This window comes from Polyangium sp. 6x1 (genome assembly GCF_029946515.1).
GTDB lineage: Bacteria > Myxococcota_A > Polyangia > Polyangiales > Polyangiaceae > Polyangium.
The window spans coordinates 1-57671 of record NZ_JARZHH010000030.1 but is presented as its reverse complement, the minus strand read 5'-3'; the positions used below and the strand labels follow the sequence as shown (position 1 = coordinate 57671).

At 69.8% G+C, this 57671-nt stretch carries 47 protein-coding genes and 1 tRNA gene (1 of these 48 running past the window's edge); 16 read left to right on the top strand and 32 right to left on the bottom strand.

Translation table 11 applies throughout. From position 1 onward, the window contains the following. The 4 genes from QHF85_RS26260 to QHF85_RS26245 form a co-directional block, all read left to right on the top strand. Nucleotides 1-848, top strand: partial view of an acyl-CoA dehydrogenase family protein gene (locus QHF85_RS26260; RefSeq protein WP_348652766.1) — the 3' portion only. The gene continues 322 nt to the left of window position 1, outside the view; only the last 848 of its 1170 coding nucleotides appear in the window; its start codon lies off the left edge, out of view; its stop codon occupies nucleotides 846-848. Between the two features lie 113 nt (nucleotides 849-961). Continuing rightward, nucleotides 962-1034, top strand: a tRNA-Ala gene (locus QHF85_RS26255). Between the two features lie 78 nt (nucleotides 1035-1112). Further along, entirely contained in the window at nucleotides 1113-1493 is a 381-nt protein-coding gene (locus tag QHF85_RS26250) for a hypothetical protein (RefSeq protein WP_281330059.1), read from the top strand. A 113-nt stretch (nucleotides 1494-1606) separates the two neighbouring features. Continuing rightward, on the top strand, nucleotides 1607-4120 hold the full coding sequence (locus tag QHF85_RS26245; protein WP_281330058.1) for a hypothetical protein: 2514 nt from the start codon (nucleotides 1607-1609) through the stop codon (nucleotides 4118-4120). 364 nt (nucleotides 4121-4484) lie between these two features. On the opposite strand, the gene QHF85_RS26240 is transcribed toward QHF85_RS26245, so the two are convergent. Both QHF85_RS26240 and QHF85_RS26235 read right to left on the bottom strand, forming a co-directional pair. Continuing rightward, nucleotides 4485-4814 carry a hypothetical protein gene (locus QHF85_RS26240; protein WP_281330057.1) on the bottom strand — a complete coding sequence of 110 codons (330 nt, stop codon included), beginning with the start codon at nucleotides 4812-4814 and terminating at the stop codon, nucleotides 4485-4487. After that, nucleotides 4811-6610, bottom strand: coding sequence for an OmpA family protein (locus QHF85_RS26235; protein ID WP_281330056.1), 1800 nt, complete (start codon nucleotides 6608-6610; stop codon nucleotides 4811-4813). The genes QHF85_RS26240 and QHF85_RS26235 overlap by 4 nt, the downstream gene beginning before the upstream one ends. Nucleotides 6611-6706: 96 nt before the next feature. Between QHF85_RS26235 and QHF85_RS26230 the strand changes: the two genes are divergently transcribed. After that, nucleotides 6707-7885 carry a tetratricopeptide repeat protein gene (locus QHF85_RS26230; protein ID WP_281330055.1) on the top strand — a complete coding sequence of 393 codons (1179 nt, stop codon included), beginning with the start codon at nucleotides 6707-6709 and terminating at the stop codon, nucleotides 7883-7885. Further along, a complete protein-coding gene (locus QHF85_RS26225; protein ID WP_281330054.1) occupies nucleotides 7882-9990 on the top strand; it encodes a tetratricopeptide repeat protein in 2109 nt (702 codons plus the stop codon). The genes QHF85_RS26230 and QHF85_RS26225 overlap by 4 nt, the downstream gene beginning before the upstream one ends. A 7-nt stretch (nucleotides 9991-9997) precedes the next feature. Here the strand turns inward: QHF85_RS26225 and QHF85_RS26220 are convergent, their stop codons facing one another. From QHF85_RS26220 to QHF85_RS26200, 5 genes are all read right to left on the bottom strand, one after another. Further along, nucleotides 9998-11248, bottom strand: coding sequence for a tetratricopeptide repeat protein (locus tag QHF85_RS26220; RefSeq protein WP_281330053.1), 1251 nt, complete (start codon nucleotides 11246-11248; stop codon nucleotides 9998-10000). 9 nt (nucleotides 11249-11257) lie between these two features. After that, a complete protein-coding gene (gene glmM, locus QHF85_RS26215) occupies nucleotides 11258-12643 on the bottom strand; it encodes a phosphoglucosamine mutase (RefSeq protein WP_348652765.1) in 1386 nt (461 codons plus the stop codon). 248 nt (nucleotides 12644-12891) lie between these two features. Next, nucleotides 12892-13605: a glycosyltransferase family 2 protein gene (locus QHF85_RS26210; protein WP_281330051.1), complete on the bottom strand. Its 714-nt coding sequence runs from the start codon at nucleotides 13603-13605 to the stop codon at nucleotides 12892-12894. A gap of 151 nt (nucleotides 13606-13756) precedes the next feature. After that, nucleotides 13757-14257: an Hcp family type VI secretion system effector gene (locus QHF85_RS26205; protein WP_281330050.1), complete on the bottom strand. Its 501-nt coding sequence runs from the start codon at nucleotides 14255-14257 to the stop codon at nucleotides 13757-13759. Nucleotides 14258-14607: 350 nt separating this feature from the next. Then, nucleotides 14608-15447 carry a MoxR family ATPase gene (locus QHF85_RS26200; protein ID WP_281330049.1) on the bottom strand — a complete coding sequence of 280 codons (840 nt, stop codon included), beginning with the start codon at nucleotides 15445-15447 and terminating at the stop codon, nucleotides 14608-14610. A 243-nt stretch (nucleotides 15448-15690) separates the two neighbouring features. On the opposite strand from QHF85_RS26200, the gene QHF85_RS26195 reads away from it, so the two are divergent. After that, on the top strand, nucleotides 15691-17451 hold the full coding sequence (locus tag QHF85_RS26195) for a hypothetical protein (protein ID WP_281330048.1): 1761 nt from the start codon (nucleotides 15691-15693) through the stop codon (nucleotides 17449-17451). A 46-nt stretch (nucleotides 17452-17497) separates the two neighbouring features. On the opposite strand, the gene QHF85_RS26190 is transcribed toward QHF85_RS26195, so the two are convergent. The 6 genes from QHF85_RS26190 to QHF85_RS26165 form a co-directional block, all read right to left on the bottom strand. Continuing rightward, on the bottom strand, nucleotides 17498-17839 hold the full coding sequence (locus tag QHF85_RS26190) for a response regulator (RefSeq protein WP_281330047.1): 342 nt from the start codon (nucleotides 17837-17839) through the stop codon (nucleotides 17498-17500). Nucleotides 17840-17907: 68 nt separating this feature from the next. After that, entirely contained in the window at nucleotides 17908-19311 is a 1404-nt protein-coding gene (locus tag QHF85_RS26185; protein WP_281330046.1) for a sigma-54 dependent transcriptional regulator, read from the bottom strand. Between the two features lie 7 nt (nucleotides 19312-19318). Next, nucleotides 19319-20977: a protoglobin domain-containing protein gene (locus QHF85_RS26180; protein WP_281330045.1), complete on the bottom strand. Its 1659-nt coding sequence runs from the start codon at nucleotides 20975-20977 to the stop codon at nucleotides 19319-19321. Nucleotides 20978-20979: 2 nt separating this feature from the next. Continuing rightward, nucleotides 20980-21363, bottom strand: coding sequence for a hypothetical protein (locus tag QHF85_RS26175; protein ID WP_281330044.1), 384 nt, complete (start codon nucleotides 21361-21363; stop codon nucleotides 20980-20982). A 59-nt stretch (nucleotides 21364-21422) separates the two neighbouring features. After that, nucleotides 21423-22643 carry a cardiolipin synthase ClsB gene (clsB, locus tag QHF85_RS26170; protein ID WP_281330043.1) on the bottom strand — a complete coding sequence of 407 codons (1221 nt, stop codon included), beginning with the start codon at nucleotides 22641-22643 and terminating at the stop codon, nucleotides 21423-21425. A 35-nt stretch (nucleotides 22644-22678) separates the two neighbouring features. Further along, nucleotides 22679-23458, bottom strand: a complete 780-nt coding sequence (locus QHF85_RS26165) for a GGDEF domain-containing protein (RefSeq protein WP_281330042.1) — start codon at nucleotides 23456-23458, stop codon at nucleotides 22679-22681. 116 nt (nucleotides 23459-23574) lie between these two features. Here QHF85_RS26165 and QHF85_RS26160 point away from each other — a divergent pair, with 116 nt between their 5' ends. Then, nucleotides 23575-24015 (top strand): universal stress protein, encoded by a 441-nt coding sequence (locus QHF85_RS26160; protein WP_281330041.1) that lies wholly within the window; start codon nucleotides 23575-23577, stop codon nucleotides 24013-24015. Between the two features lie 49 nt (nucleotides 24016-24064). Here QHF85_RS26160 and QHF85_RS26155 read toward each other — a convergent pair whose 3' ends face one another. The 14 genes from QHF85_RS26155 to QHF85_RS26090 form a co-directional block, all read right to left on the bottom strand. Continuing rightward, nucleotides 24065-25234 (bottom strand): dienelactone hydrolase family protein, encoded by a 1170-nt coding sequence (locus QHF85_RS26155; RefSeq protein ID WP_281330040.1) that lies wholly within the window; start codon nucleotides 25232-25234, stop codon nucleotides 24065-24067. A 62-nt stretch (nucleotides 25235-25296) separates the two neighbouring features. Then, nucleotides 25297-25881: a hypothetical protein gene (locus tag QHF85_RS26150; RefSeq protein ID WP_272419903.1), complete on the bottom strand. Its 585-nt coding sequence runs from the start codon at nucleotides 25879-25881 to the stop codon at nucleotides 25297-25299. A gap of 65 nt (nucleotides 25882-25946) precedes the next feature. Then, complete coding sequence (locus QHF85_RS26145; RefSeq protein WP_281330039.1) at nucleotides 25947-26750, bottom strand: hypothetical protein; 804 nt, start codon at nucleotides 26748-26750, stop codon at nucleotides 25947-25949. Then, entirely contained in the window at nucleotides 26747-28666 is a 1920-nt protein-coding gene (locus QHF85_RS26140) for a BatD family protein (RefSeq protein ID WP_281330038.1), read from the bottom strand. The genes QHF85_RS26145 and QHF85_RS26140 overlap by 4 nt, the downstream gene beginning before the upstream one ends. Then, nucleotides 28663-29760 (bottom strand): tetratricopeptide repeat protein, encoded by a 1098-nt coding sequence (locus tag QHF85_RS26135; protein WP_281330037.1) that lies wholly within the window; start codon nucleotides 29758-29760, stop codon nucleotides 28663-28665. The genes QHF85_RS26140 and QHF85_RS26135 overlap by 4 nt, the downstream gene beginning before the upstream one ends. Then, entirely contained in the window at nucleotides 29747-30838 is a 1092-nt protein-coding gene (locus tag QHF85_RS26130; protein WP_281330036.1) for a VWA domain-containing protein, read from the bottom strand. The genes QHF85_RS26135 and QHF85_RS26130 overlap by 14 nt, the downstream gene beginning before the upstream one ends. Continuing rightward, on the bottom strand, nucleotides 30835-31971 hold the full coding sequence (locus QHF85_RS26125) for a VWA domain-containing protein (RefSeq protein ID WP_281330035.1): 1137 nt from the start codon (nucleotides 31969-31971) through the stop codon (nucleotides 30835-30837). Before QHF85_RS26125 ends, QHF85_RS26130 begins: the two co-directional genes overlap by 4 nt. After that, on the bottom strand, nucleotides 31968-33071 hold the full coding sequence (locus QHF85_RS26120) for a hypothetical protein (RefSeq protein WP_281330034.1): 1104 nt from the start codon (nucleotides 33069-33071) through the stop codon (nucleotides 31968-31970). Before QHF85_RS26120 ends, QHF85_RS26125 begins: the two co-directional genes overlap by 4 nt. Then, the gene (locus tag QHF85_RS26115; protein ID WP_281330033.1) at nucleotides 33068-34081 is read right to left on the bottom strand and encodes a DUF58 domain-containing protein; all 1014 of its coding nucleotides are present in this window, start codon (nucleotides 34079-34081) and stop codon (nucleotides 33068-33070) included. The genes QHF85_RS26120 and QHF85_RS26115 overlap by 4 nt, the downstream gene beginning before the upstream one ends. Further along, on the bottom strand, nucleotides 34078-35064 hold the full coding sequence (locus QHF85_RS26110) for an AAA family ATPase (protein ID WP_281330032.1): 987 nt from the start codon (nucleotides 35062-35064) through the stop codon (nucleotides 34078-34080). Before QHF85_RS26110 ends, QHF85_RS26115 begins: the two co-directional genes overlap by 4 nt. 166 nt (nucleotides 35065-35230) lie before the next feature. After that, nucleotides 35231-35548 (bottom strand): hypothetical protein, encoded by a 318-nt coding sequence (locus QHF85_RS26105; RefSeq protein ID WP_272419912.1) that lies wholly within the window; start codon nucleotides 35546-35548, stop codon nucleotides 35231-35233. 131 nt (nucleotides 35549-35679) lie between these two features. Beyond that, a complete protein-coding gene (gene gcvPB, locus QHF85_RS26100; RefSeq protein WP_281330031.1) occupies nucleotides 35680-37179 on the bottom strand; it encodes an aminomethyl-transferring glycine dehydrogenase subunit GcvPB in 1500 nt (499 codons plus the stop codon). A gap of 43 nt (nucleotides 37180-37222) precedes the next feature. Next, on the bottom strand, nucleotides 37223-37810 hold the full coding sequence (locus QHF85_RS26095; RefSeq protein WP_281330030.1) for a hypothetical protein: 588 nt from the start codon (nucleotides 37808-37810) through the stop codon (nucleotides 37223-37225). After that, nucleotides 37807-38838, bottom strand: a complete 1032-nt coding sequence (locus tag QHF85_RS26090; protein WP_281330029.1) for a tetraacyldisaccharide 4'-kinase — start codon at nucleotides 38836-38838, stop codon at nucleotides 37807-37809. The genes QHF85_RS26095 and QHF85_RS26090 overlap by 4 nt, the downstream gene beginning before the upstream one ends. 106 nt (nucleotides 38839-38944) lie before the next feature. Between QHF85_RS26090 and QHF85_RS26085 the strand changes: the two genes are divergently transcribed. Continuing rightward, nucleotides 38945-39478, top strand: a complete 534-nt coding sequence (locus QHF85_RS26085; protein WP_281330028.1) for a hypothetical protein — start codon at nucleotides 38945-38947, stop codon at nucleotides 39476-39478. Here QHF85_RS26085 and QHF85_RS26080 read toward each other — a convergent pair. Continuing rightward, nucleotides 39430-40056, bottom strand: a complete 627-nt coding sequence (locus QHF85_RS26080) for a hypothetical protein (protein ID WP_281330027.1) — start codon at nucleotides 40054-40056, stop codon at nucleotides 39430-39432. The genes QHF85_RS26085 and QHF85_RS26080 overlap by 49 nt on opposite strands. Nucleotides 40057-40230: 174 nt before the next feature. On the opposite strand from QHF85_RS26080, the gene QHF85_RS26075 reads away from it, so the two are divergent. Both QHF85_RS26075 and QHF85_RS26070 read left to right on the top strand, forming a co-directional pair. Next, complete coding sequence (locus QHF85_RS26075) at nucleotides 40231-41142, top strand: DUF2726 domain-containing protein (RefSeq protein ID WP_281330026.1); 912 nt, start codon at nucleotides 40231-40233, stop codon at nucleotides 41140-41142. A gap of 142 nt (nucleotides 41143-41284) precedes the next feature. Then, nucleotides 41285-42061, top strand: coding sequence for an SCE4755 family polysaccharide monooxygenase-like protein (locus QHF85_RS26070; protein ID WP_281330025.1), 777 nt, complete (start codon nucleotides 41285-41287; stop codon nucleotides 42059-42061). Between the two features lie 105 nt (nucleotides 42062-42166). Here the strand turns inward: QHF85_RS26070 and QHF85_RS26065 are convergent, their stop codons facing one another. Further along, the gene (locus tag QHF85_RS26065; RefSeq protein ID WP_281330024.1) at nucleotides 42167-42481 is read right to left on the bottom strand and encodes a hypothetical protein; all 315 of its coding nucleotides are present in this window, start codon (nucleotides 42479-42481) and stop codon (nucleotides 42167-42169) included. A gap of 638 nt (nucleotides 42482-43119) precedes the next feature. On the opposite strand from QHF85_RS26065, the gene QHF85_RS26060 reads away from it, so the two are divergent. After that, complete coding sequence (locus QHF85_RS26060; protein WP_281330023.1) at nucleotides 43120-46599, top strand: DUF11 domain-containing protein; 3480 nt, start codon at nucleotides 43120-43122, stop codon at nucleotides 46597-46599. Between the two features lie 54 nt (nucleotides 46600-46653). Here QHF85_RS26060 and hemL read toward each other — a convergent pair whose 3' ends face one another. After that, the gene (gene hemL, locus QHF85_RS26055; RefSeq protein ID WP_281330022.1) at nucleotides 46654-47928 is read right to left on the bottom strand and encodes a glutamate-1-semialdehyde 2,1-aminomutase; all 1275 of its coding nucleotides are present in this window, start codon (nucleotides 47926-47928) and stop codon (nucleotides 46654-46656) included. Between the two features lie 109 nt (nucleotides 47929-48037). On the opposite strand from hemL, the gene QHF85_RS26050 reads away from it, so the two are divergent. Next, nucleotides 48038-49759, top strand: coding sequence for an NAD(P)/FAD-dependent oxidoreductase (locus tag QHF85_RS26050; protein ID WP_281330021.1), 1722 nt, complete (start codon nucleotides 48038-48040; stop codon nucleotides 49757-49759). A 9-nt stretch (nucleotides 49760-49768) separates the two neighbouring features. Here the strand turns inward: QHF85_RS26050 and QHF85_RS26045 are convergent, their stop codons facing one another. Further along, nucleotides 49769-50887, bottom strand: coding sequence for an alpha/beta hydrolase (locus tag QHF85_RS26045; RefSeq protein WP_281330020.1), 1119 nt, complete (start codon nucleotides 50885-50887; stop codon nucleotides 49769-49771). A gap of 217 nt (nucleotides 50888-51104) precedes the next feature. Here QHF85_RS26045 and QHF85_RS26040 point away from each other — a divergent pair, with 217 nt between their 5' ends. The 3 genes from QHF85_RS26040 to QHF85_RS26030 are packed head-to-tail and all read left to right on the top strand — an operon-like array spanning nucleotide 51105 to nucleotide 55109. Continuing rightward, complete coding sequence (locus QHF85_RS26040) at nucleotides 51105-52715, top strand: protein kinase (RefSeq protein WP_281330019.1); 1611 nt, start codon at nucleotides 51105-51107, stop codon at nucleotides 52713-52715. Then, nucleotides 52705-53733: a hypothetical protein gene (locus tag QHF85_RS26035; protein WP_281330018.1), complete on the top strand. Its 1029-nt coding sequence runs from the start codon at nucleotides 52705-52707 to the stop codon at nucleotides 53731-53733. The genes QHF85_RS26040 and QHF85_RS26035 overlap by 11 nt, the downstream gene beginning before the upstream one ends. A gap of 2 nt (nucleotides 53734-53735) precedes the next feature. Beyond that, nucleotides 53736-55109 (top strand): hypothetical protein, encoded by a 1374-nt coding sequence (locus QHF85_RS26030; RefSeq protein WP_281330017.1) that lies wholly within the window; start codon nucleotides 53736-53738, stop codon nucleotides 55107-55109. A gap of 65 nt (nucleotides 55110-55174) precedes the next feature. Here QHF85_RS26030 and QHF85_RS26025 read toward each other — a convergent pair. Next, a partial coding sequence (locus QHF85_RS26025; protein WP_281330016.1) for an amidohydrolase family protein occupies nucleotides 55175-57671 on the bottom strand: 2497 nt, incomplete at its 5' end.

Sequence of the window (57671 nt, the reverse complement as noted above, 5' to 3'; positions counted from 1 at the left end):
TCGAGGAGTTCCTGAAGCCCGTGCTCGCGGGGGACAAGGTGATCTCGCTCGGCGTGAGCGAGCCCGCGGCGGGCAGCGACGTGGCCGGCATCCTCACGACGGCGCGCAAGGACGGCGACGACTACCTGCTCAGCGGGCAAAAGACGTTCATCACGAACGGCACGCGGGCCGACTTCGTGACGCTGCTGGCGAAGACGACGCCCGACCGCGGGGCGCACGGCTGCTCGTTTTTCCTGGTCCCGACGAACCTGCCGGGCTTCAGCGTCTCGAAGAAGCTGAAGAAGATCGGCAACAAGTCCTCGGACACGGCGGAGCTCTTCCTCGACGAGGTGCGGGTGCCGAAGCGGTACCTGCTCGGCGAGGAGAACATGGGCTTCATGTACCTGATGCAGAACTTCCAGAGCGAGCGGCTGATCGGTTCGGTCAGCGCGCTCGCCGGCGGGTTCTACATGCTCGAGCACTCGGTCGCGTACGGCCGCGAGCGCGTGGCGTTCGGCAAGCCGATCCTCAAGCGCGAGGTCTGGCAGCACAAGTTCGTGGACCTCTACACGCGGGCGGAGGCGGCGAAGTCCTTCGTTTACAAGTGCGTCGACCATTACAACGACGAGCGCTACGTCAAGAAGGGGCCGGTCAGCTTCGACACGGTGAAATACATCTCGATGGCGAAGGTGCTCGTGGGCGACGTGGTGAGCGACATCATGGACGCCTGTCTGCAGTTCCACGGCGGCTGGGGCTACATCGAGGACTTCCCGATCGCCCGCGCCTGGCGCGACCAGCGGCTCTTCCGGATCGGCGGCGGGACGACCGAGACCATGAAGTACTACATCGCGAAGTTGATGGGCTTCTGACCGTCCGGACCGACCCTCCCACCAGAAAAGTGCTCCGCTGTAGGTTGGATCGCTAAAAAAACAGGAGACAAACGGGCTGGGAGGCTGTAGATACTGCGCCTCCCAAGCACGACGGGGCTGTAGCTCAGTTGGGAGAGCGTCTGACTGGCAGTCAGAAGGTCAGGGGTTCGATTCCCCTCAGCTCCACCGGTACGAAGGACGATGAGGGCGCCGCAGAAGATGCGGCGCCCTTCGTCGTTTGTGGGCACGGATCCGGAGAGGAACGTGAATCCTTCGGTCCGCGCGTGGCGGCTCGCCCTGGCAGGGTACGTGGCGCTGCTCGGGGTCATCTCGGGCCTCGCGTACGCGCGCGGGCTGCCGCTCGCGGTGCTGTCGACGCCGTACCTCGACAAGGTGCTGCACTTCGGGCTGCTCGGCGGCGCCTCGTTCCTCGCGCGGCGGGCCACGGACGACGCGCGCGTGCCCCGGATCGGGCTGCCGGCAGGGCCGGTCGTGGTGGGGCTCGTCGCCACGGTCGAGGAGTGCGCGCAGAAATTTTCGCCGACGCGGACCTTCAGCCTCGGTGACCTCGCGGCGAATCTGCTCGGCGTGATCGTCCTCGGCTGGCTCGGAGGACCCCGTGGACGGAGCCATCGCGGCGATTGACTGTTTTCTGGCGAGGCGTTTACGATCGAGAGGAGATCCACGCGCGCTCGATCGCACGAGCGCGCGTTCGCGGATCGGCTTCTGGATCCTTTCGACTCGGCGGAGCGCTTGGCATGAGGACTCATACGATCCGGCGGTGGCTCACGGCTGCACTCCTTGCTGGCAGCGTGTCGGCGGCGGCGATGAGCGCGAGCGCGGCCGTGCCCGTGACGATCACCAACCAGGGGCGGCTCTTCGACGCGGACGACGGGCCGATCAACGGCTCGCTCACGGTGACGTTCGCGATCTACGACGCGGCAAACGCGCAGACGCCGCTCTGGAGCGAAGAGCACAAGGTCGACTTCGACGAGGGGTTCTACTCGGTCTCCCTCGGCTCGATCGTGCCGTTCGACAAACTGTTCGATGGGTCCGTGCGATACCTGGGGATCACGATCGAGAGCGATCCGGAGCTGCTGCCGCGCGCGCCGATTCAGAGCGTGCCGTATGCGCTGCTCGCGAACGACGTGAACGGGGACATCCACCCGACGAGCGTCACGATCAACGGGACCGAGGTCATCAACAACAACGGCGAGTGGGTCGGTCCGCCGACGGGGCTCGTGGGCCCGACAGGTCCGCAAGGTCCGGATGGCCCGGTCGGTCCGGCGGGTGCGACGGGCGCCCTGGGTCCGGTCGGGCCGATGGGTCCGACGGGCGCGGATGGCGCGGTGGGTCCGGCGGGTGCGATGGGTCCGATGGGGCCGACCGGCGCGATCGGTCCGGCGGGTCCGATCGGGCCGATGGGGCCTGTGGGCGCGACGGGCGCGACCGGGGCTGTGGGTCCGATGGGTCCGATGGGCCCGACGGGTGCGATGGGTCCGCAGGGGGCCGTAGGGCCGACGGGGCCGGTAGGACCCATGGGCGCGCAGGGTGCGACGGGTCCGCAAGGTGACGTCGGACCCATGGGGCCGACGGGTGCGATGGGTCCGCAGGGGGTTGTAGGCCCGACCGGGCCTGTTGGACCCATGGGCGCGCAGGGGGCGACGGGTCCGCAAGGTGACGTCGGACCGATGGGCCCGACGGGTGCGATGGGTCCGCAGGGGGCTGTAGGCCCGACCGGGCCTGTTGGACCCATGGGCGCGCAGGGTGCGACGGGTCCTCAAGGTGACGTCGGACCGATGGGCCCGACGGGTGCGATGGGTCCGCAGGGGGCTGTAGGCCCCACAGGGCCTGTTGGACCCATGGGCGCGCAGGGTGCGACGGGTCCCGCGGGAGCGGTGGGACCCACCGGCGCGACAGGTGCCATGGGTCCGCAAGGTCCGATCGGCGCGACGGGCGCCGTGGGTCCGCAAGGCCCGATCGGCGCGACGGGCGCCGTGGGTCCGCAGGGTCCGCAAGGCATCCAGGGTGTGCAGGGTCCGGTCGGCCCGACGGGCGCCGTGGGTCCGCAGGGGCCGATCGGCGCAACGGGTGCGGTGGGTCCGCAAGGTCCGCAAGGCATCCAGGGTGTGCAGGGCCCGGTTGGCCCGACGGGCGCGCAGGGTCCGCAAGGCATCCAGGGTGTGCAGGGCCCGGTTGGCCCGACGGGCGCGCAGGGTCCGCAAGGCCCGGCCGGCTCGGCAAACATCAACGGCACGACGAACTTCATCGTCAAGTTCACGAGCGCCACGACGGGCGGCAACTCGCGCCTCTTCGACGACGGCACCAACGTCGGCCTCGGCACCACCGCCCCGAACTCCCCGTTCCACGCCACCTCGGCGAGCACGGTCCGCACGCTCTTCGCCGAGAACACGAGCACCGGCGGCACAGCGATCGTCGGCATAAACACGGCGGCGGCCAACACCGGCGGTGGTGCCGGCGTGTACGGCATGACGAACCAGAGCGCCCTCGCAGGCGTGTACGGCGACAACAACAACACGAGCGGCACCGCCATCCACGGCGCAGGCCAGAACGTCGGCGGCTTCATCCTCGTCGCCGGCTCCGGCGGCTCATTCACCGGCCAGACGACAGGCACCTACTCGAGGAACCTCTCCTCAGGCGTCGCGCAAGCCGAGTACACCGACAACTTCGGCGACATCGTCCGCGTGAACTTCTGGGACGGCCTCACGAACTTCAAGATCCAGGGCATCGGCACCGTCTCGACCACCGTCCAAGACCCAACCGACGCCACAGGCCAGCGCCGCGTGACCCTCTACGCCCCCGAAGCGCCAGAGGTCCTCTTCGAAGACTACGGCGAGGCGAAGCTCGACCACGGCTTCGCCCACGTCGAGCTCGACCCAATCTTCACGTCCAACGTCCAAGTCGACGAGCGGCACCCCCTCCGCGTGTTCATCCAGCTCGAAGAAAACGATCAAACGCGCGGCGTGGTCGTAAAGAACAAGACCGCAACAGGCTTCGACGTGGTGGAGCTCGGCGGCGGGACCTCCAACATGCCCTTCCAGTGGCACGTCGTCTGCAACCGCGCAGACGAAATCACGCCAAGCGGCCGCCTCTCCCATTACGCAGATCTACGCTTCGGCATCGCGCCGGAACCGCTCGCATCAAGCCCCACGCGCATCGATAACCCGAGCACGATGGGCCCGAGCGCAGCCGCGGATCCGTCGCACACGTGGCTGCAAGCGCTGCTGCCGCTCATGCGCAACGGGCGATAAAGCGGTCTCATCGGGGGGCGCCGCGCCGGGGCGCTGCCCCGGTCCCCGCGGGGGCTGTTCGCCCCTCGACCCGAACCAGGCGCGGCCTGGACCGGGGGTGGAAGAACTGCGCTCCGCGCAGTTCTTCCAACGGGCCGGTGGCAAGACCGTGGAGGTCGTCTCACGCGTCGACGGGCGTTGCCGGTCGAACCGTCGTGGCGGGCAGGATCGCCTATGGTCTTGACCTGGCCTGTTCGATGAACTGCGCATCGCGCAGTTCATCGACCCCGAGTCCAGCGCTTGCGCTGGTCCGGGTCCAGGGGCGGACAGCCCCGGTGGGGTCTGGGGCAAAGCCCCAGTGCAGCGGCCCCAGCGCAGCGGCCCCTCAGGGCGCTTGCGTGACGCCGGGCATGCCGCCGTTCAGGCGTTTGCCTTCGGGCAGCTTCTGCACGCTCTGCGGGGTTGGCTGGCCCATCGTGTAGATGAGCTTGTACTTGCTGTTTCGCGCTTGCGTGCCGGCGGCGACGATCTCTGTCCCGGGGAGGCCGTTGGCTGCGATGGGTGGCGTGTGGCCGCCCTGGTTCTCGACCTCGAGCGTCCCGCCTGCGTCGCAGCCCAGTGCGCCCAGCACCGCGAAGATCGCGAGGGATCCGACCGAGAGACGCGCGAGGGAAGCCATGCGTCGATTGTAGAGCTGGCCTCGGGCGAGGTTCAAGGCTCTCGTTTCTTGATGATCACGAAGTTTGCGCGTCGATTCTGCTGGCGGCCTTCCTTTGACTCGTTCGAGTCGACGGGCACGGACGCGCCGTAGCCTTTGGCCACGAGCTTCTCGGGGGGGATGCCGCGCTTGATGAGCCAGGTGCGCACCGAGTCGGCGCGGCTCTGCGAGAGGATCTGGTTGTACTCGTCGGCGCCCATTGCGTCGGCGTGGCCCTGGACCTCGATCAGCTCGATCTCGGGGTGCTGGAGGATTGCGTCGCGGACCTCGTGCAGGAGGTCGTCGCTCATCGGATCCACTGTCTGGTATTGGCTCGATTGCCCGAAACGGAAGCGGATTTGACGCCGGATGACGATCTCTCTGTGCGTGACCTCGACCTTCGGGCAGCCGTTCAGCGCGGCTTCCTCGTCGGGTTTTCCGGGCACGTCCGGGCATGCGTCCGTCTTGTCGGGGACCGTGTCTGCGTCGCGATCGGGCGGGCAGCCGTTCTTCTTCGGGTCCTCGTTCGCTACGCCGGGATCCTTCGGACAGGCGTCGACGACGTCGCGAATGCTGTCGTTGTCGGTGTCGGGCGGGCAGCCGTTTTTCTTGGGGTCGTCGTTCTTTGGGCCTGACTCGGTCGGGCAGGCGTCCTTCGGATCGACGATGAAGTCGTTGTCGGTGTCGGGCGGGCAGCCGTTTTTCCTGGGATCGTCGTTCTTTGGGCCGGGCTCGCGCGGGCAGGCGTCTTGTTTGTCTGCGATGGTGTCGCCGTCGGTGTCGACCGGGCAGCCGTTTTTCTTGGGATCCTCGTTCGACGGGCCCGGCGTGTCGCGGCAGGCGTCGTGTTTGTCCGGGATGTCGTCGCCGTCCGTGTCCTTGTCGGCCGGGGCTGCTTGCGGCTCGTAGCCGATGCTGCCGACCGCGGAGAAGACGGGCGTTCCATAGCCCTGCGTGAGGCCTGGTCCTGCGCCGGCGCCGACGACCAGGAAGGGCAGCGGGCGGAGCTTGGCGCCGAGGAGGAGCTCGGCTGCGACCGGTGACGCGACGGTGATGCGCGTGTCGGGCGTGTCGGTGATGACTTCCCGCGCGAAGGGCGTCGACAGCGAGAGCTCGGGGCCGATCTGGAAGAAATCCTGGCCGAAGACCACGGCCGCGCCGGCGCGTGTATCGAACGTGTGCGGGCGGGCCGAGGCGCGCAGCGTCGTGCCGACCGAGACGCTGTACAGGAACCGATCGACGCGGCCACCCAGGACGACGTGGGGCTCGCCGCGGACGGCGCCTTCGGCTGCGTACCCGGCCGGGCCGGTGGGCGTGTAGAGATAACCGCCGAGGCCGACCTGGAAGGCGCCGCGATCCTCGCCGAAGAGCCGCACGCGCGCGCCGATGCGCAGGTCGCCGACCTCGGCCGATTGCGGCGAGGTGAACTGCGCGCCGATGACCGTGGGGCTGTCGCCGCCTTGCGCGAGCGCGAAGGGCATGTCGAGCGAGACGAGCAGCCGATCCCAGAGCGCGAACGAGGCGTTCACGTGGAGGAACGTCTGCTGCGAGACGATGGTGTGGCGGACGTCGCCTTCCCGGACCGAGAGCGGGCTCAGGCCGAAATCGATGACTGCTTTGGCGCGGGGCACGAGGTGTCCGCCCACGCCCGGGGAGGGGACGCCGAAGAGGGCGTCGCCTGCGACGGAGGGCTGGAAGCGCTCGAGCGCGCCGGTCGCGCTCGTCTCCTGTGCGAGGGACGGACACGCGAGCAGGAAAAACGCGGCCCCGGCCAGGATCGACCGAGTCCGCCCCAGGCGGCGATCGAGGCGCATAGACGCAGAAAACCCTGACCATGCGTGGGCTGTCAAGCTGCGTGGCAGACGCGATGCTTTCGCGAGGGCGACCCGGCGGAGTACAACGGCATGCCGATGGATCGCCGAACCGCCGCTCGCGCCGCGGCTTGCCAAGCCGTCTTGCGGCCCCTCCTGCTGGTCGTGGCGCTCGCCGTGGGGTGCGACGCGCTCCCCGACCTCGCGGTGACGCACCTCGACCGGGGCGATCGCGCGCTCGCGGAGGGTCGGTACGGGGAGGCCCTCGCCGCGTACGCCCACGCCCACGAGCTCGCACCGCACGATCCGCGCGTGCAACGCGCGCAGATGCGGGCGCGGATCTCCCTCATGGCCGAGAGCCCCGCGCGGGTCGCCTCGGACGCGCTGGAAGATGTGGCGTACGAGGCGGAGTTTTTGCGCGGGACGGAGAAGGGCCTCGAAGCGGTGTGCCTGACCGCGCTCGGGAACGTGCTCGCGCGGCGCGGGGACCGCGAAGGCGCGCGGCTGAAGCTCGCCGAGGCCGTGAAGGCCGATCCGAATGCGTACGTGGCGCACGCGGCGCTCGGGGCGCTCCTCGCCGCGAGGCCGGAGGGCGTCGCCGAGGCGAAGGTCGCGCTGGAGCGGGCGCTCGCGCTGCGGCCTGGGGCGGCCGGTCCGCTCGCGGGGCTCGGGAAGATCAAGCTCGCCGAAGGGGATGTGCCCGGCGCGATCGAGCGGTTCGTGGCGGCGCTCCAGGCGGGGGACGACTTCGGGACGAGGCTCGCGCTGGGGAATGCGCGCCTCCAGCAGGGCAAACACGCCGAGGCCGCGGCGGATCTCCAGCGCGCGGTGCAGATGGATCCGCGGAGCGCGGAGGCGCTCGGGCTGCTCGGGCAGGCGCTGCTCGGCGCGGGGAAACTCGACGAGGCGGAGCGGGCGCTGCGGGCGTCTTTGGAGCTCCGGCCGGACGCGGGGACGTCGATCGCGCTCGGGTTCACGCTGGCGCGGCGGAAGAAGTCGATCGAGGCGCTCGGCGTGCTCGAAGGGGTGCTCGCGGTCGATCCGTTCGCGCCGCCGGCGCTGCTCGGCGTGGGCATGGCGAACGAGGATCTCGGGCGCGCCGAGCAGGCGCTCGCCGGCTACCAGCGGCTCCTCGCGCTGCCGCTCGAAGGCCCGCAAAAGCAGCTCGTCGCGGATCTTCAGCGAGAGGCGAAGGGCCGGGCTGAGGCGCTCTCCGCCGCGCAAACGAAGGCCGAGGCCGAGGCCGCCGCGGAAAAACCTCCCAAGGCGAAGCGATGACCCTGCGCTCGTTCGGCGCGGCGCTCGTGACGTTCCTCCGGACGCACGCCGTGCTCCTCGGGGTCGTGGGGCTCGGGGCGGCGCTGCGGATCTCGTGGAACGACGTCGCGTCGTACGCGCCCGCGGACGAGGCGTATTACGTCTCGTCGACGCAGTTTCTCACACGCGAGGGAATGTCCGCGTACCCGCGGCTCGTGGCGGCGCACCTCGAACGCGCGGATCTCGCGGCGTCCCCCACGCCGCTCCGGTGGGGCTACTTCGCGATGACCACGCTCGCGTGCGCCGCCGACGCGCCGTGCGACGGCCGCGCGCTCGCGTGGCTCTCGACGATCGCGGGCGTCGTGTCGATCGTCTTCACGTACCTGCTTGGCGCGCGCCTCGTGGGGCCACGCGCAGGGCTCGTCGCCGCTGCGCTCACCGTGACCTCGCCGCTCCAGCTCGCGCTCTCTCGCCGCGCGTTGCAAGACGAGGTGTACTGCGCGGTCTTCCTCGCCGCGTCGTGGGCGCTCGTGCGGCTCTTTCAGGACGAACGCGATTCGCTGCGCGCGCGCGCTCGACCGATGGCGCTCTTCGCCCTCCTCGCGACGCTCGCGTTCGCCGTGAAGGAGGCGTTCGTCTTTCCGTACGCGGGCCTCGCGGCGGCTACCGTCCTCGCCGCCCGTTCGCGCGTCCGCCCCGCGGATGCGCTTCTCTTCCTGGTCCCGCCGGCCCTCTTCTTCGCGGGCTTCGTGCTGCTCGGCCGCGACGCTTCGGCCTTCTTCGACCTCGTCCGCCTCACGCGGGCCTCGTTCCTCGACGACTACGGCATCCAGTTCCAGAGCGGCCCGCCGCACCGACCCCTCTTCGACCTCTTCGTGCTCGCGCCGATCGTCTGCGTCCTCGGGACCTTCGCGCTCGCGCGTCTGTCCGAGCGTCCCCGCGAGAACCGCGGCGCGCTCTGGCTCGCGTCCTTCTTGCTGGTCTCCCTCGCCGCGTTCGCGGTCCTGCCCAAGAACCTGCGTTTCCTCGTGGTCGCGGATCCGATCCTCCGCCTGCTCGCCGCGTGGGCGCTCGTGACGTTCCCCTGGGCCGGGCGCGCGCGCGGGGCCGGGTTCGCCGCGGCCTGGCTGCTCCCCTCGGCCGTGCTCGAGCTCGCCCTGTTCCACGAGACGTTCATCACCTTTCGCACCTATGATCCCACCACGAACGACGTCCTCCGCGCGCTCGGCGCCCTGCCCGGTCCCGCCGCGCGCGCGGGCTCGAGCGTCTCGCCGCTCGTCTTTTTCGCGGCGCTCGGGGCCCTGCTCGTGGGGGTCGTCGTCCGGAGGAAGGTCGCCGTGACGGAACCGGAAACCAACGCAGAACGCAGGGACGAGAAGGCCGCCGCGCGCGCGCCGAAAGAGGCCGGCGGGTCGAGCTTCGTGACCTTCTGGATCGGCGCCGTCGTGGTCGCCGCGCTCTCGGTCGTCATCGCCTGGAAGGCTTCGAGCCCGGTTCCCCTCGGAAAACCGGGCGGCGTGGGCCTCGCGATCGGGCCCGCGAACCCGCGCGTCGTCCCCACGCGAAGCGTCGCCGTGCAGGCAGATCCGATGACGCTCGGGCTCGAAGCGCTCTACACGCGGAACGATCCCGTCCTCGCGGCGGCGCGGTTTCGCGAGGTCCTCGCGCAGAACCCCGATCATTACGGCGCGACGTACCAGCTCGCGACGGCGCTCGAACTGACCGGCGATCCCCGCGGGGCACGGCCGCTCTGGGCGAAGATGGCGACGATGGCCGACGGGATCGGCGACACGAAGACGGCCGAACACGCCCGCGCGCGTTTGACCGCGATCGACGCGCGCGTCGGTACGCCGACGATGAACGATCCGGAAACCTCGATGCGGCTCGGGCTCGAAGCGCTCTACCAGCAGAAGGATCCCGAGGCCGCGGCGGCGCATTTCCGCGCCGTGCTCACGCACCACCCGGATCACTACGGCGCGACGTTCCAGCTCGCGACGGCGCTCGATCAGGCCGGCAGGCCGGCCGAGGCGCGGCCGCTCTGGACGAAGATGCTCGGCATGGCCGAGGGCATCGGCGACACGAAGACCGCTGAAGCCGTGCGCGCGCGCCTCGCGCAGAAGCCTTGAGCGCCAACTATTTGAGGCCCAACGACCGGGCGAGCTCGGGGCCGCGCGAGTCCTCGGGATGCGCCTCGCGGAGCTTCTGCGCGTGGTGCTTGGCCTCGTCGACGACGCCGCGGCGGAACGTGAGGAGCGCGAGGTTGTAGCGCGCGTCCGCGAACGAAGGGTCCGCCCGCAGGGCCCCGAGGTATGCCGAGCGCGCGGCGTTGTAGTCGCCGCGGCGATCGGCCACGAGGCCGAGGTCGTACTGCGCCTCGGCGTCGCCCGGATCGGCGGCGACGAGCGGGGCGAGCACCCGGGCGGCCTCGTCGAGATCGCCCTTCACGAGCGCGGAGGAGCCGACGAAGAGCGCGGCGCTCCGGCCGGCGCCGAGCTCGACTGCGCGCTTCGCTTCCCGCATCGCCTCGGCGTCCTTGCCCTGGCCCGCGAGCGCGAGCGCGAGCGCGTACCGGAGCCGCGCCTCGGCGCCGCCGAGGGCGAGGGCGCGCCGGGCCTCCTCCTCGGCCCGCATCCCTTGTCCGCTCAAACCGAGCGCCTCGGCGTGGAGCGCGCGCAGATCGGCGTCGCCGGGGCATTTTTCGTGCGCAGCGCGCGCGAGGCCTTCCGCTTGCACGAAGTCGCGCGCGCGGATCGCGATCTCGGCGCGCTCGCCCTGGCAGCGGCAGCTCCCGGGGTGCAGCCGCAAGCACTCGTCCGCGACGGCGCGCGCCGCGAGAAAATCCCGCGCGCCGAGCGGCCTCCGCGTGAGCTCGCCGATCGCGCGCGGATGCTCACCGTCGCGGCGCAGCGCTTCCCACCACATCTGCGTGGGCGACGCGAGCCAGGACGACGCGGACGCGAAGGCGAGCGCGCCGAGCGTGAGCACGAAGAGCGCCGCGAAGTGCCGCGCATGGCGCGCGCGCGGGAGCTTGTTTCCCGCGAGCGTCGAGGCCGCGAGGGCCATCGAGGCCCAGGCCGGGACCGCGACGAACACGACGCCCTGGCCGAGCGGCGCGCGGCCCTCGCGGAAGTAGAGCGCGGCGCCGAGCGCGGCCGCGACGGAGACCCACGCGAACGCCGCGCTCCACGCGAACCCGCGCGGAGTCGCGCCCCACGCGCGAAGCCGCAGAGCGCCGTAGAGCACGGCGCCGAGGAGAAGGACGGCCAGAATGGCCCCGACGACCGGGTTTCCGGGAGGCGAGGGCTCGGGCGAGAGCAGCGGTGGCGCGAGCGCGAGCAAGAAAAGGCGCGCGGCGCGCGTCACCACGTCGAGCAGGAGGAGCACGCGCGGAATTTACCCCGCCGCGACGCTCGACACGTCACTCTTCGCGGCCTCGACGATCTCTTGGGCGTACTTCGCGATCTGCGCCTCGTCCTCGCCCTCGACCATCACGCGGAGCTTCGGCTCCGTGCCGCTCCAGCGGACGAGCACGCGGCCCTTGCCGCCGAGGATCTTCTCCACGCGGTCGACGACGAGCCGCATCGTCTGCATCGACTCGAGCGGCATGCGCCGCACGAACGTGGCGTTCTCCAGCACCTGCGGCACGCGCTGCATCGCCTTCGAGGCGAGCTCCGAGAGCGGCTTGCCCGACTCCAGCATGATCGCGAGGACCTGCAGCGCCGCCACGATGCCGTCGCCCGTGGTCGCGTGGTCGAGGAAGATGAGGTGCCCGGATTGTTCGCCGCCGAAGCTGTAGCCGCCGGCGCGCATGGCCTCGACGACGTACCGGTCGCCGACCGCGGTGCGCTCGACGCGGCCGCCCTCGGCCGCGAGCGCGCGTTCGAGGCCGAGGTTCGACATGACCGTGCTGACCACGGTGCCGCCCGGCAGCTTGCCCTGGCGGAGCAGGCGCAGCGCGACGAGCGCCATGATCGCGTCGCCGTCGACGATCTGGCCCTTCTCGTCGACCATGATCACGCGGTCGGCGTCGCCGTCGAGCGCGATGCCGAGCGAGGCGCCCTTGCGCACGACCTCGGAGGCCACGTGGTCGGGGTGCAAGGCGCCGCAGTCGCGGTTGATGTTGCGTCCGTTCGGCTTCACGCCGAGCGCGACGACGTCCGCGCCGAGCTCGCCGAAGACGAGCGGAGCGACCTTGTACGCGGCGCCGTGCGCGGCGTCGCAGACGAGCTTGACGCCGTCGAGCGAGAGCTGCGCGGGGAAGGTGTTCTTGCAGAAGACGACGTACCGCCCGCGCGCGTCTTCGAGCCGCATGGCGTCGCCGATGGCGGCGCCCGTCACGCGGAGCGCGTCGAGCTCGCCGCCCTCCATGAGCCGCTCGATCTCGGCCTCCTCGGCGTCGGGCAGCTTGAAGCCGTCGGGGCCGAAGATCTTGATGCCGTTGTCGCCGTACGGGTTGTGGCTGGCGCTGATCACGACGCCCGCGTCGGCGCGCATGCTGCGGGTGAGCTGCGCGACGGCCGGCGTGGGGATCGGGCCGCTCAGCATGACGTGACCGCCCATCGCGCAGATGCCCGAGGCGAGCGCGGTCTCGAACATGTAGCCGCTGAGGCGCGTGTCCTTGCCGATGACGACGCGCACCTTGCGGCCCTTGCCGCGCCGCGCGACGAACGCGATGGCGCGTCCGAGTCGCAAAGCCATCTCGGGCGTCATGGGCGGTTCGTTTGCGGTCCCACGAACTCCATCCGTCCCGAAGAGCTTGCGTCCGCTGCTCTTGGTCAAAGGCTCCTGCTCCTTTTTCCTGGTCGAATCCGTCCTCGCCACGCCGCCACGCTAGCCGCGGACGGGGCCGAACGTTAGCCCCTAGATGAGGCGTACGTCGGTGAAGTACCCCGGCTCTCGTGAGGCGGGCAGTTCGATGACCACGCGGAGAAACGGGTTGTTCGGGAGAGGAGGATTCTCCGGCGAGCGGACGGAGACGGCGCGTCCCGGACGCCGTCCCCGCGCTGAACCCCGCAATCGTGCAGCCGTCATCGCGTCGCGATGCGCCGATACGCGACCCGCCCGACCACGTAGCCAATCGTGAACACGTGCCACGGCCGGAGCCCGCTCGCTTCGCCGCGGTAGACGGGTTTCACCGCGACTTCGTGAATGCGATGCCCGTGCCGGGCGAGCGTGCCGAGCAAATCGTTCGGGTATCCATATCGCCCCCACATTCCCTCGCGGAGCAGGCAATCGATCGCCGCCGCGCCGATCGCGGTATACCCGCACTGGCTATCGGAGAGCGACGAAAGCCCGGCCGCGTGCCGCGTCATCCACGCGAGCGCCGAGGTGCCGAGCAGCCGGTGGAGCGGCATGTCCTTCCAGACGGCGGGATGGCGCAATCGGTCGCCTTTGACGTAATCGGCTTCGTTCCGCGCCACGGGCCCGACGACGTCAGGCAGGTCGAGCGGATCCATCTGCCCGTCGCCCGCCATCACGGCCGCGACGTCGGCTCCGAGCGCTCGCGCCTCGCGATACCCGGTCAGGATGGCCGCGCCGACGCCGCGGTTCTCCGCGTGCCGCACGAGCACGAGGCGCCCGTCTCCCGCGGCGCGCGCGGCGGCCGAGGTGGCGTCGTCGCTCGCGTCGTCGACCACGACGATGTGGTCCACGAACGAAGGCACGGACCGCACCGTATCTGCGATTCGATCCTCTTCCCGGAAAGCCGGGATCACCACGGCGACGCGCGCACCGGAGAACACGGGCGACGCCTTAGCGAACCATCGTGATGATTTCAACCCGCGCGGAACCTCGAAGGAGGCGGTGGGCCTCCGAGGTTTTTCCGAGGCGCACAAAACGAAACCGGGCGACCCGAAGGCCGCCCGGCTGATTTCGCTGGGCGTTAGCCCAACATCACACGGGCGTCTCCCAGTCGTCCTCGGCCGTGATGCCGCCCTCGGTCCACGTCCAGATGATCTTCTGGTACGTGAACGCGATCTCCTCGTACTCGGCGTACTTCATGAGATCGGGGTTCCGGTTGTTCGGCATGCGGAAGTTGATCGACGCGATGTTCGCGTTGATCAGGCGCACCGTGTAGTGGTTCACCTCGGTGCCCACGCCCTGCTGCGCCTTCACCTGCGGCGTGTAGTGCTTGAGCTCCCACTCCGAGATGTTCTCGTTGTACACGAGCGCGCTGTAGAGCAGCGGCGACGCCTTATCGAGCTCCTTCGTCACGATGAAGGGCTTGTGCATGCGCTTGCCCGTCGGCAGGCCGCTCGCCGGGTCACGGGGGCTCATGATCTCGTGCGAGACCGCGATGACCATGATGCTGTTCTCGCGACCCTTCTGGGTCACGGAACCCTTGATCTCGCCCTGCTTCTGCCCCTTCAACCGGAGATACGCATTGAGAGCCATGGTGCTAACCTCTTCCGTTTGGTCGTGCCGTCCCCTGGACTCAGTCTACGCCTTATTGCGCGCTGGCAGATGACGGTCTCCCAGCCGAGCCCGGAGATCCGAAAACCCCCGCGTTCGGTCTTTCGGCTTTCCCTCGTTTCCACCCCGGCGTCAAGCATCTTCGTGCCGGACTTTGGAGGGGAGCCGACCAGGCATCATTGCATTCGTCGTGCCACCCCTCGGACGACAAAAAGACGCAGCCAGGCCGTACGGCTACCGTGTCATTGCGTGAATTCGGGGGGAGGGTGGGGCAAAAGGCCTGGATCTTCGAGGCCCCACCGTGGGGAAACGAAGATCCAGGATGCGGTGCGTCAGGAGCGATATTTGCGGCCGCCCGCGAGCTGATCGGCGTACGCGACGAGATCCTGCTCTTTCTTGAGCAGCGCGCCGAGGAAGGGCAGCGCCTGTTCGAGCTTCACCTCGTCGAGGCCCGCTTTGCGGAGCGCGGCGATCCAGTCGATGAGCTCACTCGTGGACGGGCGCTTGCGGAGCCGCGACATGTTGCGAATCTCGTAGAAGACCGAGAGGACCTGATCGACGAGCGTCCGCGCGAGCTCCGGGTGGTGGACGCTCACGATCTGCCGCATGAACTCGCGGTCGGGGAAATCGATGAAGTGAAAGACGCAGCGGCGCAGGAACGCGTCCGGAAGCTCTTTCTCGTTGTTGCTCGTGATCACGACGACGGGGCGCTCCTTCGCGACGTACTCGTCGCCCGTCTCGGTCACGCGGAAACGCATGCGATCGATCTCGTGCAAGAGGTCGTTCGGGAACTCGAGGTCGGCCTTGTCGATCTCGTCGATGAGCAGGACGACCCGTTTGTCCGAGGCGAGCGCGCGGCCGAGGGGGCCGAGCTTGATGTAGCGGCGGATGTCGCGCACGTCGCCGTCGCCAAAGCGCGAGTCGTAGAGGCGCTGGACGGTGTCGTACACGTAAAGCCCGTCCTGCGCCCGGGTGGTGCTCTTCACGTGCCACGGGATGAGCTCGGTCTCGAGCGTCTGGGCGATTGCCTCGGCGAGCAGGGTCTTGCCCGTGCCCGGCTCGCCCTTCACGAGCAAGGGGCGTTCGAGCGCGAGGGCGCAGTTCACCGCGGCCTCGAGGGCTTCGTTCGTCAGATAACCAATCGTGCCGCGAAAACGACGAAACTCCGTCATGGGCGGCAACCTAGCATCGTCTCGCCCGACGGAACGATGTTCTCCCCCAATACGCGCGGATTCCGCGAGGCGCCCACGGTCCGCGAATCGGCAATGCACACATTCGTGCCCGGTGCAAGGAAATTCGATGAATTGGCTTGACTTCCCCGGGTGGGTTTGCTCTCTGTCGCCGCCGGGACTGCTCGGGCCGCTGCGACGTTCGCTGCGGCACCCGGGGGGGCTCGTCGTGGCAGCATGGTGGACGTGAAGAATCAGGCAGATGCGCTCCCCGAAGACGCCCCCGAGGACGGGCGGCCCGGCGAACCCGAAACGGGCGCCGGGGAAGAAGAGGCCACGCCGGAGGCAGGTTCGTCCGCGCCTGACGCCGCGCGCGACGAGGACGCGCGCCCCGAGCCCGCGCCGATCGCGCGCGCGCTGCGTGCGCTGTTCGGCCTGACGATCGCCGCGTGCATCGGCGTGATCGCGCTGAAGGTGATCGCGCGCTTCGACATCCGGACGTTATGGGACGACGCGTACATCTTTCAGCGATATGCGCACAACCTGCTCCATGACGGGCGGATTGCCTGGAATCCGGGCGGCGCGCCGACCTACGGGCTGACATCACTCGCGTTCCTGGTCGTGAACGTGCCGCTGCTCCTCGCGACGCGCGGCAACATGAGCCTCGCGGCGATCCTGTCGAGCCTCCTGCCGGGCGTCGTGCTGCTCGCGCTGCTCGCGTGGCTCGCGAAAGAGGCGGCCGGGCGCAAAGTGGCGGGCGTGGCCGTCGGGCTCGTCTTCGTTTGCCTCGCGGGGTCGACGTTCGCCGACCACTTCGTGAGCGGCATGGATACGACGTTCGGCCTGTGCTTCGGCGCGACGTATTTGCTCGTCGCGCACCGGCTTTCGAACGCCCCGTCGAAGCGCCTCGTCTGGGCGCTCGGGGTGCTCGGAGGAATGTCGTTCCTGATCCGGCCCGAGCTCGCGATGATGGCCGTGCTCGTGCCGCTGTCGTTCGTGGTCTTCCCGAAGAGCCCGGCGGATCGTCGCGGCGGGGCGATCGCGCTCGGCACGACGCTGGGCCTGCTCGTCGTGCACGTCACGGCGTGCTGGCTGTATTTCAAGACGGCGCTGCCGCTGCCCTTCTGGGTGAAGGGGTCCGCGCACTACGGCGCGGGGTTCGCGAAGGCGTATTACGGCGACAACACGAAGCTCTTGATCCCGTGGCTCGGGTCGTTCTGGCCGCTCTTCGTGCCGACCGCGGTGGAGGTGCTCTCCTCGCCGCGCGCGTTCGTGAAAAAGGCCCCCGCGATCGACCGAGCGCTCGTCGTCACGGTGACCCTTCTGCTCATCTACACGTGGCTCGTCATGACGCAGATCATGGCCCAGTCGCAGCGGTTTTATTATCCGCTCGTGCCGATCCTCGTCTTCCTCGCATCGCGCAGCATCGGCCGGCTCTTCGCGCTCGCACCGCGACCCGCGGCGGCTTCTCCGGCGGTCCCGCTCGTCGCCGCGGGCGCGCTCTTGTTCGCGTTATGGGAACTCGCGCCCACGTTCACGGCGGCCGGCAAGGATCTGCTCGGCGCGGCGCTCGGCGGGACGGTCGGCCGGTTCAACATGCAGAAGCACGTGCTCGAACAGGGGCCGCAAGGCTACTGGTTCAAGCTCGATCGATTCGCCGCGCTCCCGGACGACGTCGTCATCGCGACGACCGAGGTCGGCTTGCTCGGCGCGCTGAATTCGGGGAAGACCGTCATCGATCTCGCGGGGCTGAACGAGCCGCGGTTCGCGCTCTCTCGATTCTCGGCCGACACGCTGTTCACGGCCTGGAAGCCGGACATCATCTACATGCCGCACCCGGATTACGAGGAGATGACCGAGGGCATCCAGCGGCACCCCGCGCTCGCGGACTACGACGTGTATTCGAAGGGGCAGATCCAGACGAGCGCGTTCGGGGTCGCCATTCGAAAGAGCAGCAAGTATCACGCCGAAATGGACGCGATCGTGAAGGAGAGGCGCAAGCGCTGAGCCGCTCGGGAGGCGCGCGGTTTGCGCCCCCCTGCAAGGCGTGCGTTCACGTGCCCGTCCGATCGAGCTCCTTCGCGAAGGTGGGATAATCGAGCGGCTTCGTGAACACACGCGGTGCGGGGTCGAATGCCCTCGCGTGGGCCGCGATGAGCTCGGGATACCCCGTCACCATGAAGATCGGCAGCGTGGGGTCGCAGGAGCGCGCGTATTTCGCGACGGCGATGCCGTCGGCATGCGGCATGTGCAGGTCCGTGACGAGGACGTGGGGCAAAGGCCCGCGCGAGAGCCTCCCGATGGCGACGGCGCCGTCGTGGGCGACCTCGACGTCGAAGCCGTCCTCTCGGAGCATCCGCACGAAGACACGCGCCGAGCGGATGTCGTCGTCCACCAGAAGAACCAGTCGGCGTGGCCGTTCGTTGGTGTCCACGAACGGGGGACCTACAAACCCCGTGCCACTCAGCCGGCGCCTTTTTTGTCCTTTTCCTTCGGGCCGACGCCGTACTCGTGCAGGCGGTACTGGATGGTGCGCACGCTGATGTCGAGCATCTCGGCGGCCTTCGCCGTCGAGCCATTCGTCGCGTCGAGCGTGGAGAGGATCGCGAAGCGCTCGATTTCCGCCATCGTCGCGCCGGGAATGCGCACGCCCCCCTTGGGCAGCGGCGCCACGTCGATCGGCAGGTCGTCCTCGTCGATCTGCGGGCCCTCGCAGAGCACCACGGCGCGCTCGATCGCATTCTCCAGCTCGCGCACGTTGCCCGGCCAGCGGTGCGCGAGGAGCTTTGCGCGCGCGCGGTCCGTCACGCCGTCGATGCGCTTCTTGTTCTCGACCGCGAAGCGCCGGAGGAAATGCATCGCGAGCAGGAGCACGTCGCCTCCGCGCAGGCGGAGCGGCGGCATCTCGACGTGCACGACGTGCAGGCGGTAGTAGAGATCCTCGCGGAAACGGCCGTCGTGCACGTCCTTGGCGAGGTCGCGGTTCGTCGCGGCGACGAGGCGGACGTCGACCTCGATGGGCTCGTTGCCGCCGACCCGCTCGAACGTGCGTTCCTGCAGGACGCGGAGGAGCTTGACCTGCGTCGCCGGCGGGATCTCGCCGACCTCGTCGAGGAACAAGGTGCCGCCGTTCGCCTGCTCGAACCGGCCCACGCGGCGTTTGTCCGCGCCCGTGAAGGCGCCGCGCTCGTGGCCGAAGAGCTCGCTCTCGAGCAGGCTCTCGGCGAGGGCCGCGCAATGCAGCGTGATGAAGGGGCCGTTCGCACGTGGGCTCTTCTTGTGGATGGCCCGCGCGAGCTCGCCCTTGCCCGTGCCGCTCTCGCCCGTGATGAGGACGGTGGCGCGGGCCGGGGCGACCTGCTTGGCGACGCGATAGACCTTTTGCAGCGCGGGGCTCGATCCGATGAGGCCCTCGAACCCCTCGCCCTCGCGCTCGCGGAGCTGGCGGCGCAGCTCCTCGGCCTCGGCCTTGAGGTTCGTCCGCTCGATCGCGCGCTCGATCGCGAGCGTCAGCGCGTCGAAATCGATGGGCTTCGTGATGAAATCGTCCGCGCCGCTGCGCATGGCCTGGACGGCGGTCGAGACCTCGCCGAACGCGGTCACCATGATCACGGGGACGCCGGGGTAGGTGGCGCGGAGCTTCTGCAAGAGCTCGAGGCCGTCCATGCGCGGCATCTTGAGGTCCGTCACGACCACGTCCGGCGGGCGCTCGGTGGCGATCTGCAGCGCGCTCGGGCCGTCGGCGGCCGCGTCGACCGCGTAACCCTCCTGCCGCAGGAGCTTTTCGAGGCCGGATCGGGCGCTCGCCTCGTCGTCGACGACGAGCACGCGTGCCCTGGGTTTGCCCGCGATTTTCGTGTCCGTCATGGGAGCCTCAAGGGAGGATCTTTCCCCCATTGCCGCCTTCGTCGTGCGCGCCGAGGCGGAGCGGGAGCGATACACGGAATACCGTCCTGCCGGGGTGGCTGTCGACGTCGATCGTGCCGCCGTGGTCGGTGACGATGCGGTGGACGATCGCGAGGCCGAGGCCCGTGCCCTCGGGCTTCGTCGAGAAAAACGGGTCGAAGATCGGGGCGTCGGGGCTCGCGAGGCCAGGCCCGTCGTCCTCGACCTCGATCACGACGTCCCGCGGCCTTCGCCGCGCCCGGAGCGTGACAGAGCCGCCGCGCGTGGGCTCGAGCGCCTCGACCGCGTTCTGCAGGAGGTTCAGGAGGACCTGCTGGATCTTGGGCGTGTCGAGGTCGAGCACGAGCTCGCTCGTGGGCAGCTCCAGGGCGAGCGTGACGCCGGTCTGGAGCGCGCGGGCCTCGACGAGCTTGCCCGCGCGCTCGCACACGGCGCGCATCGACGTGGGGCGGAGCTCGAGGGGCTTCGGCCGCGCGAAATCGAGGAACTCGCTGACGAGCTTGCCGAGTCGCTTGATCTCCTCGCCCACGATGTGGACGGCTTCGAGCTGCTCGCCGTCGGCGCCGCTCTTGCGCAGGCCTCGTTCGAGGAAGGTGACGTGGAGCTGGGCGCCGTTCAGCGGGTTTCGGATCTCGTGCGCGAGGCCCGCCGCGAGCGTGCCCACGGCCGCGAGCTTCTCGTTTTGCCGGAGCCGCGCGGCGAGCGCGTTCTCGTCGGTCGTGTCGCGGCCGACCGCGAAGAAGACGATGTCGTCGTCGTCGCCCGGCGCATACGCGAATTGCCAGCGGACGTCGCGGATCTTGCCGGCGCGGGTGCGGACCGCGCTCTCGACGTCGTCGATCGAGGTGCGGCCTTCGCGGCTCTCGAGGAGCGCCTGCAAGAGGCCCGCTTGTTCGTCGTGGAGGGCCTCGGGCAGGAGCGCCTCGTGGAAACGTGCGCCGAACACCTCCTCGCGCCCGAGCCCGGTGACACGCTCGGCCTCGCGGTTGAAGAGGCGGATCCGGGCCTCGCGATCGAGGCCGACGACGAGGACGCGCGCGAGCTCGACGGCGCTGACGTAGCGGTGCTCGGTGCGGCGCAAGGCGAGGTCGACCTCGGCCCGTTCGAGGCGCTCGCGGCGCTGCGTGCGCGCGACGAAGTGATCGCGGTAGCTTTCGAGCATGACCGCGAGCTCGATGTCGAGGATGCGGTCGAGCGCCTCGCGGCAGGCCGACGCATCGGCGCCCATGGTGTCGTCGACGACGCGCAGGAGCGCGACGCGGATCAGCGCCATCGCGGTGAACATGTAGCGCTGCGGGAGGCCGATCTGGACGTGGATCCGGCCGATTTCGAGGGTCTTCTTGAAGTACGCCTCGTCGTGCGGGCCCTCGCAGAGCCGATCCATCCAGCGGACCATGGAGCCCTGGAGCCGCTTGATCTGGGCCTCGCCTGTGAAGACGTCGTGCGCGTCGTCGTGCTCGCGGATGCGGTCGTAAAAGGCCGTGGCGATGCGCTCGAAATGCGGGGCCGCGCGGGGCCGGAGCGCGCGGAGCAGGCGCGCGTCGTCTTCCCCGAAGCGCACGTACCGCAGGAGCTCCTTGACCAGGCTTTCGTCGGTTTCTGTGCGAGGAGAGGCCAGACGATCCATCTTCACGAGGGTTCGGGCGCCGAACCGTCGTCCACGTTGCCCTCGATGAAGCCTTCGAGCAAGGGGAGGTCCGCGCCGAACCAGCCGACCCGGCAGCCCGGGCGGCGCAAGGCTTGCGCGTCGGATGCAAGGCGTGCGTCGTCGTCCCGTGGAGGCTCGTTCCCCTGGGTCTCTTGCGCGGCCGGTTCCTCGGTGCAGACGAGGTAGCGATGGCGCAGCGAGAGGCCGGTGCACGCCGGGCAGAGGGCGCATCGATCGACGTGGACCGCGCTGCCGCGGCGCGGGCAATCGACGAGCAATCCTTTGCCGCCGGGGCCGAGGACACGAATCGGGAGGCGATGCACCTCGGGCGGCGTGCTGCGAGGCGGGGGTGTGCGGCTCGACATGATGACGCGTCCGTCATGCAACGGGCGGGCCGTCGTACGCCGCGTGGTCCGTTTCGGCGTTACAGCCAATCCCGAAAAAGGTAAGCAGCCCAGGAGGCCGCCCGCTCCCACGGCGGACGTTTTCCCCAGCTCGTCCGGGTCACCTCGTCGCAATGGGGGAGGTCCGCGAGGAACATGGCCTCCATCGCCGAGGCGAAGCGTGGATCCTCGATGATCGCGTTCGCCTCCAGGTTCTGCCGCAGCGATTGCATGTCGAGGTTCGAGGACCCGACGGTGGACCAATGCCCGTCGATGACCGCGGTTTTCGCGTGGAGCACGCGACCTCGCCATTCGTAGAGGCGCGCGCCGGATTCGAGGAGGCGGCCGTAAATCGAGCGCGAGGCGTGGAGGACCGCCGGGACGTCCGTGGTGCCGGCGACCATGATGCGCACGTCGACGCCGCGCTTGGCCGCCTCGCCGAGCGCGTGGAGGAAGCCGAGCGAGGGGAGGAAATAGGCGTTCGTGATCCAGATGCGATGCGCGGCGTTCTTGATGGCGGCGCGGTAGGCGTCGCGGATGCCCGCGCGGCCGCGGCGCATGTCGCTCGTGATCACGCGGACCCGCGGATCGGGCCTCCGGCCGGCGTGGCTGTAGCGCGGCTCGTCGAGCCTCGGGCCCTTCGCTTTCCGCCACGTGCGCAAAAAGAAGTATTGGAGCTCGATCGCCGCGGGGCCGTCGAGCTCGAGGTGCGTGTCGCGCCAGGGCGGGGGGCTGTCCATGTCCTTCGGCGCGTAATCGCCGCAGAGGTTGATCCCGCCGGTGAACGCGATGTGCGAGTCGACGATGAGCGATTTGCGGTGGTTTCTCCGGACGACGTGGCGGAGGAGCTTCCGATTCTGGAGCGCGGGGAGCACGGGGCGGAACTCGACGACGCGCACGCCCGCGTCCTGCAAGTCCGCGACGTATTGCCCCGAGACCGACGAACCCCAGGCGTCGTAGAGCAGATTGACCTCGACGCCCGCGCGCGCGCGCTCCGCGAGGGCGCAAGCGAAGGCCTGGCCGACGTGGTCGTCACGCAGGATGTACGTCTCGAGGCAGATCGTGGAGCGAGCGCGCGCGATGGCTTCGAGCATCGCAGGGAAGGTCTGCGCGCCGTCATGGAGGAGGCGCAGCCGGTGGTAGCCCACGATCATGTCGCAGAAGGCCGGCGTGCGAAGGAGCGTCGTGGGCGGCGGCACGGCGTCGACGGACGGGATGGCGTCGACGCTCGGAGAGAGCGGCAGACTGTCGCCTCGGCTCAAACGCGTGTCCTTTCGAACCCCAGGGTAGCGCAGAATCAGCCCGCGGCCCCCTCGCCGAAAGGAGACGTCCGGGGCATCGCGGAGGAGGCGACGACCGTGCGATCTCGTCCCGCCTCCTTGGCCGCATACAGGGCCGCGTCGGCGGCCTCCAGGAGCGCCGAGGGGCTCGGCGCGGCGGCGGCGTCGAGGTCGGCGAGGCCGATCGATACGGTCGGCGCGCCGGGCATGGTGCGGAGAGAGGCGTGGATCCGCTCGGCGAGCTCGACGCCCTGCACGGCCGTGGTCTCCGGCAAGAGCACGACGAACTCGTCGCCGCCGTACCGCGAAGGCAGGTCGATCGCGCGGCAGGAGCGGCGCAGGGCCGCGGCGACGGCGTGGAGCGCGGCGTCGCCGGCCTCGTGGCCGCCGCGGTCGTTGATCTGCTTCAAGTGGTCGACGTCGACGAGGAGGACGGCGACGGAGCCTTCGTACCGCGCGAGGCGCGTGAGCTCCTCGGCGAGGCGCGCATCGAGGTGGCGGCGATTCGCGAGGCCGGTCAGCGGGTCCGTCAGGCTGGTCGCGGCGAGGGCGTCCTCGCGCGCCCCGAGGGCGCGGCCGAGGAGGACGAACACGAGCAGCGAGGTGAGCACGAGGTAGCCGAGGGTGACGGGATCGGCCTCGGTCTCGGCGACGAGCAAGGAAGGCGTGGGCGGCTCGCCGGCGAGCAGGGCGCGGAGCACGAGCAGGCCGAGGGGCGCGCCGAGCGCGAAGAGGGCGCCGAGGACGGGGAAGACCCACCGGCGGGGCCAGCTTTCGGGGACGCGCAGCCGTGCCATCGTGGATCCTGCTTGCCTGGAAGATCCGTGCCGGGCTCGCGCGACGAGGGTGCTTCGCGCATGGCACGGGTCGTGTTACGCCCCTGCCGCGCAGGCAGAAGGAGAGCGACGGATATATGCACCGGATTCTGGTTGGCCTCGATGCTTCCCCGCGGGCGAAGGACGTGCTCGACGCGGCGATCGACCTCGCGCGGCGGACGAACAGCCGGCTCATCCTGATGCGGGCGATCGGGATCCCGGTCGAGCTCCCGCCGGAGGCCTACGCGTTGCCGCCGTCGTCGCTCGAGGGGCTGCTCGAACAGGAGGCGCTGCGGTACGTCGAGAAGGAGCTCGAGCGCGTGCCGGAGGAGCTGCGGGGGCCGGTGAAGGTGGCCGTCGGCACGCCGTGGCAGGCGATCTGCCAGGCCGCCAAGGACGAGAACGTGGACCTCATCGTGATCGGCTCGCACGGCTATCAGGGGCTCGACCGGCTGATCGGGACGACCGCGGCGAAGGTCGTGAACCACGCGGACCGTTCGGTGCTCGTGGTCCGGCACGGCGAGAAGCTCACGTCGTGACGCAAGGCGAGCGGCGGAGCGCAAGCACTGCGCCCCGCCGCTCGGCGCGCTAGGGCCCGAACGTCTTCGACTGGATCGTGGCGATGCCGGTGTCGACGTAGCGGGCCTGGGCCTCGGCGCCGGTGAGGTACGTGCTGTAGGCGATGTTGCCGCGCAGGTAGCGCTCGTAAAACGCGGTGACGTAGGCGCGGGAGAGCGCGTTCACCGTGGCGTTGTCGAGCGTGGGCGTCTTGCACTGGCTGCAGGCGATGCCGCACGTGAGCGTGTTGTCGACGAAGCTGACGTGGTTGGCGCCGTTGAGGGTGACGGCGAGGCTCGGCGCGGTGGCCTTCGCGTAGAACGTGATGAAGTTCTCCGCCGCGGGCGCGCATGCGGGCTGGAAGCCGCCGCTCATGCTGTCGAGCGTCTCGCCGAGGAAACCCGTGGGTTTGTCGATCGGCAGCTCCGCGCTCACGTCGATGCACGCAGGGGCGTTGCACATCGGGTTCGGTTCGAACGGGTTGCCGGACGAGCCGTCGACGGGATCGAGGACGATCGTCGCCTTGAAGCGCGCGTCGAGCTTCGCCGCGTAGATCGCGAGCTTGCCGCCGAGCGAGTGCCCCGTGGCGCCCGCGAGGCTCGTGTCGCCCTCGAGCGCGGGCTTCGTTTCGACCCAGTCGAGGGCGCTGCGGATGTTCTCCGTGGACTTCGTGTTGTCGACGGCGACGAACGAGGTCGGATAGTCGGGCGTGACCGCGACGTATCCGAAGCTCGCGAGGCGCTTCAAGTAGCCGTTGTACTGGCTCGCCGCGATCTGGAAGCCGTGCGCCACGACGACGACGGGATACGGCCCGTCCGAAGGTCCTGCCGTGGGATACGCCGCGTGCATGGGCACCGTGTCGCCCGTCGACGCCTTCCACTGGTTGTCGTCCATTTCGGCGACCGTGAAGGGCCCGTCCTTGTTCGGATCGAACACCTCCATCGGCATGCCGCCGCCCGCGCCCGCGCCGCCTTGCCCCGATCCACCCGCGCCGCCCTGGCCACCCATGCCGCCCTGGCCCGCGCCGCCGTCGCCGCCGGCTCCTCCGTCGCCGCCGCTGCCGCCGTGCCCCGATCCGCCCGAGCCGCTCCCCGTCGGCCCGGTGATCACGCCTCCCGTGAGACCGGTGTCACCCCCGCCCGTGCAGGCCGACGTGAAGACGAGGCCTGCAATCCCCAAGACAACGCCGAATTTCTGCATGCGACGTGCGTAAGCCGACGTCGACGGAGCGTCAACGCGGTTACCCGAGGATGCAGCCGCGATCAGGCCGTGAACTCGGTCGTCATCTGGATCCCCCAGTTCGTCGGGGGACGGACCGCGTAGCTCAGCGCGAGGACCTCGATCAGCACGATGCGATAAATCTCGTGGACGTCGTCGACGTCCACCTCGCTCGCGTTCGCCTCGAGCGCCGCGTCGACGTGCTCGTGGACGAACGAGAGCACATCGGGCTGCTCCATCGCGATGACGTCGTCGGAGTCGACCGCTTCGGCGGGATCGGCCATGCGGAGCTGTTCGTCCAGCTTGAGCGACTCCTCGACGCCGGCGAGCGCGAGTGGCGTGACCTCCGCGAGGTCCTCGCCGAAGACGTTGTCGAAGGCGAGCCAGACGGCGAGCGTCAGGAAATATCCGAGCGCGAGCGCGGTTTCATCGAGCGGTCCGCCGAGGACCTGCGCGATCCGATCGGCCATCGCGGGCTGGGTCTGCTCGAAGCGGGCGAACGCTTCGTCGAGCTTCTGCCGCGCCTCTTCGTCATCCTCCGCGAGCTGCTCCTCGACCTCCGAGAGGGCCCGCAGAGGGACCTGCGCGAAGGACGGTACCGGACGGATGGCAGCGCGGCGGACCCACACGGTGGAAACCTAGCACACGGGGACGGGGCGTACTCGCGACATCGTCGACGGTCGCCAGGCGGACGTTACGGCGAAAGCAAGCGGACGCTGCCGCTCGGGATCCATCCTTCCGTCGCGCCCCATCGCACGTGAACGAGCCCGCCGCGCGCCTCGCCGACCTCGACGGCATGCGCCTCCGGGATCGGCTCACCGCCGAGCGCAGTGCCGTGATCATCGACGAGGTGAACCTCGGGCACGACGACGACACCCGCGCGCGTCGTGAGCCGAAGCCTTCGCGCGGCGATCGTGAGCGGCAAGAACACGAAGAGGAGCACGAGCGCCGTCGGCGCCATGATGCGGCCCGCGACGGAGAACGCAGAGGCGCGGCTTCGTCGGAGGAAGAGGCCGATCGAGAGGAGGATCGAGGCCGCGAGCGCGAGCAGGCTCCAGGTACGCTCGGACGCGAGACCGATGACGGCGCGATCGAGCGTGGGTCGCACCGTCGTCGCGTCCTTGCCGCGCCGCGCGCGTCTCCGCACGACCTCCGCGCGCACGAGGTCGAGGGCGTGATCAGCCTCGACGTCGTCAGGACGAAGGCGAAGCGTCTCTTCGAAGGCCGCCGCGGCGCGACCGAGATCTCCGGGTCGATCCGCGCCGGCGCGCACGCGCGCGACATAGGCGAGGCCGCGGCCGAAGCTCGCGTCGGGGTGCACGAAGCCCATGTCGGCGAGGGCCTCGAAGCGCTCGATCGCCGTGCCGTACGCGCCGCGCGTGAGGGCCTCGGTGCCTTCACGATGGAGCTCTTCAGGCGTCGCCGCGCGCGCGACGCTCGCGAACGCGAACACGGACGCGAGCACGAGCGAGATCGCGACGGCATGCCCGCGCCTCATCCCCGCGCCCTCCCCGAGAGGGCGAGCAGATCTCGCACGACAGCGCGTCCGCGCTTCGAAAGCTCTTCGAGGCTCGCCGCGCTCGCGCCCGGATCGAAGCGAAGCGCCGAGGCCTCGTCGAGCAAGCTCCGCGTGCGCGCCGCGAGGTCCTCCGGGACGCCCGCGTCTTCGAGCTCGGTCGCGAGATCGTCGAGCAGGATGCCGCGCGACTCGAGCTCGCTCGCGGCCTTGATGGCGTGGTGGATCGCGCGCTCGACGGCCGCCGAGAGGGCCTTCGTGTCGCCGCGCTCGCGGGCTTGATCGGCCTCGTCGAGGGCGACGTTCGCGAGTCGCTCGGGCGAGGCAGCGCCGGCAGCCCTGCGGGAGCGGAGGCGCCGCCCACCCGCGGCCGCGGCCGCGAGCATGCCGTACGCGAGCGGCGGCGCGGCGATCGCGAGGTAGAGGCTCGCGCCGTCGAAGAGGGGCGCGGAGGGCGCGACGAAGGCGCCGAGCGCGGCGCGCGGGGCAGGGAGCGTCACGAAAGGATCGGCCTCGCCTTTCGGCGCCGCGGGATCGGCGCTGTTCGCGGCGCTCGGAGACGCGCTCGCGGACGCCGCGGGATCGGGCGCGGCGGAGGGCGCGACGTCGACTTTACCGAGCTCGACGCTCGCGACCTCGTACCGCTTCGACGCGGGATCCCAGTACGGCAGATCGATCTTGCCGAGATCGACCTGGCCCGGCTCCTGGATGCGCACGACGTACCCGAACGATCGATACCCCGCGATGATCGCGCCCTGCGGGCCGATCGCCTCACGCTTCTCGGGATCGAGCCACTCGACGCCCGTGCGCGCCGGCACGGGAAGCGCCTGCGGGAAGTTGCCGTTGCCCTTCACCTGCACGGTGACCGCGATCGATCCGCCCTGCGTGAGGCGGCGCGGCTCGACGGTGGCGGAGAGCGAGAACCGACCGACGTCGCCGAGGACGTAGCCCGGCGGGCGACCCGCGCGCGGCGGCTCGGTCACGTGCACGACGATGTCCTCGCTCGACCGATCGACCAGGCGACCGACGCGTTGCCCCGAGAACTTGATGGTCATGGGACCGACGTGCAGATCCCCCGTGCGGACGGGGAAGAGCGCGACGCGATCGATGAGGCGCGCCATGTACGTCTTGCCGCCCGCGCGCGTGCGGAACGGCGGCTCGAAGCCCGGCGTCGAGATCATCGACATGCGGATGAAGTCGGTCATCGACGCGTCATGCGCCGGCGCCATCTCCACGTTCACGCGCTGGTAGATGTAAAACGACACCGTCACCTGCTCGCCGACGACGGCCTCTTTCTTGTCGGCGCGCGCATGAAGAAACACGTACGGATCGGGCGCGGTCTTGAGCTCGAGCTTCTCGTCGAGCGCGGGCTGCGGCTCGTCGTCGTCGTCGTCGTCGTCCGCGAGGGGATCGAAGCCGCCGCCGAACCCGAACTGCCCGAAGATCCCGGGCCCGCCCGGCAAGAGGAACGGGCTCTGCGGCCTGCGCGAGCGGCCCGTCGAAGGGACGACCTCGACCTCGACGGCTTGTCCGGAGAAACGTTTGCCCGACCAGAGCACGCTCGGCGCGGGGATCTTTACGCGGCCGGGCGCGTTCGAGACGAGCTGCCAGCTCGCGTCGATGCCGAGGCGCGTGTTGCCGTTGATGGAGACCATCGAGGTGCCGACGGCCGGGCCGCCCTGGATCGTGGCGCCCGCGGGCGGGGCGAGGCGCGGATCACTCGGCATGGGCTCGCCGGGCGCGACGAGCGCGGAGAGCTGAACCGAGAAGGGCTCGCCGACCTCGACCTTGCGCGCGCTGACGCGGGTCGTGACCTGCGGCTCGGCGTGCGCGATCGTTGCTACTGAAACGATCGCGGCCTGCGCGGCGAGCGCCCGCGCGACGGCCCCGGCCCTCACTTGTCCTCCATCACGCGCCCGCGCCGCGTGCCGGCCTTCATCTTGGCCTCCTGCTCCTGGTAGGTCGGCGCCTCCTCGAAGCGGTCGAGGATGCGATCTTCCTGGCCCGGCTGGGGCTCTGCCGACGCAGGTTGCGGCGGCGGAGGCGGCGATTGTCCGCCGTCCTGGCCTCCCGCATCCTGGCCCGCGTCCCCGTCGCCGCCATCGCCTCCGCCGTCGTCGCCGGCATCTTTCCCGCCGTCGTCGCCGCCGTCCTCGCCCGCGTCCTCGCCGCCGTCGGACCCGTCCGAGCCATCGGATCCATCGTCGCCGTCGGATCCATCACTCGCGTCGTCGCCGCCGTCCTGGCCCGCGTCCTGGTTCGCGTCTTGATCGGCGTCCTGGCCCGCGTCCTTCTGGTCCTCGATGCGGCGCAGCGCGATCGCGCGGTTCCACGCGGCGTCGCGCCCGATCCCGTCGGCGGACGCGTCCTCGGGCAGGCCCGGGATCAGCGCGAGCGCGTCGTCGTAGTGGCGCACGGCTTCCTCGTACTTCTTCCGCAAGAATTCGAGGTTGCCCGCGAGGTAATGGGCGCGCGCGCGAAGATCGATCGGGACCTTCGGATCCTCGGCGATCGCACGCACGACGATGAGCGCGCAGTCGACCTCGAGCGAGCGCATCGCGGCGAGCTGTTCCTCCTCGGGGCCGCCGTCGCTCTGCTCCTCTTCGCCGAAGCGCCGGCCGTACTTCTCCGCGACCGAGAACAGCACGAGGCCGAGATCGAACGAGCCGTTGTACTTCTGGCGAACCGCGTCCGGCAGGCCGAGGCCCGCGTCGGTGCACGGCCCGGTGCCGAGGTAACTCTCGAGCGCTTGCTCGGCCGATTCGAAGCGGCCCGCGTCGAGATCGGCGAGGGCCTCGTCGACCGCGGGCGCGTTGCGCTCGAAGGGCGAGCGCGGATCCCATCCGGTGCATCCGGAGGCGAGCCAGGTCGCGCCGCCGGCGACGCAGGCGAGCGCGAAGACGGCGATCGCCGCGGTCTTCACGCGGTCGCGGAGCGCGCTCGACGCGCGCGTGGCGAGGACGACGCGCTGTTTGCGATCAGGCCGGGACACGACGCGCCTCCTTTCGTTTGCGCTCGGCGGCGGGCCTCGGCGCGGCCCTGCGCCGGAGGATCCGGAGCGGCGCGTCCGTGATCAACGCCTCGGCCACGAGCAAGAGGATCGCGAGCCCGAGCGGGTAGTAATAGACGTCGGCGTAGACCGTCTCGATCTTCTCGGCGAGCTCGCTCTTCATCTGCTTGCGCAGGTCCGCGGCGATCCGATCGATCCCGGTCGTGCCCTTCTCCGCCACGATGATCTCGCCGCCGGGCGTCGACGCGGCGATCGACGCGAGCTGCTTCTCGCCGTGCACGGTGAGCGCGGTCGTGAGCGGTTTTCCGTTTCGATCCGTCCGGAAGCCGACCACGCGTCCATCCTCGCCGACCTCGGGGATCCGCTCGGGCGTGCGGCCGCCGATCTGCACGACGTGCACCGTCGTGCCCTCGGCGCCGAGCTGGCGCGCGACGGCGGCGGGATCGCCCTCCAGATCCTCGCCGTCCGTGACGAGCAGGACGATCCGTTTGTGCTCCGACGATTTCGGATCCCGCTTCAGGAGGTCCCGCGCGAGCGTCAAGGCGCGGGCGATCGCGGTGCCGCCGATGGGCATGTCGTTCGGGTCGAGCTGGCGGAGGAACTGCGCGACCGCGGCGCCGTCGGCCGTGAGGGGAAACCCCATCGGCTCGCCGGCGAAGGCGACGGCGGCGAACCGCGCGCCTTCGAGCTCCTTCACGAGCCGCGCGACCTCGACCTTCGCCCGGAAGATGCGCGAGGGCTCGACGTCCCGCGCATACATGCTCTTCGAGTAGTCGAGCACGAGCACCACGTCGACATTCGTCGCCGGCACGAGCCGCGTGCCCTTGCCGTACTGCGGGCGCGCCGCCGCGAAGAACGCGAGCGCCGTGGCCATCACGAGGAGGACCGCCTTCCACGCGCGACGCACGGAGGGATCACTCGTGCGCAGCGCCTCGACCCGCTCGAGGTCGCCGAAGGCCTGCGCCGCGCGCCGCCGGTAGACCGCGCCGAGCGCGAGCAGGACCGCGACGAGGGCCGCGAGGGCGGTGCAGAAGAGGAAGACGGGCGCGCCGAAGATCACGGGAACCTCCGGAGCAGCCACGCCCGAAGCAGCGCGTCGAGGCCCACGAGCACGACGCCCGGCACGAGCAGGAACGGGAAGAGATCCTCGAACGAGCCGCGGCTCGCCTCGAAGCGCGTCTTCTCCAGCTTGTCGAGCACCGCGTGCATGCTCTGCGCGAGCCCCTGCGCGTCGGTCGCGATGTACGCCTCGCCCTTCGTGGTCTTCGCGATCCACTTGAGCAGCTCGGGGTTCACCGGATAACGACGGCGCACGTAGCGCGGCTGGCCCAGCAGATCGAAGCCGTCCTCGACGTCGACCTCGTCGTCGTTGCCGATCTGGATCGTGTTGACCTGCGCGCCCACGCTCGTCGCGAGGTGCGTCGCGTACTGCGGCGAAACCAGGCCCTCTTTGTTGTCGCCGTCCGTGAGCAGCACGATCACCTTCGACTGCGCGTCGCTCTTGCGCAGGCGCGCGACGGCCGTGGCGAGCCCGTCGCCGATCGCCGTGCTCGACCCGTCGATCACGTCGAGCGTCATCTTGCCGACGAGCTCGCTCAGGAGGTGGTAGTCGAGCGTGGGCGGCGAGAGGACGTACGCGCTCTTGCCGAAGACGACGACGCCGATGCGGTCGGTCTTCCGGCGCGAGATGAAGTCCTGCAGGACGATCTTCGCCGTGTCGAGCCGCGTGAGCCGCTTGCCGCGCGGCAGCGAGATCCGGCCTGGCAGATCGCCCGGCTTGGCGTCGAGGATCGCGCGCATCGAGCCCGAGAGGTCGAGCGCGACCACGATGTCGATGCCTTTGTCGTCACCGCGCTCGTCGCGCAGGATCGAGATCGGGCGCGCGATCGCGGTGACGAGCAGCGCGACCGAGACCGCGCGCAGCACGCCCGGCAAGTCGCGCAGCTTCGCGCGCACGCCGCGCGGGCCCGTGACGAACGGCAGGACCGTGCCGACGCGCAGCCGCGGCGTTCGCCGGTCCTGACCCGCCGTGCCCCACCAGAGCAGGACCGGCACGATCACGAGCCCGAGGAGAAGCCACGGCAGCTCGAAGCTCGCGCTCGCCCAGGCCTCGCGCCGCGCCACGAAGGGCCAGACGAGCGCGAGCGCGAGCACCACGAGGGTCTGCACAAGGACGAGGCCGAACCGCTTCATGTCGGCCCTCCCGCGGCTTCTTTGCGCGCAGAAGCCTCACCGGCCCCCGCCTGGGCGGGGGTCGTGTTGCGCACGATCGTGATGCCGCGTTCGAGCGCTGCGAGGCAGTCGTTTTCGCTCGGCAAGACGCGCGCGAACTTCACGAGGTCGGCTTCTTCGAGGAAGCGCGTGATCGTGTCGAGCCCGCGCACCGGCGGCCGCACGCGTGCGAGGGTCCGTTGCATCTCGTCGGTCGTGCTCTCGAGGCCATCGAAGCCGTACCGCGCGCCGAGGTACTTGCGCACGCAGTCGCTCACGCGGTCGAAGTACTCGTCGTTCTTGCCCTCGGTGATCAGGTTGGAAGCGCGGATCGCTTCGAGCTCCTCGATCGCTGCGATCCACGGGAGCTTCGGCGCCACGTACGGCGCGGGCTTCGGGCGGCGCGCCCAGCGCACGAAGAGCCACGCGCCGATCGCCGCGAGGACCGCCCCCACGAGTGCGCCCATCGCGAGCTGCTTGGCGAGCACCCACTCCTCGCGTTGCGACCTCCCGTCGGGGTTCGGTCGGACCTTCGGATCGAGCTCGTTCGCGATCGGATCCTCGACCAGGATCGGATGCGGCGCCGTGCAGACGGTCACGAGATCCCCGCTCGCGCGCGCCAGCGTGATCGGCACGGGCGGCAGCATCATCGCGCTTCGGCCCGGGTTCTTCGGCAGGGCCACGAACGGGATCGTCACCTTCGTCGTGGAGGACGCCTCGCCCGCCTCCGTGACCGCGATCGGGCCTGCGCCGCCGTCCGGGTCTGGAAGGACGAACCCCGCCTCTTCGAGCGCCTTGTACTGATCGCTGCCTCGTTCGACCCGGAAACCGCCGGGCATCACGGTCTCGCCCTTGCCGTGTACGACCGTGATCTCGAGCGGCGCGGCCCAGCCGCTCGTCCCGCGCTCGGGGAACGTCTCCGTGATCTTCGGCCGGCTCGCGCCCTCGGGGACACGCTCCACGCACGACGCCCACACGCGCGCGCCCGCGTCCGCGTCCGTCTCCTCGGCCAGCGCCGGGCGCGACGCGGCGACGGCGACGAGGGCCACGGCGAACACGAGCGGGAGGGATGTCCTCGTCATCGCCGGGCCCTCCTCGCGCGCTTCGCGAAGAGCTGGCGCAGCGGCTCCACGTAGCTCTGATCCGTGCGGATCGTGACCGTGTCGACCGCGAGCTTCTTGAACAGCTTGTCTCGCTCGCGCCGCATCTTCCGCATCTCGGCTGCGTACCGCTCCCGCACCTTGCGATCCGAGGTGTCGACGAGCACCTGCTCGCCCGTCTCCAGATCCTCGAACGTCGCGAGGCCGACGTCCGGCAGCTCCGCATCGCGCGGATCCTCGATCACCACCGGGATCACGTCGTGCTTGCTCGCCGCGAGCGCGAGGGCCCGCTCGTAGCCGTGATCGAAGAAGTCGCTCACGACGAACGCGACGCTCCTGCGCTTCTGCACCTTCGAGAGCGTCTCCAGCGCGACCCGGAGGTCCGTCCCCGCGCTCTCCGGCTCGTGCCCCAGGATCTCGCGGATGACGCGCATCACGTGCTTGTCGCCCTTCTTCGGCGGGACGATCTTCTCCACGCGATCCGTGGCCAGGACGAGGCCCACGCGGTCGTTGTTGCGGATCGCGCTGAACGCGCAGAGCGCGCAGATCTCCGCGGCCACCGCGGCCTTCGAGGCCCGCCGCGTCCCGAAGTGCTCGCTCTCCGACGCATCGACCACGAGCATCACGGTCATCTCGCGCTCTTCGACGAAGACCTTCACGAAGGCCTCGTTCATGCGCGCCGACACGTTCCAGTCGATCCACCGCACGTCGTCGCCGGGGTTGTACGCGCGCACCTCGCGGAACGAGAGCCCCTGGCCCCGGAACACCGACGAGTACGACCCCGAGAGCTGCTCGTTCGCGAGGTGGCTCGTCTTGATCTCGATGACGCGCAGCCGCTTCAGCAGGTCCGCGGCGCCGGCCTTCGCGCCGTCCTTCTTGCTCGGCGCGTCTTCTTTCGGGGGCTCGTCGCCGAGCCCGAAGAACGCACGGAGGCGCTCCCCGAAGCTCGGGCCCTTCGTCGCCCCCTTCTTCGTACGACCGCGGGCCTTCACGGCACCTCGACCACCTCGAACACGCGCCGCACGACCTGCTCGGCCGTCACCTCTTCGGCCTCGGCCTCGTACGTGAGCACCATGCGATGCCGAAGCACGTCCGGGCCCACCGCCTTCACGTCCTCGGGCGTCACATACCCGCGGTGCCGCAGGAACGCGTGCGCCCGCGCCGCGAGGGCCAGCGCGATCGAGGCGCGCGGGCTCGCGCCGTACTCGATCATGCTCACGAGCTCCTTCATGCCCTTCTGGCTCGGCTCGCGCGTCGCGAAGACCACGTCGACGATGTAGTCCTTCACGCGGTCATCCATGTAGACGTCGCGCACGACCCTGCGCGCAGAGACCAGCGTCTCGGGCTCGATGATCTTGTTCGCGCTCGCCTCGACGAGCCCCGTCGTGCGGTCGATGATCTGCCGCTCCTCCGCGCGGGTCGGGTACCCGACCTTCACCATCAGCATGAAGCGATCGACCTGCGCCTCGGGCAAACGGTACGTGCCCTCCTGCTCGATCGGGTTCTGCGTCGCCATGACCACGAAGGGATCGGGCAGCTTGTAGGTCGAGTCGCCGATCGTGACCTGCTTCTCCTGCATCGCCTCGAGCAGCGCGCTCTGCACCTTCGCCGGCGCGCGGTTGATCTCGTCGGCCAGCACGAGGTTCGCGAAGATCGGCCCGAGCTTCGACGAGAACTCGCCCTTCTGGTGGTTGTAGATGACCGTGCCGATCACGTCGGCCGGCAGGAGATCGGGGGTGAACTGGATGCGCGAGAACTTCGCGTGGATCGCGTCGCAGAGCGTGCGGACCGTGAGCGTCTTCGCGAGCCCGGGCACGCCTTCGAGCAGGACGTGACCGCCCGTGAGCAGGCCGATCAGGATCCGTTCGAGCATGTAGGTTTGCCCGACGATCACCTTGCCGACCTCGGTGATCAGGTTGTCGACGAAGGCACTCTCTTTCGCGACGAGCTCATTCAGGGCGCGGACGTCGTGCATGGCTTGAGCTTGAGGAGGTTTCTGGGCGGGCGTTGCCGCAAGGCCGTCGTGGCTCGATCTCGCGCCTCGCGCGCGCGACCGGCGTGCGGCGTGCACATAGCAAGGCTCGCGGCCCGTGGACAGGCGCAGCGGCGCCTTTATTCCCGGAAGGGGCGCGCGGCGCCCGCTACATCGCCGGGATCACGTTGAGCACCGCGTTTCCGCGAATCTTGCCGTAGAGCTGCCAGATCTCGATCTTGTACGCGCCCGGGGCCGAGGCGGTGAACTCGATCGGCGGCGCGCTCTGGGGCTTGCCCGTGGGCAGATCGCGCAGCACCCGCTCGATGATCACCTTGCCCGAGGGCGACTTGATCCGGACGTTGAACGGCGGATCCGCGTCGTCATCCGAGCGAAACACGAGCTTGACCAGGTCCCCCACACGCGCGGGGTCGGTCTTGCAGATCGTCTCGATTTCTCCGACGTTGTCGGTGATGGTCCGGGACACGTCGCTGCTCGTTCAGGCCTTCACGCTCTGATTCGCCGCCCGCCCCCCGGAGGGAGCGGGCGACCGACCGACGACATTGTACGCACGGACAATCCCGGTTCGCGAATTTGGGGCGAACCGGAAGCCCATGGTCAGCCCGCCTGCGGCCGCCAGCGCAGCCGCGGCTGCCGCGCCGCGCGTGCTTCGTCGAGCCTCCCGACGACGGTGTTGTGAGGCGCACCTTTCACGAGGGCCGGGTCTTCCTGCGCCTCGCGAGCGATGGCCTTCATCGCGTCGATGAACTCGTCGAGCGTCTCCTTCGTCTCGGTCTCGGTCGGCTCGATCATGAGCGCGCCCGGGACGACGAGCGGGAAGTAGATCGTCGGCGCGTGGAAGCCGTAGTCGAGCAGGCGCTTGGCCACGTCGAGCGTCTTGACGCCCGTCGCCTTCTCCAGGTCGACGTCGCTCAGCACGACCTCGTGCATGCACGCCTCGGGCACCGGCGCGGCGTACGTGTCCTTCAGCATCGCCCAGAGGTAGCGGGCGTTCAGGACCGCGAGCGCGCTCGCCATCTTCAGGCCCTCGCCGCCCATCTCGCGCAGGTACGTGTAGGCGCGGATGAACATGCCGAAGTTGCCGTAGAACGCGCGCAGGCGGCCGATCGACTGCGGGCGATCGCGATCGAAGGCGAACGTGCCGTCGTCCTTGCGCAGGAGCACGGGGCCGGGCTGGAAGGGCTCGAGGTGCTTCTTGAAGCAGACCGGGCCCGAGCCGGGGCCGCCGCCGCCGTGCGGCGTGGTGAAGGTCTTGTGCAGGTTGATGTGGATCACGTCGACGCCGATGTCGCCGGGGCGCGCGTGGCCCATGATCGCGTTCGTGTTCGCGCCGTCGCCGTACACGAGGCCGCCCTTGCCGTGCACGACCTCGATGATCTCCGGCAGGTGCTTCTCGTAGACGCCGAGCGTGTTCGGGTTCGTGATCATGAGGCCGAAGACGTCGTCGCCGCCTTCACGCTCGATCGCGGCGAGGACCTCTTGCGGCGTGACGATGCCGCCCGGGTTCTTCTCGATCTTCACGGCGACGAGGCCGTTCAGCGCGCAAGAAGCCGGGTTCGTGCCGTGCGCGCTCTCCGGGATGAAGACCTTCTTCGGGTTGCGCCCCTTCGACGCGTGGTAGGCGCGCATCATCATGAGCCCGGTGAGCTCGCCCTGCGCGCCCGCCGAGGGCTGCAGCGAGCAGGCGTCCATGCCGCTCACCGCGCTGAGCATCTGCTGCACGTGCCACATGACCTCGAGCGAGCCCTGCGCGAGCTCGTCCGGCGTCTCCGGGTGCATCTTCAAGAAGCCCGGGATGCGCGCGGCCCACTCGTTGATCTTGGGGTTGTACTTCATCGTGCACGACCCGAGCGGATACAGCTGCGAGTCGATGCAGAAGTTCCACTGCGAGAGGCGCACGAAGTGCCGGAACGCCTCGGGCTCGCTCACCTCGGGCAAACCCGCGGCCTCCTTGCGCGCGAGGGCGCCGAAGTGCGCGGCCGGATCGACGTCCGGTACGTCGAGCGGGGCGAACGAGGCGCCCGAGCGCCCCGCCGTCCCGCGCTCGAAAATGGGGGGCTCGCGGAACTTGATTCCTTGCGGTTGAGGTCGTGCCATTTCGCAATCTCGCTCGGGCGAGGGTACGTCCCCGAGCCTCCTGTCAGGGGTTTGCCGGCTCCTCGGGCGCGCCCTGTTCCTTGTTCTCCGAATCCCAGTCGCCGCCGCCGAGGTCGGAGGATCCCGTGCCGCCGATCGACGCGAGGTCGGGGTTCACGTTGCGCTGCTTGACCCCGTCCCAGGGCTCGCCGACCTCGTCCTTGTCGAAGCCGATCTCGCCGGCGAACGTGTCGTCGACGTTCTCACCCGCGGGGCGCTTGTACTTGAAGTAGCCGCGTCCGCTCTTCGACGCGTTGGGGCCGACGAGGCCCGTCGTGTACTCGGTCCACTCGAACTTGATGACGTCGCCGGTGGCTTCGCCCTTGAGCTTGCCCCACTTGTCCTTGTGCGGGCGGATCCACTTGCCCTCGACCGCGTTGCCGTCCTGAACGAGGTGCAGGTAGCCGTAGAGCTCGCTGAAGTAGACGCCCGTCCAGCTCGCGCCGGCCGGCATGTCAGCGGGGTTGAGATCCGGGGCCTTCGCGCCGCCCGAGCCGCCCGAGCAGCCGACCGTCGAAATCGAAAGCGAAAGAGGAGCGCTCACGAGCGCCATCGCCGTCACGACCAACCTGAGCGAACGCATCCATTTCATGGGGCCGGGAGCCTAGCACAGGCAGGCGCGCCCTCGCGCGAGCCTCGAAACGAGAGTCGAGCGAGGAGCGGACCGACGTCGACCCGATGATCGAGGGCGAGGACCGGGGCACCGCCGAGCCAGGGCGGGAGCTTGGTAGCGCACCGAGCCGTGGTGAGCCAGGCGTCGAGGCGAAGGGCCCGGGCACGATCGAGGGGCTCCGGGCCGAAGCGGGCGTGGTCGGCAAGACAGAGGATGGCGCGCGGGTGGATGCCCTCACGATCGAGCGCAGGGAGCAGGCGATCGGGGCGCGCGATGGCCACGAGGAGGCCGACGCGTCGTGAAGCGAGGGAAGCGAGATCGTGACGGCGGCCGGACGCGTCGAGGGCGCCGTCGATCGAGGAGGCGAGCGGCACGGCAAACGCGGGGAGGGCGGGCGAGCGCGCGCCGCCGATCGCGACGACGTGATCGGCCGCTTCGACGAGCGATGACGCGGGGGCGCGCAGATCGCCGAGCGGCGGGCAAACGCCGGCGCCGAACGGAGAGGCGCCGTCGAGCACGAGCACGGCGTCGTCGAGGCGTCGCGGAGAAGCCTGGAGGAGGCCGTCCACGACGAGGAGGGTTTTTCCGGACCGAACCGCGAGCGCGAGCGCCTCGGCGCGTCGTCTCGCGACGAAGACAGGCGCGCCCGTGGAGGCGAGCGCGCGCGCCGCGCAGAGGGCGTCGTCGCCGACGAGAGCGACGGGATCGTCCGGCAGGACGCGGCGCGGGGAAGCGCTGCGCGCGCGGTAGCCGTGTCCGATCAGCGCGACGTCGTGACCTTCGAGCGCGAGCGCGCGCGCGAGCTCGATCGCGACGGGGGTCTTGCCCGCGCCGCCGAGGACCGCGCCGCCGACGCCGACGATGCGCGCGCCTTCGGGGAGCGTCACGGGGCGGGCAACGCGCGCAGAGGCGATCGCGGCCCACGCGCTCGCGAGCGCGCGGCCGGGCAGGGAGGGCGCGATCCCACGCTCGAGGCGTCGCGCGATGCGGGCGCGGAGGGCGTCCATGGGGCTCGCCCCGAACGTAGCGCGCGGCGCGCGGGGCTGCGACGCGGCTCGTTCGCTGTCGACGACGCGCGTGGGATCGCGTAGGGCAGGGCGTGGAGGTTCGTCGATGAAGCGTGCGTCCTTCTGGATCGCGATCTTCGGGCTCTCGGCGCTCGCGTCCGTCGCGCCCACGCCCGCGCGTGCGGACGTGGTCGGGCCGCCGCCGGACGACTGCCCCGAGGGGACCGTGGGCGCGACCTGCCACAGCGCGCCCTATTGCAGCCCTGTCGCGTGCACGTCCGACGCGGAGTGCGGGCGCGGCGAGACGTGCCAGGACAAACCGCTTTGTGCCTCCACGATCGTCTGCGCCGGTCTCCTGCCGCCCGACGCGGACCTCATGGACTACGAGCGCACGAAGATCGTGGGCCCGTGCTCGGACGCGAACGCGTGCGCTTCGGGCGCGACCTGCAAGACGCAGAAGGTGTGCGTCGCTGCGGCCTCGTCCGGCGGCGACAGTGGGTGCGGGTGTCGGCTCGCGGCATCCGCGCCGCTCGAAGCTTCCGTCAGCGTGCTCGTGCTCGGGCTCGGGATCGCGACCTTCGCGCGCCGCCGTCAACGCGCGGAGGCGGCGTCCCGCGCTTCCCGGCAGCGCCGCGCGTAACCCGAGGCGAGCGCGTCGATGCCCGGCGCGCCGTCGGGATGCGCGCGCAGGTAGTCGAGCACGAGCCCCTCGCGCGCCCCCTCCGGCGCGGCCCAGAAGTTCTCTTCGAACGCGTACCGCACGCGCGCCTCCGCGCCGATCCCGAGCGCGCGGCGCAGGCCGAGCTCCAGCGACAGCGCCTTTGCCTCCGCGGCGAGCGCGCGCTCGGTGATCACCTCGCAGCTCTCGTCCTCCTCACCACGCGCGGGCTCCACGCGGAGCCCCTCGGCCACGTGCGTGAGCAAGTGCGCGACCCGCGCGGCGGCCTCCTCCGTGCCGAGCGCCTCGTCGATCAGCACGGCGCCTGCGGTCGTCACCGACGACACCCCGATGCGGCCGAAGCAGAACGACACCCCGCCCTTCGCGAGCGCGGCGTCCCTCGCGCGCGCGCCCGCGGGAAGCTCCCCGACCTTCGCGAGGATCGCCTCGGCCCGCGCCGTATCGGCGCGAAAGCCCGCCGGGCACGTGCTCGCGCGTGGCGCCTCGGACCGGCAGCCGAGCGAGAAGCATGGAGCTGGAACGAGGAGCGCGCAGAGCACGAGTGCAACGCGAAGCCCACGCGCGCGCGGCTCCACGACCTCGCGCTTTTGCGGGCGAACCCCCGGACAACGTGGGGCTTCGTCAGATCCTGTAAAGAGAATCACCTTGGATCGCTGTCGTCTCCGGTTGCGGTCACCGCCGCTATCAGCCTACCGTAGGCTAGCGGTCGCGCGATGAACGGAAACCTGAAGAAGCTCGTTCACCACACCGAAGAGGCAGTAAGCTTCGGACTTTCGACCGTTTGCAAGAGGCTCGGCGCCGGCGTGCTCATGCGCGTCAAGGCGCAGGACGTCTTCCGAACGGAGGGGAATGGGCTCTCGGACGAGCTCTTGCAGTTCGTCTCTCGCGCCACGTTCGACTACGTCGCGGTTGACGCGGAGCGCACACCGCTCTTCGTCGTCCAGTACGACGGCACGTCGCACCCGACCGACGTGGCGAGCGTCAAGCAGCAGCAGGAGAACGAAATCTGCCGCAAGCTGCTCCTGCCGCTCGTACGCGTGCACGCCTTCCACCTCTCGAAGAAGCACCACAGCGTCGAGCTCATGACGCTCATGCTCGAGAGCTGGTTCGCCTCGAAGGGCATGCCGAGCGGCGGGGAGAAATCGCGCTCGTTCCGCAGCGGCGAGATCGATCTCTTCGGCACCGCGGGGCCCGGCTCGACGGCGGTGCTCTCGGCCAGCTCCACGGCGTCCGCGGCGGAGTTCGATCCCACCACGGGCGCGCTCGGCGACGTGCGCAAGAACATCCGCCGCATCTACGAGTCGGGCAAGTGCAAGAGCCCCGTCGCGTCGTCCGTGATCGGCGTCGACGCGGCCGGCAACTTCCACGCCGTCGGGTTCGTCCGCGTGACCGACGAGGCCGTGGCGAGCTCGAAGATCTCCCTGCGCAACCAGCTCTTCCCCGCGACGACGAACACGCTCGTCGACGAGATGCTCCTCTACGAGCTCTATCAAGAGCTGCTCGAATGCATCCGCGGCCGCGGTCGCCTCGTCTCGCGCGCCGAGCTCGGCGCCACGATCGCGGCCTTCCGTATGCGTTACAAGGTCAAGGCCGTCCCGCCGAGCATGCCGCCCGGCTCCTTCTGAGCCCTCCGCGTTCTCGCCTCGCTGGGTTTTTCCTTTCGCAACGGCTTTTCGCGAGGAAGTCGCGCGCCGCGGGCTCACGTGTCCGGGGTGCCTCTCCCTTCGCCCGCGTGACTCGAGTACCCTCGGCGTGTCCGAGGTGGCCATGCATTTCCGAACGCCGTCCCTTTTCGCCTTTGCCGCGGTCCTCTTCGCGGGGTCGAGCGCCTTCGCGCACGCCCTCTTGATGAACCCGCCCCCGCTCACGAACGACGACAACGCGAAGAGCGGCCCTTGCGGCTGCTACTTCGGCGCCGGGCCGGAGGATCCCGCCGAAGACGGCACGGCCGCGGCGTGCCCGGCCTCCGGCTACAAGGTCACCGATCTCGTCGTGGGCCAGCAGGTCCAGGTCACGTGGAAGGAGACCGTCAACCACAACGGCAAGTTTCGCGTGTCGATCTCGACGAAGGCGATCGACACGGTCACGCGCGCCGATCTCGACGGCGCCGTGTACTACGAGGCCGCCGACGCGAATTCGCAGTCGGGCGGGCTCGTGAGCGCGACGCTCACCGTGCCCGATACGCCTTGCCAGAACTGCGTGCTCCAGCTCCGCCAGTACATGGAAGGCGCGGCGAAGCCCTATTACTACTCGTGCGCCGCCATCAACATCACGGACCCGAACGCGAGCGGCAGCGCGTCGAGCTCGACCGCGGCGTCTTCCTCGTCGAGCTCGTCCGGCGCGGGCGGCGCGGGCGGCGCAGGCGGCAGCGGGATGGGCGGCTCGATCCCGGACGACGTGGGCCCCGGCCCCGCGCCGTTCCAGGAGAACGAGCCGTCGGGGCTCTGCAGCGCTTCGCCGTCGGCGCCGGGTTCTCCCGCCGCGCTCGCGCTCGTCCTCGCCGGCCTCGTGGCCCGCGTGGCGCGCAAGAAATCGCGGCGGTGAGACGGACGCCCGGCGCGGTGGCCAGCGCCCGGCGGGCGATGTACACGTGCGTCCGCGGGTCAATGAAATTCGACGCCACGGGGCGCTCGTGGCTCGGTGGCGAGGTCAATCGCAGTAGCAGGTGCACGCGTCGGTGCAGGTGCCCGTGGGCGCTCCGCAGCAGATGGGTTGGCCCGGGTCGGTGCACTGGCGGTCGCTTTGGCATGCCAGGCCGCAATGGCATGGCCACGGCGACGGTCCGCCTCCGCCGCAGATGCACCGATAGCCAGCCGGGCAAACGGAGGGATCGCCGGTGCATTCGATGGCAGCGCTCGGCGGGCTCGTCGAGATGCGGAGCAGGCTCGTGGTCGCCTCACCGTCGATCCCTCCCTCGGCCGCGAGGACGAGGCGCCTGGTGGCGTCCGAACGCTCCTGATCCACGCAGGCCACGAACGTTCCCAACAGCCCAAGGGTGAACCACGTACCGGCTCGCCGCTGCATGGCCGGGGTCGAGCAACGCCTATGCCCCGGGTGTCTCGTGGCCGCCGAGGAGGCCGAGCCGAGCTCCGCACGGACTCGCCGGTCCCGCGGGCGCCGCCACGCGCGTGACGCCGGCACGCGGAGGAAGCGCGTACACGTGACCGCGCGGGCCGCGATGCCCGCGGCGTCTGCCATTCAGATAGCAACGGAGCCAATCCGCGAGAGCGCATCGCGCCGCCCCGCTCATGGGTATCCCAATCACACGCACCCAATCCCGACGGTCGCGCCGCGTGCGGGGCGCATGGGGCGTGAGGGCGCTTCACGGGCCGACAAGGTCTGGAAATTGCTGCGCGTTGCCAAAGGGAGGGATTATGCATTTCCTTCATTGTCGCCTCGCGGCACTTCTGTTGTGCACGACAGGCGGCCTCTTCTCATGCACATCTCACGACGTGACCGAGGGGGCCTCGGATCGACACGAAATTGACACCACGAGCCATTCGAACGCCATCCAGAACGCAGCAGCGGCAGCCGGGGCGTCGAGCGGCAACGCTCCTTATGTGAGCGCGCCGTCGGTGGCCGGGTCGACGACGAAGACCCTGATGCAGCTTGCGGCCCAGAAACCGGCTGCCCCGTCGGCGGCGAAGCCTCATCCCGAAGGCCTGGGGCTCGGCGACCCGAACATCGAGCCGACCGGCCCCATGGCGCCCGATCCGGTCGTGCAGCTCGACTTCGCGCCGGGCGATGCGCCGCAAGAGCTGACCGCTCCCCTCCTCACGATTGGAGGACAGACCAGTCCGTTCACCCCCCCCGACCCCGTAGGGGATGTAGGTCCAAACCATTACGTGCAAATGGTGAACACCAGCATCCAGATCTACAACAAGCAGGGCTTCGTCCTCGTACCCTCGTTCGCCATCAACCAGCTCTGGATCAATGGAACGCAGCCTGGTACCGGCTTCGACCAGTGTCGCACGCAAAATGCCGGCGACCCGATCGTCCTGTACGACCAGCAGGCCGACCGATGGATGGTCAGTCAATTTACCGATCCAAACACGGCCACCGGGCCGGGCGGCACGTTTCCCATGTGCATCGCGTACTCCCAGACGGGAAATCCCACGGGGAGCTGGTTCCTCTACCAGTTCAATCTCCCCGCGTCGCACGACTACATGAAGTATGGGATCTGGCCCGACGGCCTTTACATGTCGACGTTCGAGGGCAGCTCCCTCGGCAACTACGTGTTCGACCGGGCGGCGATGCTGAGCGGCTCCCCGGCGACCTTCCAGTACTTCTCCATCCCCGCCGGTAACGGCGTCGACGGTCGACGCAATCGTATCCTCCCGTCGGACTGGGACGGCGCGAACCCGCCGCCCCCCGGGGCGCCGAACTTCTTCACGATGAGCCTCGACGACGGGTTCGACGGCGGTAACGACCGCCTCGAGATCCGCGAGTTCCACGTCGACTGGACAACTCCGGCCAATTCGACGTTCAACCTCGTGACGACGCTCGACACGGCGTCGTTCGACAGCAGCCTCGGCTGCAATCCAGGCATACGAGATTGCATCCCGCAACCCGGCACCGCGCAAAAGGTCGACGCTCTGTCCAACCGGCTGATGCACCGGCTGCAATATCGCAATTTCGGTGCGCACCAGGCGATGGTCGTCAGCCAGACCGTCGATGCCACGGTCGACGACACGAACCGGGCCGGGATCCGCTGGTACGAGCTCCGCAACACGGGCGCCGGCTGGAGCATCTTCCAGCAGGGCACCTTCGCCCCGAACGACGGGGTTCACCGCTGGATGCCGAGCGCGGCGATGGATGGCAAGGGCAACATTGCCATCGGCTACACCGTCTCCAATGGCACGAACACGTTTCCAGGCCTGCGATACACGGGGAGGCATTCGACCGACGCGCTGGGCTCGCTCCCGCAAGGGGAGCGCGTGCTCGTCACAGGGGCCGTGGCGGCGACGACGACCAACCGATGGGGCGATTATGCCTCGATGAACGTCGACCCGGTGGACGATTGCACGTTCTGGTTCACCGGCGAGCATGACAACGGCCTGACCACGATCGGATCCTTCCGATTCCCCTCCTGCAGCGAGACCGACCTGCAGATCCTCAAGTTCGATTCGCCCGACCCCGTACGGGCAGGGGAGAATCTCACCTACAACATCACCGTCCAGAACCTCGGATCGAATACGGCGAACGGGGTGATCGTGACGGACGTGCTCCCGGCCGGGGTGACGTTCCTCTCCAGCGCGCCGCCCTGCAACCCCCTGGGCAACACGCTCGCGTGCCCCATGGGCAATATTCTGCCTGGACAAACCGTGAACCTCACCGTTCAGGTGGAGATCCCGTCGGACTTCCTCGGCTCCGCGAGCTCGGCGACGATCCTCAACACGGCCTCTGTCGCGGCGACCAACCAGACAGACCCGAACCTCGGCAACAACACCGCCACCGCGACGACGACCGTCCAGGCGCTCGCCGATCTCGCAGTGACGAAGGTCTGCAAGCCGGATGATCCCGCCGGCGCGGGTGGAACCGCGTTCTGCGACATCTTCGTGGACAACCTGGGCCCGTCGGACGCGACCGGCGTGAGCCTCACCGATGTGCTGACGTCGGCGACGCCCTTCCTGTTCGTCAGCGCCGTGCCCTCTGCCGGCTCGTGTATCACCTCTGGCTCCGGGGGGACGTTCATCACGCAATGCAACCTGGGCACCGTGCCGAGCGGCGGCCGCGTGACCGTCCGCGTCACCGTGAGCGCCGCCGATACGGCGCAGATCAACGACGTGGCCACCGTCTCGAGCGCCACGCCCGATCCGAACACGGCCAACAACCAGGCGACTGGCAAGGTCGAGTTCACCGGCCTCGCCGACCTCAGCATCGACAAGACCGGGCCGGCGAGCGTCGTCGCGGGGACGCACCTGACCTACGTCATCACGGTCGCGAACGACGGGCCGTCGACGGCGCTGGGCGTGAGCGTCTCGGACACCTTGCCGGAGGGCGTGAGCTTCGTGTCGGTGACGACGTCGGCCGGCTCGTGCTCGAACGGCCAGCCGGGGGCGCGCGACGTCCATTGCGGTCTCGGCAACCTGGCCGCCGGCGCTTCGGCGCAGATCACCATCGTGGGGTTCGTGGCGCCCGACGTCGCGCCGGGGACGATCCTGTTCAACGAGTGTGTCGTCTCCAGCGCGACCGCGGATCCCGACAACGGCAACAACCAGGACAGCGTGCAGACCGTCGTCGCCGGGTCGGCCGACCTCTCCGTCACCAAGGACGATTCGTCGGACCCGGTCCAGGCGGGCAACGCGCTCACGTACACCGTGATCGTGCACAACGCCGGACCCTCGATGGCCGGGGGCGTGCTCATCACCGACACGCTGCCGGCAGGCACGAGCTTCGTCAGCGGCGAGGACGGCAATGGCGCGACCGTGTGCACGCTGCTTCAGAACGGCGACGTCGTTTGCGATCTCGGTTCCATCGCGCCAGGCGCGTCGAAGACCGTCTTCATCACGGCGCTCGTGAGCCCGTCCGTGCCCGACGGCACGTTGCTCACGAACACGGCGGTGGTCTCGTCCGTCACCGCGGATCCCGACCCGATCGACAACACGGCGACGGAGACGACGCTGGTCGAGACGAGCGCCGATCTCTGGATCGACCAGATCGGCGAGAAACGCACGGGCAACCCGTCTCCCGTGCTCGTGTACACGCTGGTCGTGCACAACGATGCCGGCTGTGAGTCCGACGCCCAGTCCAGCCCGACGCCGACGTGCGGCGCCGGCGGTCCGTCGGACGCGCAGAACATCGTGGTGACCGACACGCTGCCGCTCGACGCGAAGAAGCTCGTCGTGCAGTTCGTCTCGCCGCAGTGCACCTACGACAAGCCCACGCACACGGTGAGGTGCACGGCCGACACGATCCCAGCGGGAGCGAGCGCGCAGTTCGTCATCGAGGTGCAGGTCAAGGGCAGCGTCGGTCTCATCACGAACACGGCGTCGTGCACGAGCGGCACGACCGACCCCGTGTCGGGCAACAACACCGACAGCGTCGACGTGGTCATGAAGGGCGGGACGGGCAAGAACTGACCCACCACCCTCTCCGTGGGGCCGCCGCATGGAACGGCGGCGGCCCCGTCGTCTTCAGCCGAGCGACGCGCGCGCGGCTTCCACCGTGCGCGTGATGTCCTCGTCGGTGTGCGCCGCCGAGAGGAACGCCGCCTCGTACTGCGACGGCGGCCAGTAAATGCCCCGCGAGAGCATGCCCGCGTGCCAGGTCGCGAAGCGCTTCGTGTCGCTCTGCGAAGCCTCGGCCCACGACCGCACGGGTTTGTCGTTGAAGAACAGCGTGATCATCGAGCCCACGCGCTGCACCGTGGCCGGCACGCCCGCCTTCGCGGCAGCGTCCTTGAAGCCTGCTTCGAGCGCGGCGCCGAGCCGCTCGACCTTCTCGTACACCTCGGGCACGAGCCGCTCGATCGTCGCGAGCCCGGCCGCGACCGCGACGGGGTTTCCGCTGAGCGTGCCGGCTTGGTACACGGGCCCGAGCGGCGCGACCACGTTCATCACGTCTTCCCGCCCGCCGTAGGCCGCGAGCGGCATGCCGCCGCCGATGATCTTGCCGAGCGTCGTGAGGTCCGCGCGCAGGCCGTAGCGCTCCTGCGCGCCGCCCCGCGCGAGGCGGCAGCCCGTCATGACCTCGTCGAAGATCGAGATCGCGCCGTGCTTGCGGCAAAGAGAGATGATCGCTTCGAGGAAGCCGGGCTCGGGCGGCACGCAGCCCATGTTGCCGACGACGGGCTCCACGATGACGGCCGCGATCTCGCCGCCCTTGGCCGCGAAGAGCGCTTCGAGCGCCGGGATGTCGTTGAACGCGAGCGTCAGCGTCGTCTTCGCGGTGCCCTCGGGCACGCCGGCCGAGTCGGGGACGCCGAACGTCGCGAGGCCGCTGCCTGCTTTGACCAGCAAGTGATCGGCGTGTCCGTGGTAGCAGCCCTCGAACTTCACGATCACGTCACGGCGCGTGAAGCCGCGGGCCACGCGGATCGCGCTCATCGTCGCCTCGGTGCCGGAGGAGACGCAGCGGAGCTTCTCGATGCCCGGGTAGAGCGCGCGCACGGCCTCCGCGAAGCGCACCTCGCGTGACGTCGGCGCGCCGAACGAGAGCCCGCCCTCCGCGGCCTCTTGCACGGCGCGGATGACGTCGGGGTGCGCGTGACCGAGGAGCGCCGGCCCCCACGAGCCCACGTAATCGACGTACTCGCTGCCATCCTCGCCGTAGACCCGCGCGCCCTTGGCGCGGGCGATGAACACGGGGTTCCCGCCGACGGCGCGGAAGGCGCGGACGGGGCTGTTGACGCCGCCGGGGATGACGGCGCGGGCGCGCTCGAAGAGGGCCTGAGAGATCGTGTCGGACATGACGCCGGACTATGCGCGCCTTGGGTCCGGGGGCAAGTCCGAGGTATCCTGCGGGCCCTTTCTTCGCGCCGCGGCCCGCTCGCCGCGCCGTGTTCCCCGGAGTGAGCTCATGGCCAGAACACCGCTGCTTCGTTCCCTGTCCCGCCTCCTCCAGATCAGCCGGTCCGCGCGCCAGACGGGCATCCCCGCGACCGAGCTTCTCGCGATGCAGCGCGAGCGCGCGTCGCTCCCGCGTCGTCGCTTCCTCGAGATGAGCGCCGCGGCGCTGACGTTGCCGATCGCGGCGAGCGCGTGTGGCGGCGAGGATCCCGGCAAGCCCCCGCCCGAGGGCGAACCGACGATCGCGATCGTCGGCGGCGGCATCGCGGGCCTGCACTGCGCGTATCGGCTGAAGAAGCTCGGCGTCTCGGCGACGGTGTACGAGGCATCGACGCGCATCGGCGGTCGCATGTACACCGACCGGGCGACGTTCCCCGACGGCCAGCACTGCGAGCTCGGCGGCGAGCTCATCGACACGGGCCACGTCACGATGCACGACCTCGCGGCCGAGCTCGGGATCGATCTGCTCGACTACAAGAACGACGATCCGAACCTGAAGCATCTCGTCGCCCACATCGCGGGCAAAGAGCTCACGGAGGCCGAGATCCTGATGGGGTTCGAGCCCATCGCGGCGAAGATCGACGAGGCCCTCGCGACGCTCACGGATCAGGAGGACCTCTTCGTTTATTACAACAAGCCGAACGGCGGAGAGACGCTCGACGCGCTCTCGCTCACGGCGTGGCTCGATCAGATCAACGCGAGCGGGCCGGTGCGGACGTTGCTCGAGGTCGCGTACAACATCGAGTACGGCCTCGAGCCCGACGTGACGAACGTGCTCAACATGATGTTCCTGATCTCGACGGACACTTCGTCCTTCGAGGTCTTCGGCGACAGCGACGAGCTCTTTCACACGAAGGACGGCAACGACACGTTCCCCACGCGCCTCGCCGAGTCCCTGGATCCCGCGCAGATCGAGCTCGACGCGACGCTCGCCTCGCTCCGCGAGGCCGCGGACGGTCGTTACGTGCTCACGTTCTCGCGCGGAGGCAGCACGTTCGAGGTCACGGCGGATCACGTGGTGCTCGCGCTCCCGTTCACGAAGCTCCGCGAGGTCTCGATCGAGGTCGAGCTGCCCGAGGTGAAGAAGCGCGCCATCGACGAGCTCGGATACGGCACGAACGCGAAGCTGATGGTCGGTTTTTCCTCGCGGCCGTGGCGTGACGCCGGTTCGAATGGCGAGACGTTCTCGGATCTGCCGTACCAGTCGACGTGGGAGACGAGCCGGCTCCAGCCGGGCGCGAGCGGCATCCTGACGAACTTCACGGGCGGCACGCCAGGCCTGGAGAGCGGCAAGGGCACCCCCGAGGAGCGCGCGGCCGAGTTCCTCGATCAATTCGAGCAGGTGTTTCCTGGAACGAAAGCGACCCACAACGGCAAGGTCGCGCGATTCCACTGGCCGACGCACCCGTACACGAAGGCGAGCTATTCGGCCTACAAGGTCGGGCAATACACGACGATCACCGGGTCCGAATCGGAGCGGGTGAAGAACCTCCATTTCGCCGGCGAGCACACGAGCCTCGACGCGCAAGGGTACATGGAGGGCGGCGCGCTCTCGGGGGCGATCGTGGCGGACGAGATCGCCTCGGATCTCGGGATCTCGACGCAAAAGCTCCTGCGCGGGCAGGAGGAGCGGCCGCGTTCTTTGTGGCTGCCCGGCGACCGGATCCTCTCGCGGGCGCGGACGGCGCGCTTGCATCGGCGCTGGAAGGCGACCCAGCGGCGGGCGCGCTGATTCGATTCGTCACCCACCCCCGCACCGCGCCACCGCCGATAACATCCGCAAGAGCGTCGCACCTTCCCGCACGAGCGCCGGCACGTCGCGCAGCGTCGTGCTCGCGTCCGCCTTGTGCGTGTGCCCGTAGAGCCCCGTCACGTGAATGCCCCGACAAACCCCTTCGGGTAGCCGTTTCGCCAGGGCAAACGCCTGCTCGTACGGGATCACGTCGTCGTCCGCGCCGTGGATGAAATGGACGGGGCAGCGGATGTCCCCGAGCAGCGGGCCTGGATCGAGCCACGCGAATGCGTCACCCGATCGCCCGAGCGCCGCGTCGACGAGCGCCTTCGTGTCGCCCGAGACACCCGTCGCGGCGAAGAACAAGGGCCGATGCTCCGGCGCGAGCTCGTCCGCGACGGCCCGCGCAATGGCTTGCCATTTCCCGTCGACCTTCATTTCGAGCCGCCCCCACGTCGCCTCGACGTACGTTCGCAGCGCAGCGACGAGCGGCGCGGGATCGTCGGGTTTGTCGTCGAGCCAGGGCAGGAGGTTCATGAACACGACGGGGCGGTTCAATGGGTCGTGCGCCGCGCCGGGGCGGCCGTGGATGCAGAATCGCAGCGTGTCCCCGAAATCGGCATACCCGCCGAATACGATCAAGGAGCCCACCTCGGCGCGGAGGTCCGAGCGCGCCGCGAGCCAGAGCGAAGGGAGCGACCCGAACGAAATGCTGAAGACGCCAGGCCTGCCCGGCGGGCGGTCCGGCAGCTCGAGAAGGGCCGAAAATGCGCGCGAGAGGTCGTCGAACACGTTTTCGCCGAGCACGAGCGACGTGAAATCGGGCAGCCGCGGCGCGAGCACCGTGAGGCCCGCGGTCGCCAGGATCCGCGCGAAGCGATCCATCCGCGGATCGAGCGGACCGAGGTAATGGAGACCCGGAACGAGCAGGAGCGAGCCCACCGGCGCGTGACGGCGCGATCGATAAACGAAAGCTGAAAACGCGCGATCCCCGGCGCGGCGACCCTCGAGGCTGAGCTCTTCGCGGCGGACGTCGCGCGGCGCCTCCTGCCCATCCGTCCACGGGCCGAGCCAGCGCCCGAGCTCGATCATCGTCCGCAGATCCACGAGCGGCCGCACGCGCGACATATTTCTCCTTTCGCGAGCCCGCGCCCGCGACGCCCACGACGATAGCCTTGGTCACGGCGCCTGGAAAACGCGCATGCCACTTCGTGACGCAATGTGTTTGGCATCACGATCACGGGCTTTGCTCGAAATTTGTTGCGTTGCAGCAATCGGGTCGGATCTTGCTCACGCCGTCGGAAAGGGGCCCAACGGAGGGAGGTTTTGCTACCCTCGGGGGGCCATGGCCGGGGATCGAGACGCGGACATCGCCGTCCTCGCGACGGGCGCCCTCTTTCACGGCGCCTACGAGGTCGTGCGCTGTATCAAGGCCGGCGGCATGGGCGCGGTGTACGAGGTGTTGCAGAAGAACACCGAGCGACGCCGCGCGTTGAAGGTGATGCTGCCGAGCCTCGTGAGCGACCCGGAGATGCGCGCCCGCTTCGAGCTCGAAGCCAAGGTCGCGGCCGGGATCGAGAGCGAGCACATCGTCGAGACGCTCGATGCCGGCGTGGACGAAGCCACGGGCATGCCGTTCATCGTGATGGAGCTCCTCAAGGGCGAGGAGATCGGCGCCCTGCTCAAGGTGCGCAAGCGCCTGCCGCTCGAGGAGGTCGTCACGCTCCTGCACCAGGCCGCGCTGGCGCTCGATCGCACGCACGCCGCAGGCATCATCCACCGCGATCTGAAGCCCGAGAACCTGTTCCTGACGCGCCGGGACGATGGTTCGCCCCGCCTCAAGATCCTGGATTTCGGCGTGGCGAAAATCGTGGCCGACGGAACGGCGAGCTCAAACACGACAAAAAGCGTCGGTTCGCCGCTCTACATGGCCCCCGAGCAGATCGCCGGGGAGGCGATCGGGCCACATGTCGACCGGTACTCGCTCGCCCACATCGCGTTCACGATGCTCGTGGGCAAACCGTACTGGGCGCGCGAGCGCAAATCCGCCCAGGGGCTCTACCCCTACCTGATGCTGGTGGCGCGCGGCGCGCAGGTGCCGGCGAGCGAGCGCGCGAAGGAGCTCGGCGTGAGCCTGCCCGCGGCGTTCGACGCCTGGTTCTCCCGGGCCACAGCGCTCGACACGAGCACGCGCTTCAATGGTTCGGTCGAGATGGTGGCGGCGCTCGCGGAGACCTTCGAGGTCAAACCCCCCGCGACCGTCGCCCCCCCGCCCGGCTCGCGCGCGGTGCTGCCTTCGATCGTGCTCGAACCGGCGCGCGAGTTGCCGCTCTCCCAGCCGCCGCCCGCCGACGCCGCGATCACCGCGACCGCGCCGCCCGTTCCCCCGCACGTCGCGGCCGTCGAGGGGGGCGGGGCGTCCTCCGAGGCTGCGTCGCCGGAGCCGAGCGACGCGACGTCGTCCGGCGCGGATCCTTCGTCGCCCGCGCTCACCCGATCGAGCCGGGAGCCTCTGCGCTTCCCGGCGGAGGTGCAGAGCAAGCGGCGCTCGTCGGTCACGCCCGTCCTCGCGCTCTTGCTGCTCGTCGTGGGCGTGGGCGCGGTCGGCGCCGCGCTCACGTTCTGGCCCAAAGGCGGGCCGCTCGCGACGACGTTGCCCACCGCGACGCCGACGCCGACGTCCGCGCAGACGGCCTCAGCCCGCGCGCCCGCGGCCACCATCCCGGCCGAGCTTTCCAGCGCGGAGCCGGCGACGATCCCGGAGTCCTCGGCGTCGGCCGCGCCTGCCGCGGAGCCTCTGTCCTCGTCTTCGGCGGCCGCGCCTGTCGCGTCGACCGCGCCCTCGTCCTCGGACAAACCCGTCTCTCCGCTCCCCTCGACCAGCGGGTGGAACCGCGGCAAGCCCGCGGGCACCGGCACGTCGAAGACCCCCAAAAATCCGCTCGATGAATATTGAACGTCCGATCCCGGCGTCGCTCCAGCGAGCGTTCGCCGTCTCCGCGCTGGTGATCGTCTCTGCATGTCCCGGGCGTGCGTTCGGGCAGGACAACCCTCGGGATCCCGCGGCGGCGGAGGCGCTCTACCTGAGCGGGCGCAAGCTCGTGAACGACGGCAACTGGGCCGAGGGCTGCGCGAAGTTCGACGCGAGCATGGAGCTGAACCCCGCGGCGAGCACGCTGATCAACATCGCGAAGTGCCACGAGCACGAGGGCAAGCTGACGCAGGCGGTCGTCGACTACCGCCGCGCGTTGCAGCTCAACCAGGACACGCTCGGCGAGGAGCGCAAGAAGCAGCTCGAGCAGGTGGCGAAGGAAGGGATCGCGGCGATCGAGCCGCGCCTCGCGCGCGTGGAGCTCGTCGTCGGCGCGCGGCCCGAGGGGCTCGAGGTCGCGCGCGACGGGATCCGCCTGCCGCTCGCGGCGCTCGGCGAGACGATCCCGCTCGACCCGGGCAAACACATGTTCGAGGCGAGCGCGCCGGGCTTCGAGAAGATCGAGAAGCCGGTGGAGCTCGCGGAGGGCCAGAAGGTGACGGTGGAGCTCTCGCTCGTGCCCGCCGCGGCGGTCGCGAAGAAGCCGCCGCCCCCGGACAAACCCAAGCCGGCGCCGGCCTCGGGCGGCGTGCCCGTCTGGGCGTACGTCGCGGGCGGGCTCGGGCTCGCGGCGGTGGGGGCCGGGGTCTACTTCCGGTTCGATCAGATGGACGCGGAGGAGACGATCCGCGTGAACTGCCCGGGTACGCCATCCGTTTGTGATCCAACGAAAGAGTACCGGCCCGACGCCGACAACGCGCGCAAGGACAGGAGCTTTTACCTGTTCGTGGGCCTGACGGCGGCAGGAGCCGCGGGCATCGGCGCGGCGGTGTTCGGCATCGTGCGCGGGCTCTCGCAGAAGAAACCGCAGGCGCAGAGCGTGCACGTCGTGCCCTACGTCGGGCGCGGCGACGGCGGGCTCATGCTCCAGGGAGCGTTCTGACGATGGCGAAGCGGTACGACCAGGGGATTGCGCTCGCGCTGTTCGGCGTGGCGCTCTCAGGCTGCCCGATCGACGACGCGCAGGTCGGCGAGGCGGGATCGTCGAGCGGCAGCGGCGGCATGGCGGCGTCGTCGAGCTCGGGCAGCGGCGGCGCAGGCGGGGTCGGCGGTGGGAGTGGCGGCGCGGGTGGGGTCGGCGGCGCGGGCGGTATCGGAGGCGGCGGGAGCGGCGGCGCGGGCGGTATCGGAGGCGCCGGCGGAAGCGGCGGCGCGGGCGGCAGCGGCGGCATGGGCGTTTGTCCCGTGGAACCCGGTTTGCCCGGGAGCTGCGACGCGCCTGGTTGCCCCGCGTGCCCGGCGCTCGTGATGTTCGCGATCGGGACGCAGGGCGGCATCACGAAGCGGTTCCAGACGAAGGACGGCTGGACGATGGAGACGGCCGTGAGCGAGAAGAGCGCCGATCCGCCGGCGTTCGCCATCCTGCCCGGGCAAAAGAGGGGCGTCGCGGTGCTGCACAGCAGCGACGTCGCCACGAAGGATCGGGTGCGGGTGGCCGTCTGGAGCGAGGCAGACGGCTTCGGCGCCATGGCGAACCTGGGGAACAACCTGACCATGCGGGCGATGCCCAGCATCGCCGCCTCGCTCGCCGCGCTGCACATCGTCTACCAGGACGTGAGCAACAACCGCTACTGGTACGCCGCGTACACGGCCGTCGGAGGGTTTGGTCCGACGAACGAAGAGATCAAGGTCGGGGCCAGCACGTACAGCCTGGGAGATGCGGCCGCGGCGATCACCGTGCTCGGCCTGGATCCGGTGATCGCGAACGACGGGTGGAACGATCCGAACCTGTACACGCAGCGCCGCGCGGCAGGGACGTGGGAAGCGGCGACCCAGCACGTCGCGGGGTTCGACGTCGACGACAGCACGCCCGCGATCGCGGCGCTCACGTCGGCGCAGGGCCCGGAGCTCGTCGTCGTCTTCTCGCGCGCGAGCGACAGGCAGCTCTCGTTCGTCGCGCGGAAGGGTGGGACGTGGAGCGCGACGCCGGTCGAGATCACGGGCGCGAAGTCGAACGAGCCCGCGCTGCTCGCGTTGCCTTCGGGCGGCGCGCTGCTCGTGTTCCGCGAGGCCGCGACGGCCAGCCTCCGGTGGGCGCGCTTCGACGGCGTGACGTTCTCGGCCGTGCAGGACGTCGGGCCGAAGACCCTCGGCAGGCCCGCGCTCGCGCTCGGCGCGGGGGATGCGGAGGCTGAGATCGTCTACGTCGACATGACTGGAAAGGCGCAACACGTGCGCCTGCAGAACGGCGCGTTCACCGCGCCCGTGCTCGTCGGCGGGACGAGCCTCGCCGGCGTCGCGATCGCGACGAACCTTTGAGCTGAAACGGTAGGGGAGGGGGAGGGGGATGCGGCGGGCATCCCCCTTTCACGCGGGCAGACCGTTCAGGGGACGAACGGATCGCAGTCGACGAACACGACGTCGCTCTTGCTGCGCGGCATGAGCTTGAAGTTGTTGAACGAGTAGCCGTGGACTCCGGTGATCGAGGTGAACTTCGATCCCACCGCGCACGTGTTGTTCAGGCCCATGTTCAGCGCCGCGTCCGTGATCTGGTCGTCGACGCGCAAGTTGCCGGTGACCGAGAACTCGTCGTAGTCGCCCGCGCCGTCCGAATTCACGACCGTGATCGCCACGTTCACCACGCGCACGAGCATCGACTCGTAGCCCTCGGCGAACATGCCGTTCGTCGCGATGGTGGCGGGCTCCGCGATGTCGATCGGGCCGAACGGGAGCGTCGTGCCCGCGTCGTCGACGGTCACGATCGCGTTCGTGATCTCGCCGAGGCCGAAGTACTCCTCGTACTTGCCCGCGATGCTGACGCGGTTGCCGATCTGGACCTGCGGCGCCGTGCTGCCCGTGAAGACGAAGATGCCGCTGAAGGGCGCGAGCGACGTGTCCTGCACGTAGAAGCCGCGGCTGTTGCCCGTGTTCGGGCGGAGGGCCGTGACGTAGACGTCCTTGATCGCGACGGTCGAGCCCGCGGCCGGATGCTCGGGGTGCGCCGGGTTGCGGATCACCTCGATGAGCATGGGCTTCGGCGGGCAGATCGGCGTGCCGAAGTTCGGCTCGGCGCACGGATCACAAGCGTCGCCGTGGCCGTCCGTGTCCGCGTCGGCCTGGTCGGCGTTCGCCGCCTCGGGGCAGTTGTCGCTGCCGTTCGGCACGCCGTCGGCGTCGATGTCGTTCGCGTCGAGCGCCGTGCAGCCGTCGTTCGCGTCGAAGGGGCACGCGTCGCAGACGTCGCCGACCTTGTCGCCGTCGATGTCCGCCTGCGCGCCCTGATCGAGCGGCCGGATCGGGTTGAAGACCTTGGGGCAGTTGTCGACGTCGTTCGTGAGGCCGTCGCCGTCGTCGTCTTCGGAGGTGATGCCGTTCGCGTATTCGGTGCGCCAGGGGACGCAGCTCGGCTCGAGGTTCGGCGCCTGGTCGTTGCAGTAGAACAGCGGGTAGAACGCCTCGCCGGCCGTGCGGATCTGGTTCAGCGTGATGCCGTTCAGGTCCTTCGCGACGCACGCGCGCTTGGCCCGGTTGCAGACGGGCAAGGCCTCGCAGTCCGCGCCCCCGACGCCCGGATCGGCCACGAGCGCGTCGTCGCCGTAGAGCACCTTGCCGCCGCGCATGACGAGCACGACGTCCTCGACGCCGGCGCCGATGACGGCGCGGTGATCCTTGCGATCCTTGCCGTCGAAGATCGTGACGTCAGCGACGTAGCCCGGCTTCAGCATGCCCACGATGTCGCCGGCGCCCGCGGCGAGCGCGGCGTTCGTCGTGACCATGCGCCAGAGCTCGAGGTCGGAGAAATGGCCGTCGTAGTGGAGCGTGTTGAGCTCGTCCGCGCAGCGTAGCTCGCGCAGGAGGTTCATCGAGCCCGAGGCCACCCAGTCCGTGCCGAGCGCGATCGGCACGCCGAGCGTGTCGAGCAGCGTGACGCTCGCGGTGTTGCCGTAGAGATCGACGTTCGAGCGCGGCGACCAGACGACGGTGCTGAAGTCCTTGCGCATCTCGCCGAAGTCGTCGGCGTTGAAGCCGATCGCATGCACGATGGCCGTCTGCGGCTGGACGATGTCGTTCGTGCCCGAGATCTGGCAGGCGATCTCGTTGTGCGCGGCCTTGTCGATGCCTTCGCTGACGTGCGGCACGTACGCCTCGATGTCGGCGATCGACGCGGCCGACGTGGGCGAGGGGTAGCTACAGCCCGACTCGAGCATGAGGCCGCCGCTGTCGCCGAGCGGGAACGTGTCGGAGTCCGCAGGCGGGATCGGGAGGCCCTCCATGCGGCCTTGCACGTCGAGGTTGCGGAGCAGGCCCGCCTGGCCGCCCGCGCCGAGCGTCGAGGTCGCGCCGCTCATCACGAAGCGCAGCTCGGCGAACCGCACCACGTCGCCGCTCGCGCCGCCGGCCACCGAGATCTTCGGCAGGCCCGGCGCGCCCTTCCGCCACTGATGGCGGTGCGTGTAGCGGATGCCGTCGTGCGTCTTCGGCGCGTTGTTCGCGAAGCCGATGTGATCGTGCGCGTTGATGAGGCCGGGCGAGATGACGCCGTCCGCGCACTCGATGATCGTGGGATCGGCCGCGGCGGGCGAGGCGCTGCAATCGCAGTCGACGCAGGCGATGCTGCCCGTCTTGTCGAGCGCGAGCTCGCCGCGATGGAACGTCTGATCGGGCGCGAGCACGGTGCCGCGGAAGATCGTGCCCGTGGTCCCCTGCTTGACCACCGCACACGTGCCCTCGGCCGGCGGCGTGAGCGGAGGCGCCGGACACTCGATCACGACGCCGCTCGGCACGCCTCCGCCGCTGCCGCCGCCGCCCTGCCCGCCTGCGCCGCCCTGCCCGCCCGCGCCGCCTTCGCCCGCCGCGCCGCCCTGGCCCCCTTGCGCGCCC

Coding starts and splice junctions, on each gene's coding strand:
- QHF85_RS26085 (WP_281330028.1), top strand. CDS start 38,945: ATGAAGCGTGCGTCCTTCTGGATCGCGATCTTCGGGCTCTCGGCGCTC.
- QHF85_RS26185 (WP_281330046.1), bottom strand. CDS start 19,311: ATGACGGACACGAAAATCGCGGGCAAACCCAGGGCACGCGTGCTCGTC.
- QHF85_RS26205 (WP_281330050.1), bottom strand. CDS start 14,257: ATGGCTCTCAATGCGTATCTCCGGTTGAAGGGGCAGAAGCAGGGCGAG.
- QHF85_RS26125 (WP_281330035.1), bottom strand. CDS start 31,971: ATGAAGCGGTTCGGCCTCGTCCTTGTGCAGACCCTCGTGGTGCTCGCG.
- QHF85_RS26110 (WP_281330032.1), bottom strand. CDS start 35,064: ATGCACGACGTCCGCGCCCTGAATGAGCTCGTCGCGAAAGAGAGTGCC.
- QHF85_RS26050 (WP_281330021.1), top strand. CDS start 48,038: ATGGCCAGAACACCGCTGCTTCGTTCCCTGTCCCGCCTCCTCCAGATC.
- QHF85_RS26070 (WP_281330025.1), top strand. CDS start 41,285: ATGCATTTCCGAACGCCGTCCCTTTTCGCCTTTGCCGCGGTCCTCTTC.
- QHF85_RS26155 (WP_281330040.1), bottom strand. CDS start 25,234: ATGCAGAAATTCGGCGTTGTCTTGGGGATTGCAGGCCTCGTCTTCACG.
- hemL (WP_281330022.1), bottom strand. CDS start 47,928: ATGTCCGACACGATCTCTCAGGCCCTCTTCGAGCGCGCCCGCGCCGTC.
- QHF85_RS26120 (WP_281330034.1), bottom strand. CDS start 33,071: ATGACGAGGACATCCCTCCCGCTCGTGTTCGCCGTGGCCCTCGTCGCC.
- QHF85_RS26235 (WP_281330056.1), bottom strand. CDS start 6,610: ATGCGCCTCGATCGCCGCCTGGGGCGGACTCGGTCGATCCTGGCCGGG.
- QHF85_RS26030 (WP_281330017.1), top strand. CDS start 53,736: ATGGCGAAGCGGTACGACCAGGGGATTGCGCTCGCGCTGTTCGGCGTG.
- QHF85_RS26060 (WP_281330023.1), top strand. CDS start 43,120: ATGCAGCTTGCGGCCCAGAAACCGGCTGCCCCGTCGGCGGCGAAGCCT.
- QHF85_RS26165 (WP_281330042.1), bottom strand. CDS start 23,458: ATGGCACGGCTGCGCGTCCCCGAAAGCTGGCCCCGCCGGTGGGTCTTC.
- QHF85_RS26145 (WP_281330039.1), bottom strand. CDS start 26,750: ATGAGGCGCGGGCATGCCGTCGCGATCTCGCTCGTGCTCGCGTCCGTG.
- QHF85_RS26245 (WP_281330058.1), top strand. CDS start 1,607: ATGAGGACTCATACGATCCGGCGGTGGCTCACGGCTGCACTCCTTGCT.
- gcvPB (WP_281330031.1), bottom strand. CDS start 37,179: ATGGCACGACCTCAACCGCAAGGAATCAAGTTCCGCGAGCCCCCCATT.
- QHF85_RS26230 (WP_281330055.1), top strand. CDS start 6,707: ATGGATCGCCGAACCGCCGCTCGCGCCGCGGCTTGCCAAGCCGTCTTG.
- QHF85_RS26040 (WP_281330019.1), top strand. CDS start 51,105: ATGGCCGGGGATCGAGACGCGGACATCGCCGTCCTCGCGACGGGCGCC.
- QHF85_RS26225 (WP_281330054.1), top strand. CDS start 7,882: ATGACCCTGCGCTCGTTCGGCGCGGCGCTCGTGACGTTCCTCCGGACG.
- QHF85_RS26045 (WP_281330020.1), bottom strand. CDS start 50,887: ATGTCGCGCGTGCGGCCGCTCGTGGATCTGCGGACGATGATCGAGCTC.
- QHF85_RS26175 (WP_281330044.1), bottom strand. CDS start 21,363: ATGTCGAGCCGCACACCCCCGCCTCGCAGCACGCCGCCCGAGGTGCAT.
- QHF85_RS26075 (WP_281330026.1), top strand. CDS start 40,231: ATGAACGGAAACCTGAAGAAGCTCGTTCACCACACCGAAGAGGCAGTA.
- QHF85_RS26160 (WP_281330041.1), top strand. CDS start 23,575: ATGCACCGGATTCTGGTTGGCCTCGATGCTTCCCCGCGGGCGAAGGAC.
- QHF85_RS26180 (WP_281330045.1), bottom strand. CDS start 20,977: ATGGATCGTCTGGCCTCTCCTCGCACAGAAACCGACGAAAGCCTGGTC.
- QHF85_RS26095 (WP_281330030.1), bottom strand. CDS start 37,810: ATGAAATGGATGCGTTCGCTCAGGTTGGTCGTGACGGCGATGGCGCTC.
- QHF85_RS26200 (WP_281330049.1), bottom strand. CDS start 15,447: ATGACGGAGTTTCGTCGTTTTCGCGGCACGATTGGTTATCTGACGAAC.
- QHF85_RS26090 (WP_281330029.1), bottom strand. CDS start 38,838: ATGGACGCCCTCCGCGCCCGCATCGCGCGACGCCTCGAGCGTGGGATC.
- QHF85_RS26035 (WP_281330018.1), top strand. CDS start 52,705: ATGAATATTGAACGTCCGATCCCGGCGTCGCTCCAGCGAGCGTTCGCC.